This is a genomic window from Candidatus Hydrogenedens sp. (assembly GCA_035361075.1).
Taxonomy (GTDB): domain Bacteria; phylum Hydrogenedentota; class Hydrogenedentia; order Hydrogenedentales; family Hydrogenedentaceae; genus Hydrogenedens.
Window position 1 is genome coordinate 57,672 of sequence record DAOSBX010000001.1, and the last position, 57,671, is coordinate 115,342.

Here is a 57,671-nt window from a genome sequence, read left to right on the forward strand (position 1 = left end):
TAATTACTTGATTTTGTGTATTAATTTTAATATAATGTATTTGAATTGAGCGGGATTAACTCAGTTGGTAGAGTGCCAGCTTCCCAAGCTGGATGTCGCGGGTTCGAGACCCGTATCCCGCTCCACTTTTTTATAAGTTTATTTATGTTTGAGAAAATCTTGTGTCTCATGGATAATTAACGGGGTTAAAAAAACAATAGATATTAAATTAGGGAGAGCCATTAATGCATTTGCAATATCTGCTAATGTCCACACAATATTTAGTTTTAAGTTGGCTCCTATAAATACTGCAATTACCCACATCCAGCGGTATATAAAAATCCTCTTTGTTTTGAATAAATATTCCCAAGCCTTTTCTCCATAGTATGACCAACCTAAAATAGTTGAATAAACGAATGAAATTAAAGCAATTGTTAACACTATGGGACCGAATATTGGATAACTACTCCATGCAATATTTGCTATTTCTATTGGTGATGATGATTTACTCCAAGCCCCTGATGAAACTAATGTGAGTCCAGTAATAAAGCAGATCACGACGGTATCCCAAAATGTGCCTGTTGCGGATACAAGAGCCTGTTGGACAGGATGTTTTGTTTTTGCAACAGCCGCAACAATAGGGGCACTTCCTAATCCCGCTTCATTAGAGAAAAGACCACGAGCAACACCAAACCGAACTGCCTCACGGACACCTGCCCCTAAAAAACCGCCTATTGCAGATTGTCCTGTAAATGCAGATTTGAAAATTAGAAGGAGAGACTCAGGAAGATGATGATAATTAATTATTAAAATGCCAATACATCCAAAGAGATAAAAAACCACCATAAAAGGAACTAACATTTCACATACACGGGCAATACTTTTTATCCCTCCAAGAATTACTAATGCAGTAAGGAAGGCTGTGATAATCCCTGTGATTACAGAGGGCAGTCTAAATGTATTTTCAATTGTTTGAGACATTGCATTGGACTGAACCATATTCCCTATACCAAAAGAGGCTATCACAGTAAATAGAGCAAAAAGCACGGCTAATATTTTAGAGTTAAGCCCTTTTTCTAAGACATACATAGGACCGCCTACAAATTCGCCGAATTCATTTTTATCTCGAAACTTGATAGATAGCACAGCTTCGGAGTATTTTGTAGCAAAACCAAAAACTCCTGTTAACCACATCCAGAAAACCGCTCCTGGCCCACCTGCTGAGATTGCGGTTGCAACACCTATTATATTTCCAGTGCCAACAGTAGCGGCAAGAGCTGTCATCAGCGATGCAAAATGACTAATTTCCCCAGGTTCTGATTGGGGTCGGGCTAAAGAAAAGCGTATTGCTGTTGTGATATATCGTTGGATAAATCGTAGTCTTATTGTCAGGAAGATATGCGTTCCTAATAGAAGAACAATGGCAGGATAGCCCCATACATAATTTGATATTGTTGATAAAAGTTGTTCTATCTCTTCCAACGAATTTATATCCTAAACAATTCTATTTGAGAACCCGCTAACCGACGATTTTTTCAGCTTTATAGCCACCTTGCATGACATCTCGTCCATAAATTAGCCCAAAGACAATCACAAGAATAATGCAAAGTGCGGAAACATATCGGAAAGCAATTCGTCCTCCATAGAGGTCAGCAGGGTTGAGTAGTTCCTTAGCGGATTTGCCGATATTTGCATTTTCAGGGGCTAATAATTGGATAGCCCTAAGGAGATTTGCGGTTTTAATCTCTGGAAGTTTATTGTTAGTCTTATAGTAATTTTCAATGTTTTTGGCTTCGTTAATTAGGTTATCGATAGCTATTTGCTCACGTTCAGGTCTACCCTTCTTATAATCAGGAAAAACTTGTGATACTTCTTGTACAATTGCAATAGTTTTCTGTAACTCAAATTTTTCATGTCCATAGTAATCCGCTACTCTACCCATTAAGGGTATTGTTATAAGTCCAACAGCCACATTCCCAGCCACTCCTAATAATGCAAGTGCAAATTCACCACCTTTGGGGACTCTTTCTGATGCAACACCTAACATAGTAGGCCAAAAATAACAAACGCCGAGAGCGAAAACCGTATCGGCTATAAAAATAGATGTATAACTATTTGCAAAACTGAGCATATAAAGTCCTATACCTGATAAGATTGCTGAGCTTAACAACATTCCTGTTGGGGATAACTTATTTACAACAGGTCCTGAAAATTGTCTTAGCAATGCCATTAGTAAACTTGTCCAAACTAAGACTAACATTCCTGGGATTCCTCCAGATTCAAGAACCGCAGGTATCCAACGGTTAGGACCTAATTCCACAGATGCAGTCATCATCATGCAAATAAATAGCAAAATGAAAAGGGGTCTTCCCAATGTCTCTTTTATCATTTCGCCAAAACTTACGCCAGATTGAGCTCGTTCTGTTTCTGGGAAGTTTTCCATAAGCATAATAACAGCGTAAGCGAACGTAGGTATTAAAATAGAACCAACTTTAAGTTGCCAGGAAGTAATCCCTACTTTGTCAAGGAAATAACACAGTAAACCGCCAATAACTATTCCTCCTGGAAACCACACATGGAACTGATTTAGTTTTTGTGTTTTTTTGTCAGGATATAGTGTGGCAACTAAGGGATTGCATGCCCCTTCGACAAGTCCGTTGGCAAATGCAATTGTAAGTGCCCCGAAGAATAGCATCCAGAAGCCATTTGCAAAAATCATGAGTGAAATCCCGCTTACGAAGAAGACAAAAGCTAATCGAAGTAGGAAACGAATGCCTAATACCGAGCATAAGGGGCCGAATATTAAAATAGAAATTGGGAAGCCCCAAAGGCCTGCTCCACCTATCCATCCAGCCTGTTCATTGGTTAGTAAAAATTGTTGTTTTAATGGGTTCATAATGGCACTTAATACAGCAAATGTCATGGCTGTTGCTACCAAAGCGGTACAGCTTCCTACAAACAGTTTTGTCGGTTTAATTTCTTGACTCATATTAACGCTCCTTATAAGTTAAATTATATTTTTTATATATTCATTAAATTGCTTTCAGTTATAATAAATTGAAAAATGTCGTTGCATTAACAATTATTATTGATTTTATACATTCTTGTCAAAAAAATAAATAATGAAATAAGATTAAATGAGTAAGAAAGATAATTTAATAGTTCAATTATTTTGGCTGGTATTGCTTTTGATAATGTTATCTTTGGGATTTCTTGCACAAAGTATTTATTTAGTCTATGCAATTTATGTTTTTTTAATTGTGTTTATTTTGTCAAGTATTCTAAACCGTTTGTGGTTAAGAGTTATTGATTGTAATCGCATTGTAAAGCCTGTAGTAATAAATGAGGGACAGGAAGTAGAAGTTACTGTTTTTGTACACAATAAATTTTGGTTACCAATCCCGTGGTTGTATGTTGAGGATATAACTCCGTCAGGGTGTGAAATTATAGGGTCAAATGCACAATTATTTATCTTAAAACCAGATGAGATGATGCCTATTTCATACAAACTTAGATGTCCAAGGAGAGGTTATCATCGTATAGGTCCATTAGTGATGGAAACAGGTGATTTTTTTGGATTGCAACGGCGATTCCGTACGGATGAGAATCAAGAATATATTACTGTACTACCCTCCGTAGTTTATATCAAAAGTTTTCAGGTTTCTACACGAAGACCTCATGGACCTGTTCGTGTATCCCATAAAATCTATGAGGACCCAACAAGAATTTACGGGATAAGAGAATATACGCCTGGTGATCCCTTAAAATCGATTCACTGGAAAGTCTCAGCTAAGGCTAACAAGTTACAGGTTAAAACATATGAACCTGCAACAGTAATTGGGGCAACTCTTGTTCTCGATATGTTTGAGGATAATTATTTGCCCCAGAGTAGAGAAGAACGGATGGAATTGGCTATTACAACCACAGCTTCCATCGCATATCTACTTCATCTTTCTGGTGAGCCTGTAGGCTTTGTTACAAATGGAATGGATGCAAGTGATACCGCAGAATATAAAAGGAAAAGTGAAGTGTCCATGGCTCGCGATGACCTTGTCACAAAAATTATTCAGGAACAACAACCAGAACATTTAAGTCCATTAATAGTTCCTACCCGTAGGTCGCCTGTTCAGTTGCAAAAGATATTAGAAAATTTAGCTCGTGTGATACCAGGAAAAAAGGTTGATATCCCATATCTCTTACAAATGACAGCTCCCTATTTTCCGAGAGACAATGCATTGATTTTAATCGTTCCTCAAGTATCTGATGACCTTGCATCTGTTGTGGAGAATTTAAGGGCTAACGGTTTTATTATCACTGTATTTTTAATTAAAGATGATGATGCATATAAGGAATCTGTTGTGAAGGTAGGTAAATTTGGCATCCATATTTTTCATATTCAGCATGAACAAGATTTGTTCTATATTGCTCCTCAAAAGATTGGAGTATAACGATGAGAATCCCAGATTGGATGGAAGATGGTAGTTTGTCATGGAGTGACAGTAAAGAAGAAAAAGTCACATCTGACGAAAAAGAACAGGAAGAACAGCCACCCGTCCTTGTTTCTACGGATTTTACGAAATTAAATGTTAAAACGAAATATAGCGGAGAATATATTGTTGGTACAGAGTGGACATTAACAGACACTTTGCTTAGCATTGTTAATCCTTTTCTAATTTTAGTTTTGCTATGGTCTATAGTCTTTTTTTTGTTAGATGTTCGCTATATTTATACAGAAGTCAATGATATTAATTTGAGATTTGTTGTTTTTTTCTTAGTTTTAGGGATTGTAGGTGTAAATAGAATATTTGCTACGGAGAGTGTTGAGAGTGGGATAAGTTATGGTGCAGGTCTAGCTTTGGCTATAAGTTTATATGTGATGGTAAGTACTTCTGTATATGGAACAGGCTCTGTTATCTATAATCTTGTCACTGGAAATAGTTTTTTGGCTTTTCTATCTAATATGGGAGTTGTCATTTTTTTATGGTGGTTAACAAATAGAATAACGTATGAATGTTGTATTGATGAGAATCCGAATGCGGGAGAAATCGGTATTGCTACCAGTGTAAATAAGGCATTTCAGAAAACGGTTAGGAAAGAGGAAACAGCACATCAGAAAGAAAAAATGGGGACAGAACTTTTTTACGAGTTAGAGGCAGTAGACCCTACACAATTGTCTTTTAAGGACCCATCAGTAAAAGATATCACATTTAATATTATGGGTTTTGGTGAAAGGTTATCACGTATTCCCGCAGGTATCTCTGTATTATTTTTTAGCATTCCTGTTCTTGGAATTTTTTCGTTAGGACTGAGAATACTTGTAAATGGTGGAGAACAGATGGTTAATGTCGGTTGGGTTTATTTAGGACTCTTTGTATTTTCATCTATGACTTTGTTAGTTATGACCAGTTTGGGTGGTCTCAGGGAATATTACAAAAATCGAAGGGTATATGTTCCTTCGATGTTAGGTGTAACATGGGTGTTATTAGGTATAGCAATTATCGTTGTTGCTATGGTGTGTGCCACATTTTTACCGCTTCCAACATTGCCAAAACCCTTTTATGTTGCGGAACATCAAACCGACCCTTGGGTGCGTAATAGTCATTTTCAGTTAAATCCAATTGTTGTAGCACCAGTTGTTGAAATATGGCAACAGCAAATGATACTTCAAAAATTGAGATATGTCGTGATTTTTATACTTATATTTGTTAGTTCATGGGTTGCTTTTTCCGCAGTAAAAAGATTTATTGTCCATTGGTGGCAAGTATCGTTACAACGAGGTGGATTTCTCGTTAGATGGCTTATGAAACTTTTGGAGAGGCGAAAAGGAAAGGTGAAGATAAAAAGGAAAATATCAATTAAGTCTTCTAAATCTATTAAATTTGTAAATTCGTTATCAGACCCTAATATGAGTCAAAAGTTCACACCTAATGAGCATATTGAGTATGCATATCAAGCTTTATGTGCTTTGGCTGAGGATTTGGGTGTTCCTAAAAAATTAAATGAGACGCCCTTAGAATTTTTGGCGAATTTGCCTAATGTTTTAGAAGTATTAAGAGAAGAAATTGAAGAACTTACTCTTTTATATCAAACTGCGGTATTTTCCCCTATAAAATTTGATAGTAAAATTTTGGATAGGTTACGGAAATTTTGGATTTCATACACTCGTGTGCGAAATAGATTATTGTAGTGAACCTTTATAAAAATCCAATTTGGTTATTGTCTTTTGGTCAACTGTTGTATTAGTAATTGTGCTTTTTGTTGTTCCCCGCATTGTCTCAATAGGTCAACGGCAAGGTCGTATCTTTTTTCAAGTATCATTTGTTGGCTTAAAGGTTCCAAAAGTAATTTTTTATATTTTTCTGGAATAATATTAATGCCTGTTTTATAAATATGTTGGACAATCTTATTACAAAGATTGCTTTTTTGAGTTGAATTGGTTGGAAGATTGTTCATTAAATTTAACCATATCCGAATTGCTCTTTCATAATAACCCGCTTCCCACCATAAAAAACTTGCCATTTCTAAGTAGTTTTTCTTTTCTAACCATTGTGCAGCTTTTTTTGTTTTTCCGATACTTACAAGTAGATTAGCACATTGTTCTGGCTCACCTGCTTTTAATAATAATTTTGCAGAATATACAGTGTATCCTGCTTTTGCATACTCTGTAGCAGACCTCTTGAGCATACCTGCTTTTTCGAATGCCCAACCTGCTTCTTTATATTTTTGCATAGATACATACACTTCACCTAATTGTTCGAATTTCTTTTCTTTTTTTAGCCGTTCTATAGTTTGTTGAGGTGCTTTAAGCGATTCCAGTTCTTGGATAAATTCAGATTGTTTATCTATGGTTTCAGATGCTGGAGGTATTACAGGTGTGCTCTCTGCTATAAATTTGCGATTTCTCCAAAAACGGCGAATACGAAGGTATATTTCATAAAAAAGTAAAAAGATTAGAAAGGTAATCGTACCTTTTACAATAATGGGTGCCCAAGGTTCGATAAGTTCATAACCGATATAATTCTCTACCGTATTGATTACTTTGTCTAAAAATGTGTTCCAGTACCAATTAATAAATTTCACCTTTAGCCCTCCAAAAAGGATGTAGGCATTTTATTCTTTAAATTTCCTAATCTCGATTTGCATACCTTCAGAAATTGAGGATAATGTGTTAGGGGAGTCGGATATGGTTCCTAATATATTTACAGCAGTTATTAGTCTGCATTCGTTTCCTCTCGATATAGGGGTTTTCCCAAAAGGTATGGCTACTGAATTACCTTCTACCCAGAAACAAATGGTTCCTGGTGGGACAACATCTGTTGCGTTATTTTCCAAGGTCGCTTTGATAGGCACATTAAAATATATTTCATCTCCCCAGCGTTGGGCTAAGGATTTTACGGGCAATGCTTCCCATAGTTTCTCAGCAGTGGGTGATGAATTGAGGATGCCTTTTACAGATTTATCTTTCCAGATGATAAGAATTTCTTTTTTAATATCCATATTTACTATTTCTTTACATTGTTATTTTGGCTTTCATAAGGTACCATGAATCTTTTTCATAAAGACAAATCTCGGGGATGTTAGGTAAAATTTGGGTCAGTGGTTCTAAATTATTAGATTCTAATAGATTTTTATTGGCTTCGAGAAATAATTTTATATTGTTCGTATCGATTTTTAAGAAACCATAAGGGCATTCATTATTAGTATTAGACTGTGTCTGTTTTTCTGACTGGTCTGAGTTTTCTAAGGATTCCGATTCTCCAGACTCTTCAGGTTTTATTACATCTAAAGCGACTTTATCAGCAAGACTAATAAGTTTGGTTCTGTTATTGGTTAGAACAATATAAGGGTCTTTAAAGCCTATATTTAATGTTAGAGGCAGTTTTAGCATTACAGATAAGTCTGCTTTTAATGTGCTAAAGTCGCCAATAGGTTCATCATCAACAGCAACTGCTTTAAGTAGTCCTTTAGCATTTTCTACTTGTTTGGATTTAGCACAGAAAACAATGTCTGGATATAACTCGCTACTGGGATATATGCCAATAGACAATTCATCCGAGATTAGGGGAGAGGTGACTATGCCAGTTAGTTTATTAAATTTCGTCTTCAAGTCTCCTTTTGTGTCTTGCCGAAGCAAGTTTGGCAAAAACTCTCTTATAGCATTAGTTAAGGCTAAATCAAGGGTTAATAGACTGTTATCAGGCAAGAATTTTGAAAGGGTAAGTTCTGGTTTTTTTGATTTATTAACCATATTTGGTAGTGAATGAACAGAAAAAGCGATTTCAGTAAAATCGCTATTTGGATTTATAACAGCACAGAATTCATCATAATCCCTACCTAATGTAAGGGTAACAGCTTTGAACCAGTTAGGTTCGTAAGAGTCCTCGGATACTTTTTTCTTTAGTTCATCTGAAATAGATAAAAGAATAGCAATTTCATTTGTCCCTAAAATGGGTTTTCCATAAAGCCCATAGTTGTAGGACGGAAGGATATTTTCTCTTAGTATGGTTTGTGTAAGAAGGGATAAATCATTTGAACATACTATGTGATTTCTATATAACATAAATCCAAATTTGTTTTTATTATCCCAATAAGCTGAATAGGGTGCGGATATGAACCAATACCACGAAGTTTTTAATGATGTTTTTTTAGCATCGGGGAAAACTTTTGCGAAAGCATCTAAGTTATTGGTTGGCAAAACTATTTGCCACTTATCATTAGGGGTATAGAAAAATGCACAAGGGTTGTCGATATTGATACCGATGGACTTTAAAGAAGTTTCAAAGGATTGGTCTTCTTTCCCTTTTAATAACATTGAAATAATAGGTTGATTTATTATATTGTTTAATACTTTATTTTCAGCAAATGAGTTTATTTTAGAAAGGATATGTATTATTTGTGTAACGGAAGGGGAAATGAGGGCAAATGTATCAGCTTGGGGTTGAAATGTTAAAAGTGAACGTGATATTAGTTGGTCGGGATTACCATAAATTTGAGTTTCTTTTAATGGTTCTTTGGGTGCTGGTTTACTGCATGAAAAGAGGATAGGTGTTATTAGACATACAAATAAAAAAAAGACCCAAATTTTGTTATTTTTTTTCATTCTATTTCTCCTTTTTGGATTTTACTATAATAGTTTTGTGTATTATCTTAATTCCCGCTTGTTATGATTATAAAATATAAATTATGATTTTAATGTTATTTTAATTGATTTTATAGGGTGTTTAAAAATAGATAGGATTGTTTGTATTATGCCTATTAGTAATTCATCATTACAAAAAAATTTAACGGTTGTAGTTATAGGGGCTTCAGGTGACCTTTCGTTACGTAAGATATTCCCCGCTTTTTATGCATTGTTTGCTAAAAAATTATTGCCTCAGAAATTTAGAATTATTGGCTTTGCAAGAACGGATATGAATAACGAGTCATTTCGAGAGAAGATAAGGGCTTTTTTATTGAGTCAGGCTCACAATACCCAAGATTTAGATGAATTTTTAACGAGATGTTTTTACTGTAGAGGTAATTATGATGAGTATCAGGATTATGAAAAGATAGGAAAGTTAATAAAGGAGTTGGAAGAAGGGAAGTTATCGAATAAGATTTATTATCTTGCTATACCTCCATTCTTATTTCTAACAGTATCGAATGCCCTTGCCCACTCTAATCTTATCCATAGTCAAGGGGAAGATGTATGGACACGGGTTGTGGTAGAAAAACCATTTGGAAGGGATAGAGAGAGTTCTGATGAGTTAACCGCAGGATTGCAGAAAGTTTTTAGAGAAGAACAAGTATATCGTATTGACCATTATCTTGCGAAAGAGGTGATTCAAAATCTAATGGTTTTGCGATTTGCTAATTTAATACTGGAACCGCTATGGAATCGGCAGTATATACAAAATGTCCGTATATCATGGATGGAGGATATTGGTATTGAAGGTCGAGGTGGATATTTTGATGAATATGGAATAATTAGGGATGTAATGCAAAATCATTTGTTGCAGATGGTCGCATTAGTTGCAATGGAACAGCCTATAAAATTAGAAGCGGATTATATTCGTGATGAAAAAGTAAAGGTGTTAAGATGTATTTCTCCTATTACATTATCGCAATTGGTTATAGGGCAGTATGGTCCTGGTATTTTGCAGTGTAAGAAATGTGAGGTTAAACATGGATATCGCGAAGAAGAAGGGGTTCCAAAAGATTCAATTACCCCTACCTATGCAGCAGTATCTTTATTTGTTAAAAATCGGAGATGGGATGGAGTTCCCTTTTTACTGAGAGCAGGAAAAGGATTATCAAAAAGGATGACGGAAATAAAAATTCAGTATAGGGAAGTTCCAGGAAATATTTTTACAGAGACAGCACCACAACTTTTACCTAATGAATTAATTATTCGAGTTCAGCCAGATGCTATGATTGCTTTAAGGATTGTTAATAAAATTCCTGGATTGTCACTTGTGCTTGGAGAATCTAATCTTGATTTGTCCTATGAATCTGCATTTGTAACACCTGTTCCGGATGCATACGAACTACTGTTATTAGATATAATTCGTGGAGATAAAAGTTTATTTATCCGTTCCGATGAGTTAGAAGCAGCATGGGATATTTTTAGTCCTGTTTTACATGAGATGGAGAAGAAACGAATTCAGCCTGTAATATATCCATTTGGTTCAGATGGACCATATACGGCTGATTTATTAGCAAGTAAATATGGTACCGCATGGTAAAAATAAAGTATAAGGAGTATGGTTATGAAGAATAAAGGAACGAATACGTGTGTGTTTGGTGTTTATGTCACAATGTTTGTGTGTTTGTTAATGATTGTCGTAGGTTGTGGAAAAGTCCAAAATGCAGAGGATAAAGGCACAAAAAGGGAAAAACCACGAATTGCCTTAATAATGAAATCGTTGGCAAATGAATTTTTTAAAACAATGGAAGAGGGTGCAAGGAGGCATAATAAGGAGCATTCTTCTGAATACGAATTGATTGTTGAAGGTATTAAAGATGAATTAGACATAAATCGTCAAGTGCAATTGGTAGAAAATATGATAGGACAACGTGTCGACGCTATCGTTATTGCCCCAGCAGATTCAAAAGCATTAGTACCAGTATGTAAGAAGGCATTGAAAGCAGGTATCATTGTTATCAATATTGATAATCGTTTTGATACTGATGTCGTCCGCGAAAATGAGGTACAGATTCCCTTTGTAGGTCCAGATAATCGTAAAGGGGCAAAAAAAGTGGGTGATTATCTTGATCAACAGTTACAACCCGGCGATGCAGTGGCTATAATTAATGGTGTCCCCACCGCTTATAATGCAATCCAAAGACGATTAGGGTTTTTAGATGCCATTCAAGAGCGAGGGCTAAAGTTAGTTGCAGAAGAAAATGGTGATTGGGAAATGTCAAAAGCAAATAAAGTAGTGTCCGCATTGATGACAGAAAAACCGGAAATCAAAGGGATTTTCTGTGCAAATGATAGTATGGCATTAGGGACAATATCTGCATTAAAAGCAGTGGGACTTATTGATAAAGTAAAAGTTGTTGGTTTCGATAATATTTCAGCAGCAAATGAGTTGTTGGAAAAAGGTGAATTATTAGCAACGGCGGACCAACATGCAGACCAGTTGGCTATTTATGGTATAGAATATGCCTTAGAATGTCTAAACACAAAAAATATACCCGCAGATAAAGAAACACCTGTTGATTTAGTAGTAAAAAAGTAAAAGAAATTTGAGCATGAAGATAATTATTAATTTTGTAAAAGAACAAATAGGATTACTGTTAGCACTTTGCCTACTAATTGGATTTTTTAGTTTAAAATCTCAGTACTTTTTTTCTTATTCCACATTGATAACTATTTTGAATCAAATACCACACATTTTGCTTTTGTCCATTGGTATGTCAATGGTATTAATTATTGGAGGGATTGACCTTTCGGTTGGTTCGGTGTTAGGGTTGTCTGGAGCTGTATTAGGTATTTTACTCGTTCAAAAATATCCATTACCACTGGCGATTGTTGCTTGTTTAGTAACGGGGGTTATTTGTGGAACTATTAATGGGTTTATTATAACTCAATGGCGTATTCCTGCTTTTATTGTGACTTTGGGGATGTTAGAGGCAGGTAGGGGACTTACTTATTTATTCACTAAATCACAAACACAGTATTTAAGTTCTACCCTTGATAATATTGCTGAACCAAATTTGTTTGGAATACGTTTACCTCTTTTTTTAGCAATGGTAATAGTTATCATTGCCCATATTCTATTAGTAAATACTCCTTTTGGTCGGCATTGTTTTGCCGTTGGTGCGAAGGAAGAAACCGCTCATTTATCTGGAATAAATACCCGAAAATTAATATTTTCTGTTTATGTTATTTCCGGTTTCTTATCTGCTCTTGCAGGGTTGTTGCACTGTGCACGATTAAGTTCGTCCGACCCTAATGCAGGAATTGGGTACGAATTATCAGCCATTGCTTCAGCAGTTATTGGAGGTAATAGCCTAAGTGGCGGAAAAGGCTCAGTTATTGGAACGGTGTTGGGTGTTATTATTATAGCAACGTTAGAAGTAGGACTTGTGCAAATTGGTGTGCCGGAGCCTTGGAAGAGAGTTATAACCGGTGCTGTAATTATTTTAGCTGTAATTGCAGATGTTTACCGTGGAAAATTGAAGATTTTTCAGAAAATATAATTGAGGCTACTTATGTGATTAAAGTTTTTGTTAATGAAAAACAATATGAATTCTCAGAGGGGGTAACATTAGACGACATTAAACAAAAATTTAAACCCACCGCAGATTTAGTAATATTAAATGGGTTTCCAATTTCTGTTGATAATTTGTCACAAAAAGTTTTAGAAGGGGATAGAATCGTCTTAATAAAAAAAGGGGAAATACCTTCTGAAGATGAGTTAGAAACCTTAATGGTTGCAAGGCATACGCCAGGTGTTCATAAGAAAATTAAGAACAGTTCTGTGGGAATTGCTGGATTAGGAGGGCTTGGTTCCAATGTTGCGATAGCACTGGCACGAGTAGGTATAGGCAAATTGGTGCTCGTTGATTTCGATGTAGTTGAACCCAGTAATTTAAATCGTCAACATTATTTTTTACGTCATATAGGGTTGTTTAAAACAGAAGTGATGAAACAGATGATTTACGAGATAAATCCGTATGTTAATGTTGTGGTCCATACCATTAAAGTAGATGAAACGAACATAGCCGAATTATTTTCGGATATAGATATTCTTGTAGAAGCATTTGATACAGATATTGCTAAACGAATGTTAATAGAAAATTTTCAAAAAATATATCCTAAAAAGTCGATAATTAGTGCCTCCGGAGTTGCAGGATATTATTCATCTAACACAATTCGAGTTCGAAAAATTACTCCATATTTTTATGTTGTTGGTGATGAGGAACATTCAGCAATGCAGGGTGTAGGATTAATGTCTCCCAGAGTAGGTATTGTTGCACATATGCAAGCGAATATGGTTTTGCGTGTAATCATGAGTGAGGATAAACCTTGATTTAGAAAGGAGAACGTTTATATATGAACTCACCGCACATCGTAATTATAGGAGCAGGCCCAGGAGGTTTAACCGCTGGAATGATACTTGCAAGTCATGGTTTTAAGGTGACAATCTTTGAGAAAGATCCAATCGTTGGAGGAAGAAATAAATATTTACAATTTGGAAATTATAAATTTGATTTAGGACCTACTTTTTTGATGATGCGTTATGTCCTGGAACAAGTGTTCCAATTAGCAGGGAGAGATGTACATGATTACCTTAAAATTTATAAATTAAATCCTATGTATCGATTGGCATTTAAAGATTTTTATCTGGATGTTACAGACGACCATAAAGAAATGGCTGACAGAATTGAAAAATTATTTCCAAATGGAGGCGAGGGCTTTAAATATTTTATGAAGAGGGAAGCCAATCGGTTTAAATATATGAGAAAATGTTTAGAAAAGCCGTATCTTTCGATATTTGACATGGTAGGAAAAGATTTAATGTTTGCACTACCACATCTTGCTATTGGAAGAACAGTAAACGATGTGCTTTCAGATTACTATAAAGAGGAAAATCTTCGTATCTGTTTTTGTTTCCAAAGTAAATACTTGGGGATGTCACCATGGAAATGTCCCGGCGCTTTTGCTATGATTGCTTATGTAGAACATGAATTTGGAATTGACCATGTCGAGGGAGGTTTATCTGAAATTTCAAGTTCTATGGCAAAGGTGATAAATGAATATGGAGGAGAAATATATACAAATACAAAAGTAGAACGGGTTGTTGTCGATAATGGGTCTGCTCATGGTGTCGTTTTAGAAGATGGAACAAAAATCAAAGCGGATGAAGTTATTATTAATGCAGATTTTGCGTATGCTATGAGTAGTTTGTTTAAAGGGGATTTATTGAAAAAATATGCACCAGATAAATTAAAGAAAAAGAAATATTCATGTTCTACATTTATGCTATATCTTGGTTTGGATAAACTATATGATGAAGTGCACCACACAATCCATTTTGCTGACAATTACTATCAGAATACGGAAGACATTGCAAATCGTAAGGTATTGTCAGAAGATTTTTCTTTCTATATACGAAATGCAAGTTTATTAGACAAAACACTTGCACCTGAAGGACATTCTGCTCTTTACGTATTGGTTCCTGTTCCAAATAATACCTCTGGTATTAAGTGGGAAGACATTAGACAGGAATACAGAAATAAGGTTATAGATAGAATTAAAGAGAGAACCACCATGAAAGATATAGATAATCACATCGAAGTAGAGCATTGTATAACTCCACTGGATTGGGAACAAATAGGAGTGTATAACGGAGCGACATTTAATTTGGCTCATAATTTGGGACAAATGCTGTATTTTAGACCGCATAATAAATTTGAAGAAATAGATCATTGTTATCTGGTAGGAGGTGGAACACATCCAGGCAGTGGATTACCTACAATTTACGAATCTGCACGAATTACATCACAATTGATAATGGGAAAATACGACAAATAATATAAAAAAACTGTGTTATATTTATCTATTCTAATCCGGGAGCAAAGCCATCTTCACTATTGGGGTCACAATGATAATATCCCCCAGCAGAATTAAATAGTTGAATAACTCTTAACACTTCATATAAATTAATATTGAAGTCGGCTGGATTATAGTCAGCAGAATGATTCCTACAATTTCTTGGTCCATCAGGTATGGGAGCATAACCATCTTCAGTCCCCGGTTTACAAGAATATCCTCCAACATTGTAGAACTGAATTGCACGGAGAAGTTCAACAAGTTCAATTTGCCAATTTCCATTCGAATCTAAACTATGATGATAAATTATTTCTCCTTCACCCTCTTCTGGTTGTCCTTCAGTTATTCCTTCAATAGTCCCTTCTTCTATTTGACCTTCTGTAGTGCCTTCACCTTCTTCCTGACATTTGTTGAAGATTAAAGCCCATTCTTCAACACGACCTACCTCTCCAGAGACAGCATCCGCAACCTGAAGTGTCCATCTTCCGTACATATTCTCTCCTTGGAACGTAGATAAAGGCATTATAGGTGCAAATTCTCCTGTATATGGACTTGAAGCCGAATCGATGGGTACTGATGACGTATCAGTAAACACAGTATTTATCATATTTTCTCCACCTAATGGCAAAGAAATGAACAAAAGAACTTCAGTTCCATTTGGAGATATAAGTTTCATTCTTAATTGGCTCACATCAGAGTGAGTTACTGTTACACGAACACAAACATTATTAATTATTTTTGAAACAGGAACATTCAAAGGTAAGAAGCTATTTCCTGGGTCTAATAAGGTTGAAAAATGTGTTGTCTTTATTTCAATGTCACACTCAGGATATTGTATTTCGCCTTCCCCTTCGGTGGGCTGTCCTTCACCTTCTTCGCCTTCACCCTCCTCTTCTTCGCCTTCACCTTCTAACGTTCCTTCCAATCCGGATGATGGGCAGATACCATCATAATGGACTATACAACCTTTCTCTTCAAGTAATGGTATTTGTTCACAAATAACAGACTCTGGTAAGGAGTTCCCTTCTAATCCTATTTCATCACCTGAACCTAACCCATTATTTTGTATTAATGCAGTAAGGTCGGTAATTTGATTGTCCCAAAGGTATAAATTATTTAAACTCTCCAAGTTTTGTAAGGGCGAAATATCACTTATGTTATTTCTCCCAATGTTCAATGTTTTTAAATTAAACAAAGAACTTAAAGGAGATAAGTCGGAAATAATATTATTCCATAGATTTAGATTCTCAAGGTTTCTAATTTTGTATATCCCTGCTAAGTTTTGAATTCCACGCGATTTGCCATTTAAAGTTTTGATTGCCACTAAATCGCCTTCATATATCTCTTTTGTTTGGTCAAAACCAAGAGCATCTCTAACGGCTGCCTCTAAATTAGGGTCCTCAAAGTGAACTATTTCGCCAGCACCGAACACGTCAAGGTATATTTCTTGCGAAATAACTTGTTCACTTCCGGATACTGCTCGGCATTGATAGGCCCCTTGACTGGAACCTGTTACAGGGTTAATAATCCACTGGTTTGAATTCGGTCCCTCAACAACTCCGTTATGACTCCAGTAATAGGTTGGAACTGTTGTGCCTCCTTTTACCTTAAACAGGAGCACGGCTTGTTCGCCCACATTGTACAGACCGCCTACAGGCTGAATTAATATTTGTAAGGGAACTCTTCTTACACCGAGATAGACACCCCATGATTGTCGTCCTCCTAATCGGGCAGATGGATTATAAACCGAAGCGGAATCAGAAACTGCAATAGAGAATCGAGCGTTGTCTAATGAAGTTGCATAAGGAATGACATACGTAGATGAATTAGGACCGACAAGTTCAAAAGAGGATGGAAATGAATACCCATTTGAATCTGTTCTTAGCCATTGGAACGTAAGTGGGCCACTTCCTCCGACTACTTGAACAGTTAACGTTGCCTGGTCACCAGTATCTACAACACCCGGATTTGCCCATATCCCCACTATCCTCGGAGGCGGTACAATATTGCATCTTGAAAACCATACTTCTCGTGTTCCTGAACCAGAATACTCTTGAATATTGCTTACCCCGTCACCTTCTATATCTCCACCGGCCCCTAAGTAATTTGTTCCAGTATTACCAAATGTGACATATCTACTCGGTCCAAAATTAATATAATCATTTAAATTAATATAGTCTAATGCCCAACCATAACCTTCACGCTCTGCAAAATATCGCACGAGGTCTTTTAAAAAACTATTAAGAAAGTTAAAAGTTACAGAGTCTCCACATGTCATATAACCGGCTAAAAAATATTGGACAGCAAAAGCAAGTAGAGGATCTTCATTTCGTAATTCGTTAATAACATCAAAATGAAAGGTTTGTCCAAGGACATTTATAGTAATATTTAAATCTCTTTCTACTTGTTGCATATTTGCTCGAAATCCCTCTTGAATAGCGATGACTCTTGCAAGAGGAAGGTCAGGCGAATTATTTAGTAATACTGCAGATAAGAGCCCTAAATGATCTTCTTCTTTAAGTCCGTTACCATCACGGTCTGCCCCATAAAGATGGGCGAATCTCCCTGGAGCCATATCATCGAGAGTATAATCAATCGCCCAAATTATATAATCATAATCGACATCTATTCGGTCTGTATAGCCAATGTGAGGCAGTAGTAAAAAGATAGTAATTATTATTACAACCAATGACTTTGAAATATTCATTTATTATCTCCCTTCTTAAAATTTCAAGTTTTATAAAAATTTTATCTCTAAATCATATTATATAATAAAATGATAATAAATAAAACAAAAAAAAATAAAAAAAATAGCAAATAAAATTTGTTTTATTTATCGAATTTAATTATACTATATTTGTTATTACATAAAAATAATTTTTTATGTATAATTTATGTATAATATATTTACAAATAAAGAGGTAGTTTCAATGAATAAAAAGTTAAGGGTTTATAATATAAAAATGGATAGAAGGATAATCTTATTTTCATGTTTAGTTATTGTGTTATCTTCTTTGTCATGGTCACAATCAGCGTTAGATTTACTTTATAATGCTGAAGAAGGTTTGGGACACCAGAACCGTCCATTGAATCTTGCTAATAGGGTAGGAACTATTATTATTGACACGGACTCAATGACTATTTATGGTGATATAACGCCGACGAGGTATGGGGAAGACGTTTTTGGTGTGTGTGTGTTTCGTTTTAGTTATGTAAATTTGGGTCCCGGTGTTAATGTGGTTATTCAAGGTAAAAGGCCATTGGCTATTCTTTCCGCTGGGGATATGGTTATTAGTACCAATCTTACAGTAGCACCAGGCACATTAGGTGGTGCTTTTGGTGGTGAAGGAGGTAAAGGTGGTGGTGGAGGTAAAGCAGGTAGTGGTATGGGTGCAGAAGGTGGCTTTGGTGGTAATGCTGGTGCAGGGGGAATAGGTTATGATGAACTGAGTAATGGACATGCTGGCGCTGTTGGGATTAGAGGAAGTGATTCCGTTCCGGGAACATGGGAAGGTGAATTTATGCCATCAGGTTTTGTGGGTGAAAATGGTAAAGTAGGAAAAAATGGACAATGTTTGATTCCTCCGAATTCGTTATTAATAGCAGGTGGTAGTGGTGGTGGAGGAGGGGGTGGCGGTGGTGGAACAGGAGGTTCCGGTGATGGCGGAGGTGGAGGAGGTGGAGGTTCTGGAGGAGGAGGTGGTGGAGCGTTTACACTTATTTTGCCTACTGAAGAAAAGTCTGGTGAAGGAGGAGGGATTGGTTCTACAATAGGAGGTGCAGGTGGAGATGGAGGTAAAGGTGGAAATGGCGGAACAGGAGCTTTAGGTGGGGATGGAGGAGATAATTATCCATTGGGCTCAAAAGAAATTGTGTCCATGTTTATTAAAGATTACGGAGAAAATGGTGGAGACGGCGGTAAAGGAGGAACAGGCGGTGGGGCTTTAATTTTAGGGGCAAGAGGAATGTTAACAATTGCAAATAATATTTTTATTGATGTGTCTGCTGCGCCACCTCAAAATGGCACTGCTGGAACTGGAGGAGGTGCCGGTGGTAGAGGAGGGTATGGAACCCCCGGTATGGTGAAACTTCAAGGTTCTGTTCTCAACCTTCCAACAGGAACACAACGGGTTACAGTAAAAGCAAACTATTCTGGGGATTTATTTGCAGAATCAAATGGCAGAGTTACTTTGATAACGAACATGTCTCAATACTTACTTAGTTTCAGATTGCCTAAATTTACGAATCAAGGCACATTGGTAGGCTTGACCACCAATAATTCAGTATTGAGAGATTTTAATATTTTTAATCCAGAGGAAGATACACCATTAATTCCCGAACTAATTTCTGGTCTTGATGTTGAAGGTTATTTAACAAATAATGTTTTATACGAAGATTTAATAGAATCTGCTGTTCCTGAATTAGAAGTTAGGGGTGTAGAATTAATAAGGATAACGGGTAGTAATTCATATTTTGAGGGTTTTGACCATATCATATTAGTAAATAAAGGAGAAATGAATTTATCAAGAGTTTATATAAAAGTGGGCAATGATAATCCAGTACCTATAGGCTTTGGAACGGGTGATCTTGATGTTAATGAAAGATGGACAACATTAATTACAACAGCAGACCCATTAACTCCTGTTGATGTATATGTTCTTGATGCAATTCCAGGTGAAGGAGAGGGTATCGAAGAGGGCATTGTAGAAGGTATTATAGAAGGTGAAGGGCAAACCGAAGGTTCAATAGAAGGAATAAATGAAGGAGAAGGGATAATTGAGGGAATTGTTGAAGGCACAGTTGAAGGAGAGGGAATAACCGAAGGAACAGTTGAAGGTGGAGTAGAAGGGGAAGGAATAACAGAAGGTGAACCTTGTACATATCATTCCGCAGATCTAAATAAAGACTGGACTATTGTTCTTACTGAATTACTTCGTGTAATACAGCTTTTTAATTCTAATGCATACCATTGTGATGCGGAGACAGAAGATGGATATGCTACTGGTTCAGGTTCGCATGATTGTTCTCCACATGATAGCGATTACAGCCCTGTATCGTGGAAAATAGAGTTAAATGAATTACTTCGACTAATTCAATTTTTTAATTCGACGGGTAGTAAGTATCATTGTGATTCAAATGGTGAAGATGGATATGCTCCCGGAGGAGATTAGGTGAAAATTTTATTAGGAAAAATAACAATAGAAGTTTATTGATTTTATGGAAATAAAATTATATAATATAAATATGATTAGGATTTATAATATAATTAAATTTACTTTAATGTAAAGGAGGAAGGATAAATGAAAAAATATTATTTGAACAATTTTATTTTATTGTTGGCTGTCATGTATTCATTGTTGTTTGCAATGAATAGTGAAGCTCAAACATCCAGCGCGTATTATGTTGGTGACCCAAACGGACCTGATTTAATAGCACCAAGTGGCGGTGTAATAACATTCAATACAGATGGTCTGTTTATGGAGGGACAGAATGGAGTTACTCCTACTTTACATTACGCCACAAATGCTGGAGGGGTGGCTGTATTTAATTTTAAGAATGTAAATATATCTGCTGGGGTAACAATTAATGTCATAGGAACAAGGCCTCTTGCAATTGCCGCCTATAGAGATATGACTGTAGCATCATCTTTTAATGTAAATGGTTCTTTGGCTGGACGTTCCGGAGGAGGAGTTGGTGGCTCTGGTGGTGCTGGAGGAGCAGGTAGGCCTGGTGGTTCATCCGCTGGTCAAGGTGGTGCTGGTGGGCCATCAAGACCTGGAGGACCCGGTACTGATAGTTTTTGGCAACAAGGACAACCAGGACAAGGTGGTGTTGTTGGTGTAAATGGTTCGCAAGGTGCTAATGGTTTTGCTGGGCAAAATGGTTCAGCAGGTTCACCAGGTACATACGGTTTTGGTTCACAAGGCGGTCCTGCTGGTGGTAGCCTTGGTCAGGGTGGAACCATAGGTGGTTCTGGCGGGGGATATGGTATGGGTTCTACCGCTGTAGGTAGTGCTGGGAGTGGTGGTGGAACGGGTTTCCCTCATGGTGGTAATGGTGGTAATGGGACAGATGCTAACCAGTCCTTACCCGGAACAAACGGAGCAAGTGGTCAGCAGGGAGAAAATGGAAAAAATGGTGGAGATGGTTACAGTGGGATGTTTAATGTGCCTGTAAATACATTGGATCTGTTTGGTGGTGCTGGTGGTGCTGGCGGTGGTGGTGGCGGCGGTGGTCAAGGTGGTGGTCAAGGTGGTGGTGGCGGTGGTGGTGCTAGTGGTGGTAGTGGTGGTGGTGGTGGTGCCGGTGAATATCTTGCAGACCGTGCAAATGGAGGTGATGGAGGTGCGAGTGGAAAAGGAGGAGATGGTGGTGTAGGTGGAATCGGTGGAGTTGGTGGTTCTGGAGGTAGTGGTGGAAACGGTGGTAATGGTGGAGGTGCTATTATCCTATCTGCAAGAGGTTTGTTACGTGTTCCTTCCTTAATGACAGTAGATGTGTCTTGTACTCCTCCTACAACGGGTTCTCCAGGGACTATTGCCCCTTCGTTAGGCCAACCGAATGGACCACAAGTGGGTTACCCGTCTACAGGTCGTGGGTTTGGTGTAGCAGGCGAACCTGGACAGGTTATAGATTTGTTACTATTTACAATTGAGGGTGGAGATGGTGGTAAGGGTGGTAATGGCAATTTAGGTGGTTCCGGAGGTAATGGTACAGTAGGAGGTAATGGTGGTTCAGGTGGTAATGGCGGATATGCAACTCCAGGAATGGTTAAACTCCATGGTTCTATCGTTATAGCAAATAATTTAGTGGTAACTGCGGGTGGGGCGAGAGATAGTGACCCGAATAATAATGGAAAACTCACTGTTATTTCAAATATGAATGATGATTTGTTGAATCAATATCAACCAAATACAACGTTGTCTACACCGACACTTGTACGTGGTTCAACCACAAATCCAGGAATTTATGGTATTTCAACATTTACAGATGAAAATCGTTTTCCAAATCATTATTATAAGCATCCTTTTATCCCACAATTATTAGGTGGTCCTAATATTGAAGGTACTTTACAATCACCTTACTGGAATGAGAGTTATGTAAGCGTATTGGCGCCAATAGCAGTAATTCCACAGGGTGCTGCACCGGGAACTCCCAGGGTTGTTATGAAACGTTTGAATTATGGTGGTGGTAATAATTGGAGTCCATTTAAGGAATTTGACCAGATTTTTGTGATTAATGAGTCAGACCAGACATTTTCAGGACTCTTTTTAAAAGTGGATAATGAAACATTTACACCGCCTGCGACGCCGAAGAAGATTAATAATGGTACAGGCGAATTACAACCCTACCAAATATGGACAACTACAGTACCATATAATTCGGTAGTAGCATTGTTACAATTAGCACAAATATTACAACAACCTACGGATTTAGCAGTTTGGCCTGGTGGATATGCAAAATTTTCTGTCGTAGTGCAGAGTTCGACAGCTGTTGAATATCAATGGTTCCGTAACACAGATGGAACATTTAGAGAAATTATTGGGGCAACAAATAACTTCTACGAAATTTTGTCAGTTCCTGAAGCCTTGCAAGGTTGGTATAGAGTGAGAATTAGAAATTCAGCAGGTGATGTGTTCTCAAGGGATGCCTTCTTGAATGTGTTAGAAGCGCCAATAATTACTCAGCATCCACAGGATGTGAATGAATATCCTAATATGCTTGTGTCGTTTAATGTAGAAACGTTAAAACCCACTGACCCACCTCCTGCCCCAGGGATTGACCCAACAATAGATTATACAATTGTTAGTAGAGGTTATCAGTGGCAGTATGCACCTCAGATTGAACCACCAGAGTTACCTCCTGAGACAATACCACCAGATAGTGCATTTGTGGATTTGCCAGGCTCGGAAGCGAGAGAAAAGACTTTGGTAATACCATCTGTTAGTGAAGCAAATCAAGGTTGGTATCGAGTTAAGGTGATGAATGATACTGGTGAAGCTATCTCTAATCCTGCCAAATTGAATGTATATGACGGGGTTAAGATTTTAAGCCATCCATCAAGTATATCTGCGCCACCGCACGCAAATGTTACTTTCCAGTGCAGGGTAACTGGTGCATTACCTATCTGGTGGCAATGGCAGAAGGCAACGAGTGAAAGTGGTCCGTGGTCGAATGTCCCTGGCTTAAGTGGTTCATATCCTATTGGTACATCTCCGAGTGGTGATCCACCTGGATTTACAATAACTGGTAATATTCTGGATGTTACAGAGAATGCTTACTATCGTTGTAAAGTGTTTAATGGTGGTTCACCATTGGGTGTAGTTACCAATCCTGCATATCTCGAGATTCGTGACCCTGCTATTATGATACAGCCTACATCTAAGACAGTAAATCCAGGTCAGGCAGTACAGTTTATAGTTTCTGCAGGGGGTTCAGGTATTTTGACCTATACATGGTATTTCTTCCCTGCGGACATGGATGGTGAAACATTACCACCTACTCCTGAGGTATGCAATGAACCTGTCCCATGTGTTGAAAATATAGTAAGACAGGGTCAAGGACCTGCATATGCTTTCTATAACATATATGGACCTCCGATAGGTCAAGGTGCACAAGAAGAGAATGAAGGCTATTACTATGTCCGTGTAGATAATTCTATGGGTTTTGTCAATTCAGCAGTTGTGTATCTAAGAGTAAATGACAAACCTACTATTATAGTGCACCCATCTAATGCTCAGGTAGATGAAGGTGGTGCCATAACTCTATCTGCCACGGCTTATAGTACTACTAATGTAACATATCAATGGCGTAAAGGTGGTTTTAATTTGGTTAGCGATGGTGTACATATCTTCGGTGCCACAATGAACGCTTTGTCGGGTACCTCAACAAGTACACTACAGATTTTAGGTGCGCAAGTTGATGACGAGGGTTATTATGATGTTGTAATTACTAATACCGCTGGCTATGTAATTTCAAATCAAGCATACTTGATCGTCGGTGACCCACTTGAAATTATAGAGGTTACGAATCCAGGTACGGTATATGTGAATACCGCTGAAGTAAGGTTGAGTGTAACTACACAAGGTGGAAAAGGTACTCGTACGTATCAATGGTATAAGAATGGAACTGCGCCAGAAAATGCACTTGGTTCACCTATTCAGAGTAATGCTGACCCATACACGGCTTATTGGGTCCTATATGATGTTACGCTTGCTGACCAGGGTGTGTATTATTGCAGTATAACTGATGCAAGAGGAACATTGTGGACAGAAGCGATGCCTTTAAATGTATACGAACATTTAACTACTCCTGTGATCGCTGGGGATCCCGAAGTAGAAAAGAAGGTAGGAGAATCATATACATTTGAGGTAATTGTGAGTGGTGGTGTTCCGCCATTACATTACTTATGGCAACATGATGATTTGATGAGTAAAACAGTTTATACTGTAGGAACGGATTCACCTATTTTGGAAATGAATGATTTACAGGTTACTGATTCGGGTGATTATTATGTCATTATTACTGACAGTGGTCAGACATGGAACGAAGAAACGCAGCAATACGAGCCTGAGTCGAAAGTATCTAATCACATACGATTGACTGTATCACCAGAGATACCAGCAGGCAATGTGTTTGGATATGTGCTACTGGTAGGTGTAATAGCCTTAACAGGTGGTTATATTTTAAGAAAATACCAACACAAGAGGATAGTACAGAGAAATATGTAATATCTCTGTAAAATAATGTGGAGATTATGATAATAGTGTCGGACTTAAAAGGTCCGACACTATTTGTTATTAAAGTGTAATTATAATAAAAAGGTATTTTTTTTGGAGTTTCTATTATGTTTAGAGGAATAAAATGTGTAGTATTTATATTATTTCTCGAAATATTATTTTTGGCAATTGTATGTGAAAGTGAAGCAGTTAGAGAGAGTTCAGATGCCCAAATTCGACAATTGACTTTTTCGACAAAGAATCACGAATTAGACAATAATGACAACTTTTCTTTTGATGACAAATATTTGTGTTACGATACTCGTGGTACAATAGGTCCAGGCATTGAAAATTGTATCTCAATTGAGGTTGTTAATATTCAAACAGGTAAGGAATATGTAGTATATTCACCTGAAAAGGTCAGAATTGGTTCTAAACCGGCACCGGGAATTGGTGCAGTGTCTTTCCATCCGAAGGAATATCAATTAGTTTTTATTCACGGACCTGAGGTTACACATTTATATGGGGATATAGAAAATAAAGATATTTATGCAAAAAATAATCGAAGAGGTGCAATTGTGGATTTAGATACTTATTTAATTAAACAGGGAAGAAACGTTATTGAGTGGGTAGATATGCGGGACACTTCATGTGGTAAACCTATTATTAAAGGGGCTCATAGAGGAGGTTCGCATCGTCATGAGTATTCAGCAAACGGCAAAAAATTAGGTTGCACTTATGATGATTATCTTTTACCTCAATATGGACGAACAATTGCATATTTTGAACCTACAGATTTATTAAAGCCGAATGCTGATTATTATTTTGCTTTATTAGTCAATGTTGTTTTGCCAGAAGAAGCAAAAGATGGAGATATTATAAAGGCTTTAGGTGATTCTTGGGTCGATTCAGAAGGGAAAATGAGAGCGTTTATTGGGACAGTGAAAGAAGGGGATGAATATGTTGACTATCTGTGTATAGTAAATATCCCTGACAGTGTTAACATTCAAACCGCTGATTCTGGAACCTGCACAACATATCTGAAATCACCAGAAGGGGTGGTTATTCATAAAATAACTAAGGTTTTTTCTTCTGGAATTGTTCGAGGTTCTCCTGATGGTAAACGAATAGCTTATTTAAATAAAGATAATGAAGGAAAAACGCAAATATTTATCTTAAATGTCCCAAATATGAATGATACAAATGAGATAGAAATGAAGCCTATTCAGGCGAGTTTTTTAAGCGAGGGAGTTGAGGATAATATTCGTTGGCATCCATCTGGAAAAACCATTTTTTCAATTAGTGATGGTAGCATAGTTGCAATATGTGTCGAAGAAGGAGACCATTTTGCAGAGTCAGTTTTTTTAACATCAAAATATTATGTTAATAAGCCTTATGCCATCGTAGTTTCAAGGAAAGGGGATTTAATAGCGTTTAATCGAGTAGTTCCTACTTGTGATGAGTATGGTAACAGACACGTAACTTTTGATGGAAAGGACTTTTCTCAGATTTTTATTATAAACTATAATGATGAGGATAATGACGGATTGCCCGACAGTTAATCATGATTATCGGATTGATAGATAAATGTTTTATGTAATTATAATATGAGTTGACTTACGAATTAATGATTTGATTAATAATATATCCTCCTGCTGTTAGACCAATAATTCCTGGAAGGTATGAAATACTTCCGATATTTTTTTTATTTCCTTTGAACATGTATAAATTACTCTCAGGCGAAATTTCCGATTTAATAGGTGGTTCTTTGGAAAAGACACATGGTATACCCTTTGTAATGTTTCTTTTCCTTAATTCTGTCCTGATTATTTTGGCTAATGGGCATGTATGGGTTTTTGAGATATCTGCAATTGTAATGGCTGATGGGTTTATTTTCCAACCTGCTCCCATACATGAAATTGTTTTGATATTGTTTTTATAAAGCGATTCTAAGAGATGAACCTTACTTTCAATTGTATCGATAGCATCTATGGCATATTGAATATTATTTTTTAGAATTGAAGGGATTGTTTCTTTAGTGATGAATATTGTGAATTTATGCAGATGCACCTCAGGATTGATGGTATATATCCGTTCCTCAGCAACATCGGTTTTATATTTATCTATTGTTTGATATGTTGCAAGAAGTTGTCTGTTAATATTTGATATTTCAACGCGGTCAAAGTCAATAATAGTGATTGTTCCAACTCCTGCACGGACAATGGCTTCTAACGCATAAGAGCCAACTCCACCTAAACCGAAAACAGCAACGTGAGCATTTTTCAGTTTATTTTGTTTTTCTTCACCAATTAACTGAACGTTTTTTTCAAAAATAGATTTGTAAATATTTTTTCGAATTTGACTCATAATTTTAGGAATAAAGAGCAAGACATTTTCGTTTTTTTGTTTGAAAGTTTTTAACAAATAGTAGTTTAACATGAAACTATATCTATATGAAAGGAGATTAGATATGTCATACCAATTACCTTCATTACCTTATTCTTATGATGCGTTAGAGCCACATATTGACACACGTACGATGGAGATTCATCACCAGAAACACCACACCGCTTATATTGATAATGTAAATAAAGCCCTTGAATCATTGCCACAGTTTTCGGGTATAGCGGTGGAGGTATTGTTATCGAAGATTAATGAAGTCCCAGAAGATAAACGACAAATTGTAATTAATCACGGAGGTGGGCACGCTAATCATTCGCTATTCTGGGAAATTATGTCGCCAAAAGGTGGGGGTGAACCTAAAGGGGATTTGTTAAAAGCAATAGAAAGAAATTTTGGTAGCTATGGGTCGTTTAAGGAGTTATTTGAAAATGCAGGGAAAACAAGATTTGGAAGTGGTTGGGCATGGTTGGTTGTGGACCAGAACAAAGAGTTGAAGGTATATAGCACAGCAAACCAAGACTCACCTATTTTACAGGGACATATTCCTATTTTAGGGTTAGATGTATGGGAACATGCATACTATTTGAAGTATCAGAATCGCAGGCCTGAATATATAACGGCGTTTTGGAATGTCGTTTATTGGGATAAAGTTCATGAACTCTGGAAGGAAGCGGAAAAGTAAGGCTACATTATTTAAAAATGGATTAAAGGCACATAAGTGAATCTTATGTGCCTTTCCTATTTATAAATTGATAAATAAAGTCTTTTATTTTTTCTCCCACTATCTCTTTATCATAATCCCAAAAAATGACATGGTCTGAATTTTCAAGCCATAGTATATCTTTATTTTCGGAGGCCATTTTTTCAAAAGCATTTTTTGCACATTCAGGGCTTGCAACACTATCTTTTTTAGAATGAATTAAAAGTACTGGACACGTAATTTGTTCTAAAATAGATTCCTTTTTTGCCCTTTCGGCTATCTTCATGGCGACCAAGCCTGCTTTTGTAGGTATCCAATGATACGAAATAATTTGATTTGCCACTTCTTTTTTTAAGATAGGTTGATTTTCAGGAGGTGTATATACAAATCGAATGAATGGTGAGAGTAATTGTATCCATTTTTCAGGAGGGAAAATTAGACGTGGATTGAAAGTAATTCCATAATAAGGAGCGGCAAGGATAAGTCCGTCAAAAGGAATTTTTACATAAGCAAGGGTCGCTAATGCACCACCCATAGAATGACCGATCACAAGGACAGTTTTATAATGCTTTTTTAAGTTTATGATTTCGTCAACAACAGCGTCTAACAGTAAATCAGCAGATATTTTTTCGAAATCAAGGGGACTTGTTCCGTGTCCTGGCAAGAGAATTACTTTTATGAATATACCTAAATTAGCCAAATTATATGGAAGTTTTTCAAAATCTGTTGGACAGCCAGAGAAACCATGGACCATGAGTAGTGCAATATCTGAATCCTTATCGCCTAACTCGAGTGGTTCGGCTCCTTTTAGGATTTTTGTGGAAGGATTGCGTTCCTGTTGTTCGTCATATTGTTTTATTTTGTTTGATAAAAAGAAGGCGATATCGAATTTAGGCATTGATTCATTTCCTACTTATACATAAACAAAAGGGCTGACTAATGAGAATGGAGGATTGAGCTTATAGCATGCTCCATAGAAAAATAAATCGACCAAGCCCTCAGCAAGTTCTGGTGTGAGTCGAAGTTCAGGACGGTCTGATTTAGCCATAACATGCATATCCATAATCCCAAGGAAGGCTAAAGTCAAGGCTCGAGCGTCTCCACCCGACAATTCTGCTTTATCTAAACCTTCTTTCATTATAGATTCAATTATTTTAAATCTTTGTTTTCCTATTTCACTACCTCGTATGGGTGGAGCAGAACGGATGGGTGCAAAATATACATGTAAAATAAGCCTAACAGACTGCGGGTCTTCTTCTGCCATTTCGAAAGTGGTTCGTATGATACCTTTAAGTTTACCTATAGTATCGGAGTAGTTTTGTTTGATATATAGCATTTTTTCAGTTAGTTGTTTGAATCTTGATTCTACCAGTTTGCGAAATAAGTCCTCTTTATTTTGGAAGTAATAATAAAGCACAGGACGAGTAACACCTGCCTCTTCAATAATTTCTCTAATACTGGTTCCCTCGTACCCTTTTTCAGAGAAAAGGCGAAGAGCACTTTTTAACAAACGTTCTTCAGTGGATTCAATTTGTTCATTTGATTGTTCAATGACCATTTTTTACCCTTTACTTTAATTTAATTAACGTTCGTTATATAGTTAGTCTTAACTATTATACCATTTTTTATAGTATTTTCGAATTTTTTAATAAGTTTTGTATGTGTCTTTTTTTTACGGATATAGAAACTTTTTATTCCATAACGTTTTGTTATTAATGTCTCTTTCAAATAGGACACGTTCATGGAGACGGTAAGGTTTTTTTAGCCAGAATTCGATTTCATTTGGGATAAGTCTATATCCTCCCCAGAATGGGGGACGTGGAACCTTTGAAACGCCGAATTTTGTGAGGTAATAAACAACGTTTTTTTCTAATTCAAAACGGCTATTTAATACTTGAGATTGTTTTGAAGCCCATGCCCCTATTTGAGAAATGCGGTCTCTTGTTTCGAAATACTGGTCGGCAATAAGGTCTTCTACTTTTTGTATATTGCCACGAATTCGGACTTGTTTGTTGATTTTATACCAATAAAAACATAAAGCGGCTTTGGGATTATCATCTAATTGCTGTCCTTTTTTGCTGGAAAAATTTGTATAAAATATAAAACCATTTTCATCCCATTGTTTAACGAGTACCATTCGAACATCTGGGACGCCGTCTTTTGTGGCTGTGGCTAATGCAGAAGAAACCGCATGCTCGTAGTCGAGTTGTTTTTTTGCTTCTTCATACCAATCTCTAAAAATAAGAAACGGATTATCTACATTTGGAATCATAAATGTTTTTGGTATCATTACGTATCAAGAAATTTTTTTAAGTAATTTATACTTTCTGTTGCTATTTTTTCTGGGCCTAAATCAAACTTAAAGACTTCTACTGAGATATATCCTGAGTAATTTATGTCTTTTAATGCTTTTATGATAGGTCCGAAATCAACCTTACCCATGCCTGGTCCTAATAGGTTTTCATCGTTGGCATGGTAATGCTTGAGGTATTTTGCACATTTTCTAATAATAGTTTCACGTGGTTCTTGAAGGAACGTCATTGCTTTTGTGTCTAAAATGAGTTGAAATTTTGGATGGTCGATTGCCTCAATAAGTTCGATAGTTTCTTCGATGGTATGGCAAAAATTTGTTTCCCAATGTGTTAATTGTTCTATACAAAGTGTTACATCTCTTTCTTCACAGATAGGCATGGCTTGGGAGAAAACCTCACATGCATATTCAAATGCTTGATTGTAGGAAATATTACGTTGAACATTTCGTTGTTTTGGAGACCCAAATACAATAATTTTTCCTCCTATATCTGCGCAGAAATGTACCAATTCTTTTAAGTAATGTGCGGTAAAGTTTCTTATTTCTGGGTCAGGATGTGTTAAGTAAACATTTTCAGGACCAACGAAGACCCAATGAATCCCTGCAACTTCTAATCCAATTTGTTCTGATAGTTGTTTTATTTCTTTACGTGTTTCTAACGGTATATCAGTTACATATTGAGATATTGTAAATGGGGCAATTTCAATACCGTCATACCCCAATTCTTTTACATATTTCATTGTTCGTTTAATGTTGTTCCAATCTTTAAATATTTCGTTGCAGATACCGAGTTTAATTTGTTTTGTCATTTGTCTTATTCCCTTTATTGTTTTTATCTGTTATTTTGAAAACGAAAACACGATTTCCGCCAGCACGTTTTGCATTATACATACAATTATCTGCGAAACGGATAAAAGAACGTGTTGAAAAAATTTCTTTGTAAGTTATAACACCGATTGATAATGTAAGTTTGTTGAATTTTTTTGATTCGAAAGAGGTACGAATACGTTCTGCAACATGGATAGCTTGTTCTTCATCTGTTTCGGGTAGAATCACGGTAAATTCATCTCCGCCATAACGGAAGCTGATATCAACATGTTCACGTGTGCAATCTTTTACAATTTTTCCGACAGCTTTTAAGACCTTATCTCCTTCCAAATGGCCGTGACAGTCATTGTATGTTTTGAACTGGTCTATGTCAAACAACAAAAGAGACAATGGATGACGTTGCCTTTTAGCACGTTCAATTTCGGATTCAAGCCTGTCATAGAAGTATCTTTGATTATATAGGTCTGTTAAGCTATCTTTGATGGACATTTCCTTTAGTTCATTTTCTAAATTTTTTTGTGTAGTGATGTCTTTAAATATTGCAAGGATAGAATGAATTTGATTGTTTTCTGTTGTAATTGAGGAGAGGGAAATATTTACTGGAACTTGTGTTTTATTTTTACGTTGTAATTCTGTTTCATAGTTTTGAATGTTTTTTTTGCTTATAAGAATTTGCTTAATATATTGAATTTCTTCTTTTCCCCCTGTAAATATTTTAGAAAGATGTTGTCCTACGAGTTCTTTGGAGGGATAGTCTAATATGTTTGATGCCCCATAATTTGCATAAATAATATTGAAGTTTGGGTCAAGAATGAAGATGCCATCGACCGAGATGTTTAAAAGTTGTTCCAGATACTCCTTGGTTTGTTTTAATTCATTGTTGATTTTATTAAGATTCTCCGTTGCTTCTTTTATTTTATTTTCTAATTCTTTTTTATAATTTTTTTGTTCGATGATAAGAGAGTGATGTTCTAACGCCCTTTCTATAGCAATTTTAGCTTCTTCCGTTTGAAAAGGCTTTAATAGATAGTCATAGGCTCCTAATCGTAATGCTTCAATTGCGTTTTTTGTATCTTGTAACCCTGTCATCATTATGACTTCTATATCTGGATTTGTCTCTTTTACTTTTTTTAAGAACGTGAAGCCATTGGTATCAGGTAGTAAATAATCAACAATAACCAAATCAAACATTTCATTGTCCAGCATAGAGAAAGCTTCATTAGTAGATGATGAACAAACGCACGAATACCCTAATTTTTTTAAGATTTTACAAAAATAGTCCAATACGGATGTATCATCATCAACAACGAGAATTTTCTCTTTTTTTAGAACCTTATTTTTCCCCCGTATACTTACTTTTTTATTTGCATTATACCCTCTTTTTTCTAAATCCATTATTATTGTTATCCGAATGGGAAAAAATGATTATAACCATTTTACTACAGCAACTGCTGCAGCTAATGAGCCAAATGCAAAACCTATTTTCCATTTGCCTGGCAATTTATTTTTATCAAATTGCTTTGTAGCCAATGAACCACTAATACCTTTTTTAGAAGCAAGATCCTTGTCTGCACCTAAAGCGTCTCCTTTTCCCGCGGCAGCATAAGCAGGCTTTATGGATAGGGAAAAGAAAATCAAAACAATTAGAAGAGTTGCTAATATTATTAATGTCTTTTTTGTGAACATGGCATATTCCTTCTACTTAGCATCTTTTTATATTATAACATAAATATTATAATAAAAATTCTAATTTCTAAGTAGATATGTTAGTATTACCCAGAGAGGTAAATTCACCAATTAGTAACAAAATTAACCCAAAAACAATGGCTAAATCGGCAACATTAAAAATGCCTGTTCTTAAACTCCATGAGCCAAATCCTATACCTATATTCATAAAGTCAATAACTCTCCCATCTCTAAATATTCGGTCGATAATATTTCCGACACCGCCAGAAATGATAAGTGAAAAACTTATCATTGTTATGTGAGGAAGGTTTTGTTTATAGAAAATAAGGAATAATAAAATAGCCAATACAACTGTGTTCATAACAGTAAATAGCCAGAACCTCAGTGATTCAGGAAGTTGACTTCCCAGACTAAGGAAAGCGCCAGTATTTTCTGTATAAGTTAAACGGAAAAGGTCATTTGGTGTCCACGAACTTGGAAAGTGAATAGAAGGTTTTCCTTTTAAGTATTTAATGGCAGCTACTTTGGTTACTTGGTCTATGATAAGCATTAAAATTAAAAGGGTTAAAACAAAGGCATGGAATCGAGAAAAGTATAATTTCAATTTAAGTTATCCTTTTTATGTTTAATTTGAATTTTTTGATGGGATATTTTAAAATTTTTTGGACTCCTAACTCTACTTAACGAATACGATAGGAAATAAAGAAGCATATCTTTGTGTTTAAAAATATGTTAATCTATTAATGTAAAATTTAACAATTAAGGAAAGGGAAACATATGATTAAAGAAAAAATGTTAAAAGCATTAAATAAGCAAATTAATGAAGAACTATATTCGGCTTATTTATATGCATCAATGAGGGCATATTTTGAATCGTTAAATTTAAAAGGTTTTGCAAACTGGTTAAAAATTCAGGTTCAAGAAGAGTTGTTCCATGCACGTAAGTTTGAAAATTATATATATGAAAGAGGTGGTAAGGTTGAATTGTATGAAATTAAAGAACCTGACCGTAGTTGGAAAAATCCAGCGGACGCATTTGAAGCGGTATATAAACATGAATGTCATATCACTGAGTGTATTCATCATTTAGCCGAAGTTGCAGAGAAAGAGGGTGACCGTTCTACAAGACTGTTTTTAGATTGGTTTATAAATGAACAAGTAGAAGAAGAAGCAAATGCAGATGATATTCTGCAAAGAATCCGTATGGTGGGTGATGCACCAGGTGGAATTTATTGGATTGATAAAGAATTAGGACAAAGAGTTGTTAATCCTTTAATTATTGCAGATATTACTGGAGCCCCGCAGGCATAGAACTTATTCTGTTATTTATTTTTTTAGGAATAAAATAAATCCTATTTCTGTTTAAAAGTTTGAATTCGGGTCGAGCAAAAAATATAAACAAACAAATTATTAGAAGGAGATTATTATGTGTGTAGTTCAAGTTCAAAAGCCTGCTCCTGATTTTACAGCAACTGCGGTAATGCCAGATGATACATTTAACGAGAAATTCCAGCTATCTGATTATAAGGGAAACTATGTGTTACTTTTCTTTTATCCCTTAGATTTCACTTTTGTGTGTCCTTCGGAAATTTTAGCTTTTGATAAGCGTTTAGATGAGTTTAAATCAAGATCCTGTGAGGTTATTGGTGTGTCTGTTGATTCTCATTTTACACACTGGGCGTGGCGAAACACACCTGTTGAAAAGGGTGGAATTGGGAAAATTCGTTATCCATTGGTGTCAGATTTAACTAAAAAAATCTCAAAAGATTATGGGGTATTAATTAACGATGCAGTTGCTTTACGGGGTTTGTTTATTATGGATAAAGAGTTGATAGTCCGTCATATTTTGATTAATGACTTACCTATTGGACGTAGTGTAGATGAAGCACTTCGTGTTCTTGATGCAATTCAATATCATGAAGAACATGGAGACGTATGCCCAGCAAACTGGAAAAAGGGACAAGAAGCAATGAAACCTAATTTTAAGGGTGTCGCAGATTATTTGTCTAAACATGCAAAGTAGATAATTAAGAGTAGATAAAAATAAAAATCCCCAGCATGATTAGTGCTGGGGATTTTTATTTTATGAATTATTCATCTTCATCATCGATATCAAATAAGGAACCGATATTCATATCATATTTGTTTTTTCTACGTGATGTTTTTTTATTAGGATAAATTTCATCATCTTCTTCAATTGTTTTATGAATATCTTTTTTACTGATAGATTTTGATTTTGACTCTTTTGGAATATAAACGCCAAACTTTTTAGCCATTTTATTCAAATCTTCAATAAGAAATGTTTCAGTTGTTCTCCATGACTTGCCGATTTTAAATCCTCTGAGTTTTCCCGTTCTAAACATTTGTCTAATAGTCAAAGGTTTTAATTTCAAGAACTCAGCGATGTCTTCAACAGTAAGTACTTTTTCTTTTGGCATTGAATATATCCTTTTTGCAATATCATTTAGTTATAAATAGTAATCGATTCCAAAAACAAATAAATGTGTACAAATAAATATAATAGATATAATAATAAAAAGTAAAATATTTGAGGAAATTTATAGAGAAATATTATTGACAAATGTCTCTAATTAAGATGTATAATATTTTATTTGGGTTTATAGAATGGATATATGTATGATAATTATTGAAAGGATACCTAAAATAGAATAAGGAACCCAGGATATGACAGCGGACTTTAATGAGCAGTTTGAAAAAATGAAGAAGTTATTTTCTGATATATTTGAATTGAATGATAAGACATCTAAAACATCTCAAGAATTTTTATTAAAACTTCATACTGCTATAAAACATCAGTACATGAATTTTTCGAAGACAAGGAAAGAGATTAGCGAAAATTGGAAGTCAATTCAAGAAGAGTTTGAGACATGGGGTAAGGCTTTTGAAAATTTATTACTGGAAAAAAGAGAAGTTGATTCAGAGATAGAGAATCTAAGAAATTTACTTGATGAAAAAATTTACGAATTAACAAATAAAGAGAACGAGCTTGAAAATCTTTTATTGGAAAGTAAACAGAAAGAAAAAGAACTTGGTGAGTTAAAAGAAACTGTTGATAAATTAAAGAATGAAATAGACAAATTAAAATTAGGCACGGAAGTAGGTTTAAAAACCGAAGGGGAAATAGAGATAGAATCGAAATATAAGGCGGAAAGAGATGAACTTCAAGAAAAGGTAAAAGAATTAGAGGATAAAATTAATCTAAAGCAGGAAGAATATGATTCGCTTAAAAAGCAGTATGATGAGATTGATATACGATATCAGGAAACAGTTAATGGTTTAACATCTTTAGAAAAAGAATTAGGAAGCCTTCAAAAAGAATTGGCTGAGTTGTCTGAACAGAGGAATAAAGAAATAAGCCAATTGCATCATGAAATTGAGGAAAAGGATAAACAAATACAACAATTAAAAATGTTGATGGAGCAATCTAATCCAGAGGAACAGTTGGCAACTTTGAATACCGAATTGAAGGATAGTAAGGATAGAATTGTTGAGTTAGAAAAAGAATTAGATAAGTCTGTTAATTTAGATAAATATAATCAAATTATGAGAGAGTATGATGCTATAAAGGATTTATATGAAAAGAGTGAAAGACAAAAAATAGAGTTGCAAAATGAGTTAGAATCATTGAAAAATTTAATTGAGGAGAAGGAGAAAGAGAATAAAGAATTGAAAAAGTTAGTTGATGAATTACCAAAAAAAGATGAAGTCGATATTTTAATGCAGAAACTTAAAGAAAAACAAGATGAGATTAATCAGTTAAAAGTAGAGATTGGTGAATTTAAGGATTTGCAAGAGAGATACCAAAAGGTATCAATGGATATTTCTCGATTAGAAAGTGAAAATAGGGAATTAGCAAGTAGTAAACAGGCATTGGAAGAAAAAATAAAATTACTTCCTTCAGATAAAGAATTAGAAAACCTTAAAAATGAGCTTAAAGACAAAGAGAGTAAACTTCAACATCTGGAAAATATCCTGCGAGAAGAAAAAATAATCAGTTCCAATTTGAAAGAAGAAAAAGAAGATTTGGAAAAAAGTCTTTCTTCATTAAGGGAGCAGATGATTTCACTTGAAGAAGAGGTAGTTAAACTGCAAAATGATTTAAACGAAGCACCTTCAAAAGAATATATAGAAGAGTTAAGGAATAATGTTAATAATTTAAATGCGGAGAATGAGCAACTAAAACAGCATTTGAACAAGAAAGATGAGGAAATTGAAAGGATTTTATCAAGTAAGGGAGAATTAGAACAAGAAAAGTTAAGTTTAGAAGAAAAGATAGAAGAACTTAAAAAACAAATTGAAAAATTGCCAAGTATTGAGTCATATACACTACTGGAGAAGACCCTATTAAAGGTTAAGGATGAGAACAAATTATTACAAAAACAAATTAAAGAGTTTTTAAAGATAAAAGAGTTAATACCTCTGTTAGAAGATAGCAATGTAAAGGAAAATATAAAAAATATTTTAGACGAGGTTGAAAGAACGAAAGAAGATGTAGAGATTAAAACTCAGGAGAGAGAAAAGATAATAAATGCCTCGACAACAATTATACGGAGGAAGAAAAAGCCGAATTTGGGTGAAATTCTTCTTACCGCAGGTATTATCGAAAAGGGACAATTAGAAGAAGCTCTTAAAATACAGAAGCAGACCCCAATGAAGCATTTAGGGGACATTTTAACTGAATATGGTTTTGTTTCCGAATATGCAGTAGCACAAGCATTGGCTTGTCAATGCAATGTGCCATTTGAAATGTTAACTGAGGCAAACATATCACAAGAGGCTGTCGAGGCAGTACCTACAAGGATATTGAAACAACATTTGTGCATACCTATTAGAATGACTGAAGATACCATAACGGTTGCTCTTGCTAATCCGATTGACCTTGTTGCAATTGAGGATTTAGAACATTCCTCAGGTAAAAAGGTTGAGGTTGTTGTTTCTACAAAGTCAGATATTAAAGCATTTCTCGATAAGTTAGTGCCTGTCAATTCATAAAGCACATATACATAAAAACTAATTCGATATTATCCAATCCTCATTAAACCAAGCGTGTCGTATTGTAGAGCCCTTGGTATCCTCATCTTTACATGAGTAAGAGCAATGAATAAGTCCATCATGTGTTTGAATCACAGAGGGATAAGAGTAATTTCCTTTACCAAATTCTGTTTCTTCGATGGCTTTACTCCATTTCCATGTTTCACCTTCATCATCAGATAAATATACACTCAATTTATGTCTACCATTTATTGTGTCATTACAGACTAATGCCCATTTGCCACTCTTTAATGTGATACATTCTACACTGGAACCAGGGTTAGGAATTTCTAACATGGACACATTGGACCATGTCATCCCCATATCTTTTGAATATGCAGTTCGTACTCGTTTTGGAATGCCATTATCACGCATAAACGCAACAATGGTTCCGTCCTTTTTCTTTACAAAACTGGGTTGAATATTTGAAATATTTTTTATTTCAGGGTCTAATATAGGATTGCTAAAAAACCAATGTTCTCCCCAGTCATCCGTAAATCCAGCCAAAGAGCAATTGAAGACGTCGGAATAAAGGCCAAGCATTATCCGTTGCTCCGTAATCATAATTGGATGAATGCGAGTCATCCAACCTAATCGCTGGGATAGTTTTGTTTGGGCGGAAACTTTTGCAAATTCAATTTCCTTTTTTAACTCGGGTTCTATATTTGTAAGCATATCGATGGCAGGTTGACCTTTTTCAATGACTTCTAAGAATTTTTCTTCTAAATTTAAAGGACGTACATGAATAACATCTTGCCACTTCCAGCGTGGCGGTCCATCTTTCTCATAATCTTCAGAAATACGATATTTTAATAATGACCCACCCCATTGATTGTCCTGAACCGTAATCCAAAATAGCCAAAGTACTTGTCTTGGGTCAATAAAAAGTACAGGATTACAATCAGGAAGGTCTGGAGTATCTGCCATAACGAAAGGGTCACACCAACGGTCTTTGCTTGCCTTTTTTCTGGCTCCTTGCAACATGACATCGTCACTAGTCCTTTCACCTGAGCCATGAAACCAAACTGTTAGTAATGTACCTTCTGATGTTTCCACGATGCTTGAGCCATGGTTGTGTTTATCGTTTGGAGGAAAAATATTCTCTTTTTGGAAGAAAGGTTCAGACAAAAATGAACTTAATAAAATAATAACACTTAACATAATAGTATCCTTTCTTTATTTTTATACTTTTATGTATATAGATTTGATTTCCAACATTTTAGCTACAATAAAGCATAACAATAGTATACCTATTGAGGCAATATATGGGGTCATTGAGTAATTATAGAGATATTCTGGAAGTATAAGTCTCAGGATAACTATTAGAATAGCTTGAAGGAAGTATAGAACTAAGGAGTTTTTACCCATAGTTGTGAAAGGTTTAACAATTATATTTATTTTTTCATTGATTAGATAGAATGTACAAAGGGATGTGGAGCACAAACCAGCAAAGAAAAGGGAATAAGATGCAGTCATCCCTTTTTGAGTGAAAGGTAGAGAAGACATTGGTAATATGGATATGGGATGAGCAAGAATCCAGCCGAAAAGAGTAAGTATAATACCACCTAATAACCAATACGAAAACGTTTTAGGAAAAACATTTTTATTTTTCTCAAAATGTATTGCACATACAGAACCCCAAGCTAAAATAAAAACCCAACTAAGAGGTCCTAAAGGTCCACCATCGATTGAATTTGCCATAAGCCAATTACCGTAGTGCGTAAGAGAAAATAGTAACTGGTATATGAGTAAATATAAGAAGCCTGCAGATAGTATAAACGTAGATGAAGTGCCAATAAAAGGATAAATTAATAGCCCTGCGATTCCAATGTCAGTTAAAGCATCCCAAACGGAAACATAGAAGTCAAAATGTCCATAAATAAAGCCAAGAAATGTTATAATTACATACCTTTTTATTATTTTTTTATGTAATTCACTTTTTTTAAGATGTTGTGCATTCTTAGTGTAAGATAATCTGTAAGAAAAGCCGACGATGAAAATAAAAGCAGGTGCTACGAAGTCGGCAAAAGTAGCACCGTACGTATGATGACGAAACCAACTAAAGGATGTATCAAATTCATTGCAAACATTGACGAAAATCATGCTCAATATAGCAAATCCACGGAATTGGTCGATAAATTTCCATCGCATTTGTAAAAACCTCAGTTTCGATTAATACGTAAAGGCAGATGAGATTTTTTAAAATAGATGTATAATATAGCAAGTAAATTTATGATAATAAAAGTCTATATTTTTATTTAATATTACGTTTTTAGAAAAAGGTAAAAACAAAAATGTTAAAAGAGCCTATTAATTCAAAAAAAGGTCCTCCTGCGATAGGGCCTTATTCGCATGTAGTAAAGGTTGGTAATTTATTATTTGTCTCTGGACAAGGACCATTTAGTAGAGATGGTTCTGGTCCAATTAAAGGTACTTTTGAGGAACAGGTAGAGTATACGTTAGAAAATTTAAAGCTAATCTTAAATGATTGTGGTTGTGATTTGTCAGATGTTGTGAAAGTAACCGTTTTTTTGACAGATATGAGTCTTTTCCCAGATTTTAATAAAATCTATAGTAAATATTTTTCATCGAATTATCCTGCCCGTTCGTGTGTTGGTGTTAGCCAGTTACCTGCTGGAATACCTGTTGAAATTGATGCGATTGTTGTTTGTAAGGAATAAGTTGGATGGTTTTTAATTGGAAGTTAAAATGTATCTATACCATTTTGTTTTTGGGGATACCATTATTCCAAGCCTACTCTATAGAGGCTATGGAATTAAATAATCAAGGAGTAGAGGCATATAACCGACATGATTATGAAAAAGCAATAACATTGTTATATCAGGCATTATCTTTGGAACCTAATAGTAAGGTTGTAAGAAAGAATTTGACTAATTCTTTACAAGCGTTGGCAGATGAAAAGGCGAAGAAGAATGAATATCGCGAGGCAATAAATTTAGTAAATGATGCTTTGAAAGTAGATAATAATAACTTTCTTGCTCATCTTCAATTAGGTGCTTTTTTGTTGAATACAGGGCAATTGGCTGATGCAATTCGACATCTTGAAACATCCATTAGGTTAAAGCCAGGTTATTTGGATGCCCATGAATTACTTGGTGAGGCGTATTACAGAGACAATGATATTTTGTCAGCACGAACTCAGTGGGAATATGTTTTGCAAGTTGACCCTAAACGGAAAGAATTAAAAGAAAGATACGAAAAAGCATGTAGGGAAGAGGTAGTTGAAAAATCATTTAATAGAACTGTATCACAATCACGGCACTTTAAATTAACTTATCCGAAGGAGATAACATACCAAATTCGTTCACAGGTGCTATCTGTGTTAGAAAGAGCCTATTTAGAAATAGGTAGAAAATTTGGAGGTGTATTTCCACAAGGACCCATTCAGGTAATATTATATGATGTTGAACAGTTCAATGCTGTTGTTCAGTTAGGGCAGACAGTAGGTGGTGTTTATGATGGTAAAATACGCATCCCTGTTATCAACAATAAAGGGAATATCTTGCCTGATGATGAAATTAAACGAAGAATTTATCATGAGTATGTTCATGTGGTGATGTATGAATTGTTAAAAGATAAAGTTCCATGGTGGGTTAATGAAGGTTTGGCAGAGACTCTTTCTCGAGAATTTACAGAACGAGAAAAGAAGATATTACTGGATACTATTAACAATAATAACGGATTAATATCATATAAGAATCTTGAAAAAGTAACTATTAATGATGTTTTTGCATCTGATGCAAAAATGTCAATTGCTTATACACAATCTCACGCTGTAATAAATATGTTATGGAATAAATATGGTCAGGGGAGGTTCCTCAATTTTATTCAAGCACTAAAACAAAGTGAGAATACCGAAGAAGCATTAAGAACTACCTATCATATTGATTATCAGGGATTAACAAGAAGTGTCATCCAATATATTCAAAGATAATTTCTATAATATGAAAATATATATTTTCTTTAATATCTTTTGTTGTTTGATTTTCTTTAATAGTTTTGCAGGCAATTGCATCGTAAGAGGGAAAGTTATTGATGAAAGAGGCACTCCTGTGTTAAAGGCGGAGGTGTATTGCGAACAGGGGTTGTCTGAACCTCTTTTACAAACATGGACTGATAGTGAGGGGAAATTTGCTTTTTTAGGATTGAGAGAAGGACCATCAGGTTTCTTTGCTACATCAGAAGGTAAAGCATGGGGAGGCATTCATATTAATTTGCCAACAGAGGAAGAAATTTCCAATGTTGAAATTATTCTTTCCGCTCCAGATAAAGTAACAGGGTTTACTGTTTATACTGATGAGAAAGGAAAAGAGAAGGGTGTACCTGGGGTTGAGGTCGAACGATTTGCTATATTAGGTTCTGAAAAAGTAGCCATTCCTTATTCGAAATTAGTTAAATATGGCTATAAAAAGATAGTATCTAATACTGATGGTTTCTTCACTATAGATAAAGTTCCTAAAGAACAAGCAATTTCGATTAAGGTAGTACATCCAGATTATGCAGTGGCAACATTAGAAAGTGTTACGCCTGGGATGGAGGCTAAAATACAATTGTCGAAGGGTTGTGTAGTGTTGGGTTCTGTTTGGACTATTCAATTAGATAAACAAGTTAAAGTTGCCAATGCTGATGTAATTATCAAGAATACTCAGCCACCTTTTGAAAGTGTTTTTGTACAAACGGATAATGACGGGGAATTTACAATACGATTAAATACGGGAGTATATCTTTGTAAAGCAGAAACGAGCCGTTTATCAAGTACAGGATGGGAAACAAAGAAGATAAGCAACCCATTAGGTGAATATCTGAAATTACAGGTTTGTCCTTCTACCTGGCTTTATGGAACTATTGGAGATGCTATATCAGGCGAACCTGTGGCAGGAGCACGTGTTGTAATTGAACAAGGGGGACGAAAATCACTTGTATTAACAACAGGTTCAAAGGGAAAATTTCAAGGGAAGGTAACACAGGGACAAGCTTTAGTTAAATTTGAAACTATTCCAGGGTATTCAATGCCTCAGCCATCTCAAATAAGGGTGTTGGTGTCTGATAAAGAAATAGAACTCCCCTGTGTATGGGTGAAACGATTAAATTCCCTTAAGATAAAAACGGTTGCTGTAAATGGAACTGTGCCTGAAAATAAAACTGTAATCGCCAATCTAATAAACCCTACACAGTTAGGCTGGTATATTGGAAATACTCAAAATCCACTGGAAATAAATATTACAACTTTTCCAGAAAAGGGGAATATATTTGGCTATGTAGAAGTACCAGAAGATAATGAAGGAAATTTATTTTTAATAGTAGATAATGATTTAAGTAAAGTATATGAAGTGCCATTAGGTAAATTAGGTAAAGTTAAAGGGATTCTTTTAAGTAAGCAGGGGAAACCTATTAGCGGTTTAATATTTTCATGTATTTTTGTTGATGAGCGAACAAATCAGGAATATGTTTTATGGCAAATTCTTTCTAATGAGGATGGGTCGGTAAAATGGGAGTCTGTAGTGCCAAAAAAAACTATAGTTTTCAAAATATATGGTATTGATGGGACTTTGCTTTGGGAATCTACGCCTTTACATTTTGAGGAAGGAGAAGCGAAAGATTTGGGCTACATTTATATAGATAAAATACAAGATGAAAATATCTCAAATAATATAGTATTTAATCCAGAAAAATATGTGCAGATATGTCCTGAAGGTAAAAATCCAAGAGATAATAATAAAGGACCTGCTCTCTTTGTTTTTGCAGAAGAAGAAGAAGTGTTAATGATTCAGGAGGTTCTTGATAATATACGGAAACTATGGGGTGAAAGTGTTCAATATGGAATTATAGTAGAAAAAACAGTGGATTGTAATGGACTTAATATCCCAATTTATAGAGGGAAACAACCTTCATTAGCTACAACTTATGCGATAGATAACTCTGGTAAAGTTATATATGAAGTGGTAGGACTACCGATTATTAAAAAGCCTTAAACTAAAGTTGATAGTTTTGATGAAAAATAATTGTAAATACAGTATTTTTAAAGAGAAGCATAGTGTTGTTTTGTTTGTTATTATTTTTGTGTTCGTGTGTATTGATTCATTCACTTATGAAATTAAAGGAAAAGTTTATCAACCAGAAGGCTCTTCATCTTCAAATGTAACGGTATGGTGTGTTCATCCAATAAAAGGAGCATCTAAAGTTGTTACGGATGAGGCAGGACAATTTGCCTTCACAGATATACCAATGGGTGAAGTTTCATTGATTGCAAGAGATAGTAACAAAAAAATAGGAGGTGTTTCTTTAATATTAACCAAGAATGAAACTAATGTAAATATCAATCTTTATAACGGTGTTGTTCAAAAATTACGGATACTAAATCCCAATCTTGTGCCAGTTTCGGGTGCGTATATCCGTCGTTTATGGGTGGGAGATATCTTTTGTATTCCAGCAGAAGAAATATCGGAATTAGGTTTTGGTTGGATTCGTAGTGATGATAATGGTGAAATCCTTCTGGATAATATGCCAGTAAAAGGATTTATTCGTGTCTTGGTTGGTCATATTGATTATGCAGATACCTATTTACCATTTATCCCAGTAAACAATAAGAGTATGGATATAATATTAAAAAAAGGCGTGATTATTAGAGGAAGAGTAGTAAAGGATGGTAAAGGGGTGAAAGAGGCATTGATAATTAGCATACAAAAAGGAGTAGGAAATGAGCCGTTTATATTACCAGTGAAAACAGATAAAGAGGGTTTATATCGTTATAGACTTGGGAAAGGAGAGTATCGAATCTTTGCGTCCTATCCAGATTATCCGAATACAATACCTAAAGAAATATCTATTACGGGGGATGAGCAGGAAGAATTGTTAGTAGATTTTGAATTTAAAGATCCATTATATATTGAGGGAACTGTTTCACTTAAAGATGGTACTCCATGTCAGTTGGCAAAAGTTGCTATTAAAGAAGAAAATGGAGTTGAGGATTTTGTTTTTACTGATGATGTGGGGAAGTATTTATTAAAGTCCAGTTCTCAAAAGGTTAAAGTGAAGATTATTCCTCCACCTGGTTTTATAACAGAAACATTGCCAGAAGTTCCTGTAGATTTTCAGAATGAAAAGAAAGTTTTTATACCTAATATTTATGTAAAAAAATTACCTGAAATTAAGGGGAAAATAACTTTACCTAATGGTGAGGGAGCAGACAAAGTATTTATACAGTCGAAAAACACTGATTTTCCAATATTTGCAATTACAAATAACGAGGGAAATTTTCACATAACATTCGATTCCGTTCCTGAAGTAAATACAGTGGAATTTGTGGTGGAGCATGCACTTCGATTTTTACGTGCGGAGTTTTCTTTTAACTTATACGAAGAAAATCCATTAATAAATTTACCACTTCAGCCATTTGAACCGAAACAGGAAAAATTTATAAATAAGGAAGTGAGAAATAAATTAGGACATATAATTGATAATCTTGCTCCTGAGATAGAATGTCGTGCATGGTTTAATTATAAGGATAATGAGAATCCATTGCAGAAATTGCAGGGGAAAGTTGTTTTACTTTTATTCTGGGGAGGTTTTGATACCACACCTTTTGGGATGAGACATGTTGAAGAGGCACGAGCTTTGTTTGATTTGTATAAAGGTGTTTCAGATGTGGCAATTCTTTCTGTACATGATGGTTTATCAGAGGAAGAAGAGGTCGAAAACTATATCAAGACATATCGTATCGAGTTCCCTGTAGGATTGGATACAGATGATACGAAGACTTTTGTTAATTATTCAATAGAATTTATTCCCCAGTTTGTATTGATTGATAAAAAAGGAATAGTTCGCTATACAGATGTATTAAATAGGACAGTCGAATTGATAAAGGTACTTCGTCGGATGGCAGGTAATTAACAGAAATTTAGTTTACGGTTAATGCCTTATTGATACGTTTCATTAAACGGGACTTTCTGCGAGCTGCTGAATTACGGTGGATGACACCCTTTGCACAGGCACGGTCGATAGTCGAAATTGCTTCTAAAATCGCAGATTGTCTTGTTTTATCATCAGCATTATTTACACTCTGAATGGCTTTTTTTACCATCGTTTTCATACGGGAACGAATGGAAGTATTTTTTAATCTCCTTTGTTCATTCGTTTTAATACGTTTCTTTTGTGATTTAATATTAGCCATTGGTTGAAAAAAATCTCCTTTTCGTTTTGGTGATTATCATTTTTAGAGATAATATTCTATCAAATATATAAAGAAAATTTCAAAGAAAATTTTGTTATAAATTTATGATATGATTAAGCATAACGTTTTAATTATCAATAACCAATTTATTTCCTCAATACAAGAAAAGGTCTTATGTGGAATATTTTATTTCGAAAGATTATTGTTATTTTAAATTATTTAGGATTAGCCCCTATTTTGTGGTTATTTCGAAGAAGAATTAGAGACGAGGTAGTTAAATTTCATGTAAGTCAAGCAATTGTATTGTTTTTTTGGTTCCTATTACTCATAATATTTCTTTTGATTACAGTAGCACTTTTATCCATAATCATTTTATACTTTCCTGATTTTTACCAACAGTGGGAGGTAGAACTGTGGTTTATCAGCATTGCAAGAAAGTTAGTGTTATGTTGGTTGTTATTTTTATGCTTTGGTTTGGGAGGTGCTTTATTAAACTCAGACAATCCTTTACCCTTTGTATCGTTTTGGTTAAGAAGAAGGAAACTAATGCTATTTACTGAAATTATCAATCTTTTTTTATTTTGTTGTGCGTTTTCATTAGTGATTATTGTCGTATGTTCTCGCATGTTAATGTATCCACAATTAAACTCTCCAAAGGTGTATGTTTTGTATGATAATCTTGATTATTTGCCGAATTGGATTTTTGAAGTTGCTTTTTTCCCAATTGTAAAGACAGGATATAAAGTATATGGGAGGGGAAGTGTATCAGAGAAGATTATTGCTAAGGAAAGCCTTACAGAGGCTTTAGAAAATGCAGAAGTGATTTTTATTGCTTCGCATGGTATGGAAGATGGGATTTTGTATTCGAAGGGTACCATAAGAGTAGAAGATATTCAAAGTATGAAAAAGAACCCGAATTTAAAGTTTGTATATCTTGCAAGTTGTAAAAGTGGGATGTTGAAAGAAATGTGGGATAATGCATTTGCCCCTGCAAAGGTATTAACATATAGCCGAATGACAGCCACTTTTGAACATGTATGGTGGTTTTGGAGTAAAGGGCCTAAAGTGGTTATGGGAGAATATAGTAACAATTGATTAATAATTTTATTGCCCTGCTGTGTGTGTTTTTATTGATAACTTAACGTATTGTTCTTCTGTCAAAACATTGGGTTTTCCTAACAAGTAGGCGTAATACAAAATTTTCGCAGAATGTTCTACTCGTTCAAGATAAGAATACGCCTGATTTAAGTCTTTACCTACAGTAAGAACCCCGTGTGATTTGAGTAAGAGTGCATTATGATTTTTTATCCAAGGTTTAATTATGGTAGAACCTTCTATGCTTCCAGGGGTTGCGTAGTCTGTAGTGGGAACTTCCCCTAATGTCATAACTAATTCGGGGAGTATAGGTGTGCATAGGGATATATTTAACAATGATAACACAGTCGCAAAAATAGGATGTGCATGGACAACAGATGTAATATCTGGACGTTCTTCATAGGCTGATAAGTGAGTATAAAATTCAGATGAAACCGTTCCTTTACCTTCTAAGACTTCACATTTATTGTTTGTGAGTAAAATTTGTTCAGGTATTAATTCCCCTTTACATGTATTACTGGGGGTGCATAAGAATTTATCTTCTTCTAATCGAATACTAATATTGCCATCGGTAGAGGAAATGTATTGATTAAGATACATTTTTTTCCCAATTTCACAAATCAGTATTTTTAAATTATCTATTTTGTAAAGCATACTACTCCGATTTATGTTTAGATACGGGTTTATGAAGAACTAACCATATAACAAGGCAAATTAAAAATGAAAGTCCTATATGTATTGCGAATATTATGAATAATTGAGTATTGACTTTCCATTGGAAAAGGTTTAAGTAACATTCCCATATAGGAACGGAACGGACTTTTTTCCCATTTACAGTGATTTCTAATAAAGAAAAAGGAAGGGTAATTATTAAAAGGACGACATAGTTTAACCAGAACCACGGAATTGATAAAACAGCAATAAATATCTTTTTTATGGACATGTTATTCACAGGGAACGGTAGTACACCAATGTTTATATTTATCTATTTCACCTTGAACAACTTTGAAGTATATTTCCTGGAGTTTTTTAGTTATAGGTCCAGGTTGCCCTGAACCAATAATTCTTCGGTCTACAGAACGGACGGGTGCAACTTGAGCACCTGTGCCACAGAAGAATATCTCATCCGCAACATAAAGTTCGGTTCGTGCGATAGGACGTTCAATTACATTAAGTCCCAACTCATTTTTGATGAGTTCAATAATCGTATTCCTTGTAATACCCACAAGAATAGTTTCCGAACGAGGAGGTGTTATTAGTTCTCCTTGATGTACTATAAAGATATTCATTGCACTTCCCTCGACAACCATCCCTTGTTCGTTGAGGAAAATAGCCTCATTAAATCCTGCTTGTTTTGCTTCGGATGCTGCTAATGCTGAGTTAATATAACTTCCAGTGGCTTTTACCCTGCTTGGAATTGCATTATCTGCAAGTCTTCTCCATGATGAAACACATACATCTAAACCTGAAGTAATATCACAATAATCCCCTAATTTAATTACATAACAGCATAATTTGCTTTCAACCCCTTTTAAGGTAGGACCTAATGATAACTCACTTTTATATATGATGGGACGAATATAGACGCCTTCTTTGAAACCGCTCTTTTTAACAAGTTCAATACAAATATCTTCTATTTCTTCCTGTGTCTCCGGTATTTCCATACAAAGAATACGGCAATTTCTTACAAGTCGGTCAATATGTTCTTTTAAGCGAAAGATAAGAATGGCATTTTTGTTTGCAGAATAATAACCACGGATACCTTCAAACAATCCCGTTCCATAATTAAATGCATGTGTCATAATACTTATCTTAGCATCTTCAATAGGAATATAATTGCCTTCAAAATATGCAATTTTACCTGGATACATGGTTGCCATAGTTAGAACTCCTGTTTGATTAAAAAATAAAAGACTCTGTTCATTTTAATATAAACTGAGTCTTATCATCAAAAAGTGGAGTACTAATTTTCTATTTGTTTTTGTAAGAATGTATTAACTCTTCCACAATGGGATCAGGTTGAGGTTCTGCATTCTCTATAATAACTCGATTGGAAGATATTCTCCATGTAGGTTGATGAGCATTTTCGTAATATTGATCATTAATTTTTCTTAAAAGTTCTTTCGTTTCTTCTAAATCGGACTCGATGAGATCTCTCATAGATAATAACCCAACAACGTGATGGTTCTCATCAACCATGAGAAGATGTCTTACACCGTTCATAAACATAAGCATTTTAGCAATATTTATATCCTCTGCTTCATGGACATGAATTAATTTGGTGTTCATCACATCATGAATTAATGTTTCTTTTAGGTCTAAACCTTTGTTTAGTACTTTTCGAATAATGTCCTTTTCTGAAATAATTCCAACAATATCGCCTTCATCGTTCGATACCATTGTTGCACTTATGTTTTGGTCACAAAAAAATTTAACGACATCCTGAATGGTCTTATCTTGATGAATAGGTAGATGTGCTCTTAACTTTACTTTTTCTTTCAAACTTGCCATTGTTAATCCCTTTCCTTTTGGGTTTAATTTGTTTTCAATTTTATAAACAAGTATAAATATTGATATATTCCTTATATTGAAAGTAAAAAATACAAAAGTTAATTAATAGAAGGAAGTTTAGTATGGCAAGAGTAGTGACGGCAGATGAAGCAATTAAATTAATTCCTGATGGAGCAACGGTATTAATAGTTCCCATGCCTTCTGAAGAGGTGTATCCAGCGTTTGCACGTGTTTATCAACAAACGGGGCATCCAAAGGATTTAACAGTTGTATGGGCAGCAGGTCTTGGTCCATTAAGTGAGGAACCAAAAGGAATGAACCATTTTGCAGTGCCAGGAATGGTAAAGAGAATTATAGCTGGACATTGTGGTTTAAATCATAAAATTATGAAATTTATTGCAAGTAATCAAGTGGAAGCATACAATATCCCCCAAGGGACGATGTGTGAATTATATAGAGAGATAGCTGCTGGTAGACCTGGGTTGATTACGACTGTCGGATTAGGAACATTTGTAGACCCGAGATATGGCGGTGGAAAAGTGAATGAAAAAACGAAATCGTGTGAAGACCTATCCGAGATTGTTGTAATTGGGGGAAAAGAATACATTTTATATCGTTCGTTTAAATGCGATGTGGGTATAATTCGTGGAACCACTGCTGACCATCATGGTAATATTACTACTGAGAAAGAAGCACTTATTATGGAAATATTAGAAGGTGCTATGGCTGTAAAAAACAGTGGTGGTTTTGTAATTGCACAGGTGGAGCGATTAAGTGATGAGCCAGCTAAACCGAGTGATGTGCGAGTTCCTGGTGTTTTTGTAGATTACGTCGTAGTTGCTCAAACTCCTGAGGCACATCCACAAACACTTTTTGTACAGTATGACCCTTCATTTTGTGGACATGTCAGAGCTAATCTTGAGGAAGAATTAGATGTTATGCCATTAAATTTTGAAAAGGTTATTGCCCGACGTGCATTTATGGAATTAAAGCCTAAGATGCTTATAAATCTTGGTTTTGGTATACCAATGGGCGTTGCCAAAGTCGCTTTTGAAGAAGGGGTATTCAATAAAATTACAATGACAACAGAAATAGGAGTAATTGGGGGAATTCCAGAAACAGGCAAAAATTTTGGTCCTGCGAAGAATCCTCAGGCGTTTTTATCTCAATCTGCAATGTTTGATTTTTATGATGGAGGAGGACTTGATATGACCTGTGTAGGAATGGCTCAGGTCGATGCAGAGGGAAATGTGAATGTTAGCAAAGTTGGTCCTATTGCAATTGGACCTGGTGGATTTATCAACTTAACACAATCGGCAAAGAAACTGGTATTTTGTGGTGAATTTTCCGCTATGGGTAGTAAAGTGGACATTGTTGATGGAAAAGTGAAAATAGTGAATGAAGGGAAGGTTAAAAAATTTATTCAAAAGGTGGAGCAAATTACTTTTAGTGGAAAGTTCGCATTAGAAAATAAGAGAGATGTTACTTATATTACGGAACGTTGTGTATTTAAACTTGTCCCAGAAGGGTTAATGATAACAGAAATTGCGCCAGGTATAGACTTAGAAAAAGATATATTAAATCAAATGGGATTTAAGCCTATAATTCCAGAGGAAATTAAACCGATGGATGCAAGATTATTTGTGCCATCTCCAATGAAAATATCATTTGAATAGCATATAAAAAGAAGGAGGAGTTATGTTAAACGAAGGATGGTTTAACATTCGAAATGAAAAATTTTATCGTAGGACGTGGCTTTCTGAAGAAAATAAAAAAATAGCCAATATAATTTTAATTCATGGTTATGGAGAACATTGTTCACGATATGACTATATGTCGGAAATGATGAATAAACAAGGAATTAATGTTTTCAGTTATGACCAGCGTGGATTCGGACATTCGCCAGGGAAAAGAGCATGGATTAACGATTTCAATGAACTTCTTGATGATTTTGATGTCTTTTTAAATGTAATAAAAGAGGAGATAATTAGTTTACCAACATTTTTTATGGGACATAGTATGGGAGGGATGGTTCTTGCCAGATATGTTGAAACACGACCTAATTGTTCTGCTAAAGGACTTATTTTTTCAAGTCCATTTCTTGCTTTAAATGAAGATGTTCCAAAGTTTTTATTAAAGTTATCAGGTATCTTAGCGACAGTTCTCCCATGGGTTCCTGTTTCAAGGGTGGATAATACAGCCTTATCAAAAGATTTAGACGTAGTTAAAAGGGCTGATGAAGACCCATTAGGTTATCATGGAAGTGTCAAAGCATACACAGGATATGTATTTTATAAAGTGATTCAGGAAATACAACGTGATTTTAAGTTAATTAAACTACCAACAATAATTCTTCATGGGAAAAAGGACCAAATAGTTCCCTTCTCAGGAAGTATTAATTTGTTTGAAAATATTACATCAGAAGATAAGGCGATACATCTTTTTGAAAATGGTTATCACGAGTTATGGAATGATTATGAAAAAGATGAAATGATAGGTAAAATATGCGGATGGGTAAGTGAACGAGCATTGAAATCATAATCTAAGAATTTTTTATTTAATACCCGCCAGAAAATGATTTAAAATATATTATTATAGAATTAAAAATTAAAATAGAGATGGCTAAATATGTCAAATAGAAGGAATAATGTGAATTCGTCTGATCCGAGAGAAATCCTTTATTGGACGCGTACATATGCGCGAAGTAGGACTATTTACTTTCTTTTTCAATGGTGCTTGATTGTTTTAATTATATGTGTAATAGGTTTAATTGCAAATCTAACTCAACAGGCATATATCAATGGTAATAAACCTTTGTTCTATACATCGGTATTCTTTCTTGTAGTTGCTTTTTTGTTCTTTGTTTGGATTTCTATATCTCGCTGGACTGCAGAAATTGTATGGCAACTTACTATTTGGTTTTATGGGAGAGAAGGATATGTTCTCCCTGATGATAAACATCAGTCAAAAACGTTACCGAGATGGGTTATTGCATTAATAGGATTGATGTTGGTGTATCATATCTTTGGAGCATTGTTAATTTCATTTCGTTATTTGTCTTTACAATATTTACAGCCTTTTTCTGCTTTAGCATTGGTTCCCGTGTTGTGTATCCTTATTTTTTATCAAGGATTGGGTTTTTGGGCATGGATTTGGCCTGTTTTATATGGACTTCATGCAATTTTACTCATATGTAAAATACCAATTAGTTTCCCATCCCGGTGGTATTTATTAAACATTATGGTCCCTGTTTTTGGTTATGGTCTTATTGCCATTATTGTAGGACATATTTACAGTCGTTATGCACTATGGAAATTGAAATCTATAAGTAGACAAGGCTTAGAAGAGTTTGAAAATCTTGCCCATGATGAGGAAACGGATAATACATAGAAATAAATTGAGTATTAGGTTTATTGTTGAATGTCAGAACTTGACCGCATAATACATGAACCAGCACGACTGCGAATTTTAACAATTCTTGCAGGGGTGGAAGCATCTGATTTTAATTTTTTGTTAAATACATTGGGATTGACCAAAGGCAATCTTTCTTCTCATATGGACAAACTCGAAAAAGCAGGATATGTTAAAGTTGAGAAGTCATTTAATGGACGGATTCCGCATACAGAGTTTCAAATCACCGAGAAAGGGAGAGATGCATTAGAAAATTATTGGAAGGAATTAGATAGAATTAGAAACCTGAACCCGCCTGTAGAAAATGAATAAAAATTGTTCATTATTTATGGGTTAAATTTGAACAATCTTTTTTATTGCTTCAAGTAAAATTTCGGATTGTTTCTGTGTGCCAATGGTAATTCGCAGTGCGTTCTCCAAACGTCTATATGGAAAATATCTAATATAAATACGTTGCTCTTTTAACCGATTGTATATTTCTTCTGCAGTAGGTTCTCTGTTCCATATTGCAAGCAAGAAATTCGATTGTGAATCAGGAACACGGAAACCCAGTTTTTGTAATTCTATTCTTAGATAAGTTCTATTCTTCTTAATTATTTCTATATTAGTCATAGCATATTGGGAATGTTCTAATGCAGAGATGCCTAATAATTGAGTTATAACATTGACATTGTATGAATCTTTAATCTTAAACATATCTGAAATTAGTTCTGGATTAGCAACAGCAAAACCTAAACGAATTCCAGCCAGACTGAAGGACTTAGAAAAAGTTCGTCCAACAATAAGATTAGGATATTCTGTTACCCAAGAGATATAGTTATAATCACAAAAATCAACATAAGCTTCATCAATAAATATAACTTGTTTATCATTTTCACAGATTTTTTTCATAATTTCGGTTTGTGTAGGAACACCACTTGGAGCATTTGGGTGGGTTATTAATACTAATTTTGCTGATTCCCATGCAAATGGTGGAGTTAAACAAAAATTATCATCAAGCTCATGATACTGAAAGTTATAACCATATAGTTGTGCAAGAATCTCATAAAGAGAATAGGTTGGATAAGTAGCGTAAATGGTCTGCCCATAGTCTACGAACGTTTTCATTGTTATTGCTAAAATTTCGTCCATGCCATTGCCAACAATAACCCATTCTGGTCCAGGTAAATGGTATACCTGAGCTATTTTTCTTCTAAGTTCAAAAGCAGTTGGGTCAGGGTATCGTCGTAGTTGTTCAGGGAGTATTGTGCTAAGAGTTCTTAATACTTCTTCTGACGGAGGAAATGGATTTTCATTCGTATTTAGTTTGACTACATTTTCCTCTTTCGGTTGTTCACCAGGAACATACCCCTCTATTGCGTTTAGTCTGTTTATACAGTATTTACTCATTTTTTACATCCCTTTGATTTCCTATACGAATATTTATCGAAAATGCATGAGCTGTTAAACCTTCAATTTCAGCAAACGTCATTATATCGTTTGCTTGATTGTGAAGCCTGCTTTTTGAATAGTAAATATAGTTGGACACTTTTCTAAAATCTTCAACTGTAAGGGGAGAACTGAACCTTGCTCTTCTTCCAGTTGGTAGAATATGATTAGGACCAGCCATATAATCACCAACAGCAACGGGAGTCATATCACCTAACATAATGGCACCCGCATTAACAATTTTCATCTCAATCTTACGTGGAAATTCTGTTTGAATACTTAAATGTTCTGGTGCAAAAAAATTAGCGAGGTAAATAAGTTCGTCCCAATCCCGAGTAACAATAAAAGCCCCGAAATTGTTCAAAGATGATTCGATGATATTTTTACGATTTTGTTGATTAATATATTTTTGTATCTGTTCTTCTACATCTTTGACAAGATGTATATCAGATTGAGTAATTATTAACACTGAGCAAGCTTTCTCATCGTGTTCTGCTTGTGCTATTAGTTCTGAAGCAATAAAAGCAGGATTTGCGGTTTTATCAGCAATAACAAGGACTTCTGAAGGTCCTGCTTCACAATCAATATCTACAACATCTCGTACTAATGCTTTGGCTGTTGAAACGTATATATTTCCTGGTCCTGTAATTTTATCAACGGATGGTATGTGTTCTGTGCCATAAGCGAGAGCTGAAATGGATTGTGCTCCACCAACTCTAAATACACGAGTAACCCCTGCAAGGTGGGCTGTTGCCAAGACGACAGGGTGTATTGTGCCATTATATGAAGGGGGAGAAACCATAATGATTTCTTTAACACCAGCCACTTTTGCAGGTATAACATTCATTAATACGGATGAAGGGTAGAAAGCCTTTCCACCTGGTACATATACCCCTACTTTTTCAATGGGCACTATTTTTTGTCCTAATACGGTTCCGTCTTCAAGTGTCTCTTCCCATGAATTTCGTATATTTTTACTGTGAAATGTTTTTATGTGTTCAGCAGATTTTTCAATAATCCTTAAAATATTGGGTTCCAGTGTATTAAAGCTTTGAATAATCTCTTGATTGGGTATTTCTAACTCTTCTGGTTGTAGTGTTACATTATCAAATCGCTCAGTAAACTCGATGACCGCACTATCCCCGTTTTTTCTAACTGTATCAATAATCCATTGTACTGTTTTTGTAATGGTTTGGTCTTTGTCCTGTTCTTGATTTTGTGATAGATTGCGATTTAGTATCCATTGTTTTACTTTATTAAGGTCATCATCACTCTGAATAATAAAAGTTTTCATTGATTTACTCCTCGTGAATTCTTTGAATATCTGCACCGAGACTGGCAAGTCTTTCCTCAATTCGTTCATAGCCACGGTCTAAATGGTATACCCGTGAAATAATAGTTTCGCCTTCTTTTGCCATTAACCCTGCTATAACGAGTGCTGCACTTGCGCGAAGGTCAGATGCCATAACAGGAGCACCAATTAATTTTTCTGTTCCTCTAATAATGGCGGTATTCCCTTCTAAAGTAATATCAGCACCCATACGTATTAATTCCGCTACGTGAAGAAATCTATTTTCGAAAACAGTCTCTTTAATCACACTTGTTCCTTCTGCACATGTGAGAAGAGCCATCATTTGAGCTTGTAAATCTGTTGGAAATCCAGGGTAGGGGAGAGTTGTTATATTTATAGCTTTTAATGGTTTTTGAGGGGATTTGACCCGTATATAGCTACTACCTATTTGGACATCAGCACCCAATTCGTTAAGTTTTGAGATGAAGGTGCTTAAATATTCAGGAATTACAGAGTCAACCTGAACATCGCCAAAAGTTGCCAGACCTGCAATAAGGAAAGTCCCTGCCTCGATACGGTCGGGGATAACATTGTGTTCTGTGCCTCCGAGGGATTTTATCCCTTTAATTTTTATAACTTCTGTTCCAGCTCCTTCAATTTCTGCACCCATTTTGTTCAAAAAGTTTGCCAAATCAACTATCTCAGGTTCTTGGGCTGGATTAAATAATCGGGTTATTCCTTTGGCACGGACAGCCGCCATTATTAAGTTTTCAGTTGCACCTACACTTGGAAAATCTAAATAAATGTCTGTTCCTTTTAATCGTCCCTCTGCCACTACATAACCTTCTTCTAAACGAATCTTTGCTCCGAGTTGTTCTAACCCTTTTAGATGAATATCTACAGGGCGTGTGCCTATAGCACAGCCACCAGGTAAAGATACACGTGCTTTCCCACATCGTGCTAAGAGTGGACCTAATACAAAAAATGAAGCACGCATTTTACGCACAAGGTCATAAGGTGCGGTAGGTGATATACGATTTGGTGTGACAATAGTCATAAACCTACCTGTAAATTCTATTTGTAATCCCATCTGGCTAAGAAGTTTATCCATAGTAAATACATCATGGAGACACGGGACATTATGAAGTACACACGGTTCTTCAGCTAAGATAGACGCAGCCATAAGAGGGAGTACCGCATTTTTTGCCCCACGGATTTGAACTTTCCCTTTTAACGGGTTATTACCACGAATAATTATTTTATCCATAAAATATTCATCCAATGCTTTAAAAGAAGATTGTATGTATTTTACAAAAAATAGGAGTCTTTAGTGAAAAGAATAAGTAATATTAATAAAATAGATGTTGCAATCAATACTATTGGTTTGAGGTAGGTGTTTCCGTTGAACTTTGTGGAGCATCTGTTTCCGTACTTACTGGAGCACTTTCCACAGGAGGTGTATTTGTCTTGTTTTCAACAGTGACAGGAGTCGTTGTTGTTGACGGTGTTTTATTATCGAATAAATTATCCAAAGCAGTATTCTGTTCAGTAGATAACTCATTATAAACAAGTTCAGGAGCAGGTCCTTTCCCGACTTTACCTGATATGGTTGATAGAAGAATGGCAAGAACCATAAATACACCAGCACTTATGTATGTTAATTTTTGTGGGAGAGTACGTGCTAATTTGGGTCCAAACACGCTTTCTGTGCCTGGGCTTAAACCAAAGGCACCTGCAAATCCAGCACCTTTTCCTTTTTGTAGGAGTACGATAATAATTAAAGCGACACAGCATGGAAGGTATATAAATAATAGTAATACCCACCAAAGTGTTGTTAGGCTAAAAATTGTTTCTAACATAGATTCTTTAACCTGTCCTTATATTGTAGATTTTGTTGTTATATACATTCTTTTATTATTTGTGCAAAACTTTCTGCATTTAAGGAAGCACCGCCTACCAAGAAACCGTTAACATCAGGTTTGGATATAAGTTCTTTTGCATTTTCAGGTTTAACACTTCCACC

Annotated in this window: 49 protein-coding genes and 1 tRNA gene (1 of these 50 only partly in view); 24 read left to right on the top strand and 26 right to left on the bottom strand. The window is 35.3% G+C overall.

What is annotated here, in order from left to right:
* Positions 1–49: 49 nt before the first annotated feature.
* Positions 50–125 (top strand) — tRNA-Gly (locus PLJ10_00220).
* A 13-nt stretch (positions 126–138) separates the two neighbouring features.
* On the opposite strand, the gene PLJ10_00225 is transcribed toward PLJ10_00220, so the two are convergent.
* Positions 139–1,461 (bottom strand): sodium:alanine symporter family protein, encoded by a 1,323-nt coding sequence (locus tag PLJ10_00225; GenBank protein HOK08066.1) that lies wholly within the window; start codon positions 1,459–1,461, stop codon positions 139–141.
* 37 nt (positions 1,462–1,498) lie between these two features.
* Entirely contained in the window at positions 1,499–2,968 is a 1,470-nt protein-coding gene (locus PLJ10_00230; protein ID HOK08067.1) for an MFS transporter, read from the bottom strand.
* 148 nt (positions 2,969–3,116) lie between these two features.
* Between PLJ10_00230 and PLJ10_00235 the strand changes: the two genes are divergently transcribed.
* The gene (locus PLJ10_00235) at positions 3,117–4,427 is read left to right on the top strand and encodes a DUF58 domain-containing protein (protein HOK08068.1); all 1,311 of its coding nucleotides are present in this window, start codon (positions 3,117–3,119) and stop codon (positions 4,425–4,427) included.
* 2 nt (positions 4,428–4,429) lie between these two features.
* Positions 4,430–6,166 carry a DUF4129 domain-containing protein gene (locus PLJ10_00240; GenBank protein HOK08069.1) on the top strand — a complete coding sequence of 579 codons (1,737 nt, stop codon included), beginning with the start codon at positions 4,430–4,432 and terminating at the stop codon, positions 6,164–6,166.
* A gap of 26 nt (positions 6,167–6,192) precedes the next feature.
* On the opposite strand, the gene PLJ10_00245 is transcribed toward PLJ10_00240, so the two are convergent.
* The 3 genes from PLJ10_00245 to PLJ10_00255 are packed head-to-tail and all read right to left on the bottom strand — an operon-like array spanning position 6,193 to position 9,079.
* Complete coding sequence (locus tag PLJ10_00245) at positions 6,193–7,059, bottom strand: hypothetical protein (protein ID HOK08070.1); 867 nt, start codon at positions 7,057–7,059, stop codon at positions 6,193–6,195.
* A gap of 30 nt (positions 7,060–7,089) precedes the next feature.
* Positions 7,090–7,476, bottom strand: a complete 387-nt coding sequence (locus PLJ10_00250; GenBank protein HOK08071.1) for a cyclophilin-like fold protein — start codon at positions 7,474–7,476, stop codon at positions 7,090–7,092.
* Between the two features lie 13 nt (positions 7,477–7,489).
* Positions 7,490–9,079, bottom strand: coding sequence for a hypothetical protein (locus PLJ10_00255; GenBank protein ID HOK08072.1), 1,590 nt, complete (start codon positions 9,077–9,079; stop codon positions 7,490–7,492).
* A gap of 148 nt (positions 9,080–9,227) precedes the next feature.
* Here PLJ10_00255 and zwf point away from each other — a divergent pair, with 148 nt between their 5' ends.
* Genes zwf through crtI form a run of 5 tightly spaced genes read left to right on the top strand, consistent with a single transcriptional unit; the run spans position 9,228 to position 15,004 of the window.
* Positions 9,228–10,703, top strand: a complete 1,476-nt coding sequence (gene zwf / locus PLJ10_00260; GenBank protein ID HOK08073.1) for a glucose-6-phosphate dehydrogenase — start codon at positions 9,228–9,230, stop codon at positions 10,701–10,703.
* Between the two features lie 24 nt (positions 10,704–10,727).
* Positions 10,728–11,702, top strand: coding sequence for a sugar ABC transporter substrate-binding protein (locus PLJ10_00265; GenBank protein HOK08074.1), 975 nt, complete (start codon positions 10,728–10,730; stop codon positions 11,700–11,702).
* 13 nt (positions 11,703–11,715) lie between these two features.
* Positions 11,716–12,666 carry an ABC transporter permease gene (locus tag PLJ10_00270; GenBank protein ID HOK08075.1) on the top strand — a complete coding sequence of 317 codons (951 nt, stop codon included), beginning with the start codon at positions 11,716–11,718 and terminating at the stop codon, positions 12,664–12,666.
* Between the two features lie 17 nt (positions 12,667–12,683).
* Positions 12,684–13,499, top strand: a complete 816-nt coding sequence (thiF, locus tag PLJ10_00275) for a sulfur carrier protein ThiS adenylyltransferase ThiF (protein ID HOK08076.1) — start codon at positions 12,684–12,686, stop codon at positions 13,497–13,499.
* 23 nt (positions 13,500–13,522) lie between these two features.
* A complete protein-coding gene (gene crtI / locus PLJ10_00280; GenBank protein HOK08077.1) occupies positions 13,523–15,004 on the top strand; it encodes a phytoene desaturase family protein in 1,482 nt (493 codons plus the stop codon).
* A 25-nt stretch (positions 15,005–15,029) separates the two neighbouring features.
* Here crtI and PLJ10_00285 read toward each other — a convergent pair whose 3' ends face one another.
* Positions 15,030–17,729 carry a proprotein convertase P-domain-containing protein gene (locus tag PLJ10_00285; protein HOK08078.1) on the bottom strand — a complete coding sequence of 900 codons (2,700 nt, stop codon included), beginning with the start codon at positions 17,727–17,729 and terminating at the stop codon, positions 15,030–15,032.
* Between the two features lie 223 nt (positions 17,730–17,952).
* On the opposite strand from PLJ10_00285, the gene PLJ10_00290 reads away from it, so the two are divergent.
* From PLJ10_00290 to PLJ10_00300, 3 genes are all read left to right on the top strand, one after another.
* The gene (locus PLJ10_00290) at positions 17,953–20,193 is read left to right on the top strand and encodes a hypothetical protein (GenBank protein HOK08079.1); all 2,241 of its coding nucleotides are present in this window, start codon (positions 17,953–17,955) and stop codon (positions 20,191–20,193) included.
* 129 nt (positions 20,194–20,322) lie between these two features.
* The gene (locus tag PLJ10_00295) at positions 20,323–24,753 is read left to right on the top strand and encodes an immunoglobulin domain-containing protein (GenBank protein HOK08080.1); all 4,431 of its coding nucleotides are present in this window, start codon (positions 20,323–20,325) and stop codon (positions 24,751–24,753) included.
* 116 nt (positions 24,754–24,869) lie between these two features.
* The gene (locus PLJ10_00300) at positions 24,870–26,303 is read left to right on the top strand and encodes a DUF3748 domain-containing protein (protein HOK08081.1); all 1,434 of its coding nucleotides are present in this window, start codon (positions 24,870–24,872) and stop codon (positions 26,301–26,303) included.
* Positions 26,304–26,358: 55 nt separating this feature from the next.
* On the opposite strand, the gene PLJ10_00305 is transcribed toward PLJ10_00300, so the two are convergent.
* Positions 26,359–27,180: a tRNA threonylcarbamoyladenosine dehydratase gene (locus tag PLJ10_00305; GenBank protein HOK08082.1), complete on the bottom strand. Its 822-nt coding sequence runs from the start codon at positions 27,178–27,180 to the stop codon at positions 26,359–26,361.
* A 31-nt stretch (positions 27,181–27,211) separates the two neighbouring features.
* Here PLJ10_00305 and PLJ10_00310 point away from each other — a divergent pair, with 31 nt between their 5' ends.
* Positions 27,212–27,826, top strand: a complete 615-nt coding sequence (locus tag PLJ10_00310) for a superoxide dismutase (protein ID HOK08083.1) — start codon at positions 27,212–27,214, stop codon at positions 27,824–27,826.
* 43 nt (positions 27,827–27,869) lie between these two features.
* On the opposite strand, the gene PLJ10_00315 is transcribed toward PLJ10_00310, so the two are convergent.
* The 7 genes from PLJ10_00315 to lspA all read right to left on the bottom strand — a co-directional run bounded on the left by PLJ10_00315 (position 27,870) and on the right by lspA (position 33,273).
* Positions 27,870–28,742 carry an alpha/beta fold hydrolase gene (locus tag PLJ10_00315; protein ID HOK08084.1) on the bottom strand — a complete coding sequence of 291 codons (873 nt, stop codon included), beginning with the start codon at positions 28,740–28,742 and terminating at the stop codon, positions 27,870–27,872.
* Between the two features lie 15 nt (positions 28,743–28,757).
* Complete coding sequence (locus PLJ10_00320; GenBank protein ID HOK08085.1) at positions 28,758–29,402, bottom strand: TetR/AcrR family transcriptional regulator; 645 nt, start codon at positions 29,400–29,402, stop codon at positions 28,758–28,760.
* Positions 29,403–29,516: 114 nt separating this feature from the next.
* Positions 29,517–30,116: a pyridoxamine 5'-phosphate oxidase gene (gene pdxH, locus PLJ10_00325; GenBank protein ID HOK08086.1), complete on the bottom strand. Its 600-nt coding sequence runs from the start codon at positions 30,114–30,116 to the stop codon at positions 29,517–29,519.
* A 17-nt stretch (positions 30,117–30,133) separates the two neighbouring features.
* Positions 30,134–30,964: a sugar phosphate isomerase/epimerase family protein gene (locus tag PLJ10_00330; protein HOK08087.1), complete on the bottom strand. Its 831-nt coding sequence runs from the start codon at positions 30,962–30,964 to the stop codon at positions 30,134–30,136.
* The gene (locus PLJ10_00335; protein ID HOK08088.1) at positions 30,948–32,378 is read right to left on the bottom strand and encodes a diguanylate cyclase; all 1,431 of its coding nucleotides are present in this window, start codon (positions 32,376–32,378) and stop codon (positions 30,948–30,950) included. Before PLJ10_00335 ends, PLJ10_00330 begins: the two co-directional genes overlap by 17 nt.
* A 30-nt stretch (positions 32,379–32,408) precedes the next feature.
* The gene (locus PLJ10_00340) at positions 32,409–32,669 is read right to left on the bottom strand and encodes a hypothetical protein (GenBank protein ID HOK08089.1); all 261 of its coding nucleotides are present in this window, start codon (positions 32,667–32,669) and stop codon (positions 32,409–32,411) included.
* Between the two features lie 67 nt (positions 32,670–32,736).
* Entirely contained in the window at positions 32,737–33,273 is a 537-nt protein-coding gene (gene lspA / locus PLJ10_00345) for a signal peptidase II (protein HOK08090.1), read from the bottom strand.
* Positions 33,274–33,446: 173 nt separating this feature from the next.
* On the opposite strand from lspA, the gene PLJ10_00350 reads away from it, so the two are divergent.
* The gene (locus PLJ10_00350; GenBank protein HOK08091.1) at positions 33,447–33,980 is read left to right on the top strand and encodes a ferritin; all 534 of its coding nucleotides are present in this window, start codon (positions 33,447–33,449) and stop codon (positions 33,978–33,980) included.
* Between the two features lie 115 nt (positions 33,981–34,095).
* On the top strand, positions 34,096–34,692 hold the full coding sequence (locus PLJ10_00355; GenBank protein ID HOK08092.1) for a peroxiredoxin: 597 nt from the start codon (positions 34,096–34,098) through the stop codon (positions 34,690–34,692).
* 67 nt (positions 34,693–34,759) lie between these two features.
* Here PLJ10_00355 and PLJ10_00360 read toward each other — a convergent pair whose 3' ends face one another.
* A complete protein-coding gene (locus PLJ10_00360) occupies positions 34,760–35,107 on the bottom strand; it encodes a helix-turn-helix domain-containing protein (GenBank protein ID HOK08093.1) in 348 nt (115 codons plus the stop codon).
* Between the two features lie 247 nt (positions 35,108–35,354).
* On the opposite strand from PLJ10_00360, the gene PLJ10_00365 reads away from it, so the two are divergent.
* The gene (locus tag PLJ10_00365; protein HOK08094.1) at positions 35,355–37,682 is read left to right on the top strand and encodes a hypothetical protein; all 2,328 of its coding nucleotides are present in this window, start codon (positions 35,355–35,357) and stop codon (positions 37,680–37,682) included.
* Positions 37,683–37,700: 18 nt separating this feature from the next.
* Here the strand turns inward: PLJ10_00365 and PLJ10_00370 are convergent, their stop codons facing one another.
* Entirely contained in the window at positions 37,701–38,882 is a 1,182-nt protein-coding gene (locus PLJ10_00370) for an exo-alpha-sialidase (protein HOK08095.1), read from the bottom strand.
* Between the two features lie 21 nt (positions 38,883–38,903).
* Positions 38,904–39,872, bottom strand: a complete 969-nt coding sequence (locus PLJ10_00375; GenBank protein ID HOK08096.1) for a heparan-alpha-glucosaminide N-acetyltransferase domain-containing protein — start codon at positions 39,870–39,872, stop codon at positions 38,904–38,906.
* Between the two features lie 143 nt (positions 39,873–40,015).
* On the opposite strand from PLJ10_00375, the gene PLJ10_00380 reads away from it, so the two are divergent.
* The 4 genes from PLJ10_00380 to PLJ10_00395 are packed head-to-tail and all read left to right on the top strand — an operon-like array spanning position 40,016 to position 45,632.
* Positions 40,016–40,402, top strand: a complete 387-nt coding sequence (locus PLJ10_00380; protein ID HOK08097.1) for a RidA family protein — start codon at positions 40,016–40,018, stop codon at positions 40,400–40,402.
* 5 nt (positions 40,403–40,407) lie between these two features.
* The gene (locus tag PLJ10_00385) at positions 40,408–41,676 is read left to right on the top strand and encodes a tetratricopeptide repeat protein (protein HOK08098.1); all 1,269 of its coding nucleotides are present in this window, start codon (positions 40,408–40,410) and stop codon (positions 41,674–41,676) included.
* A gap of 10 nt (positions 41,677–41,686) precedes the next feature.
* On the top strand, positions 41,687–43,714 hold the full coding sequence (locus tag PLJ10_00390) for a carboxypeptidase-like regulatory domain-containing protein (GenBank protein ID HOK08099.1): 2,028 nt from the start codon (positions 41,687–41,689) through the stop codon (positions 43,712–43,714).
* A 19-nt stretch (positions 43,715–43,733) separates the two neighbouring features.
* Positions 43,734–45,632: a redoxin domain-containing protein gene (locus PLJ10_00395; GenBank protein ID HOK08100.1), complete on the top strand. Its 1,899-nt coding sequence runs from the start codon at positions 43,734–43,736 to the stop codon at positions 45,630–45,632.
* A 7-nt stretch (positions 45,633–45,639) separates the two neighbouring features.
* On the opposite strand, the gene rpsT is transcribed toward PLJ10_00395, so the two are convergent.
* Positions 45,640–45,912, bottom strand: coding sequence for a 30S ribosomal protein S20 (rpsT, locus tag PLJ10_00400; GenBank protein ID HOK08101.1), 273 nt, complete (start codon positions 45,910–45,912; stop codon positions 45,640–45,642).
* 174 nt (positions 45,913–46,086) lie between these two features.
* Between rpsT and PLJ10_00405 the strand changes: the two genes are divergently transcribed.
* Positions 46,087–47,007, top strand: a complete 921-nt coding sequence (locus PLJ10_00405; protein ID HOK08102.1) for a hypothetical protein — start codon at positions 46,087–46,089, stop codon at positions 47,005–47,007.
* A gap of 9 nt (positions 47,008–47,016) precedes the next feature.
* Here the strand turns inward: PLJ10_00405 and PLJ10_00410 are convergent, their stop codons facing one another.
* From PLJ10_00410 to PLJ10_00420, 3 genes are all read right to left on the bottom strand, one after another.
* A complete protein-coding gene (locus PLJ10_00410; GenBank protein ID HOK08103.1) occupies positions 47,017–47,661 on the bottom strand; it encodes a class II aldolase/adducin family protein in 645 nt (214 codons plus the stop codon).
* A gap of 290 nt (positions 47,662–47,951) precedes the next feature.
* Positions 47,952–48,887 (bottom strand): branched-chain amino acid transaminase, encoded by a 936-nt coding sequence (locus tag PLJ10_00415; protein HOK08104.1) that lies wholly within the window; start codon positions 48,885–48,887, stop codon positions 47,952–47,954.
* A gap of 91 nt (positions 48,888–48,978) precedes the next feature.
* Positions 48,979–49,518, bottom strand: coding sequence for a CBS domain-containing protein (locus PLJ10_00420; GenBank protein ID HOK08105.1), 540 nt, complete (start codon positions 49,516–49,518; stop codon positions 48,979–48,981).
* A 122-nt stretch (positions 49,519–49,640) separates the two neighbouring features.
* On the opposite strand from PLJ10_00420, the gene PLJ10_00425 reads away from it, so the two are divergent.
* From PLJ10_00425 to PLJ10_00440, 4 genes are all read left to right on the top strand, one after another.
* Positions 49,641–51,194, top strand: coding sequence for a CoA-transferase (locus PLJ10_00425; GenBank protein HOK08106.1), 1,554 nt, complete (start codon positions 49,641–49,643; stop codon positions 51,192–51,194).
* A gap of 22 nt (positions 51,195–51,216) precedes the next feature.
* On the top strand, positions 51,217–52,059 hold the full coding sequence (locus PLJ10_00430) for a lysophospholipase (protein HOK08107.1): 843 nt from the start codon (positions 51,217–51,219) through the stop codon (positions 52,057–52,059).
* Positions 52,060–52,167: 108 nt separating this feature from the next.
* Complete coding sequence (locus PLJ10_00435; protein ID HOK08108.1) at positions 52,168–52,908, top strand: hypothetical protein; 741 nt, start codon at positions 52,168–52,170, stop codon at positions 52,906–52,908.
* Between the two features lie 30 nt (positions 52,909–52,938).
* Positions 52,939–53,241 carry a transcriptional regulator gene (locus PLJ10_00440; protein HOK08109.1) on the top strand — a complete coding sequence of 101 codons (303 nt, stop codon included), beginning with the start codon at positions 52,939–52,941 and terminating at the stop codon, positions 53,239–53,241.
* A 21-nt stretch (positions 53,242–53,262) separates the two neighbouring features.
* Here PLJ10_00440 and hisC read toward each other — a convergent pair whose 3' ends face one another.
* From hisC to tpiA, 5 genes are all read right to left on the bottom strand, one after another.
* Positions 53,263–54,318 carry a histidinol-phosphate transaminase gene (gene hisC, locus PLJ10_00445; GenBank protein HOK08110.1) on the bottom strand — a complete coding sequence of 352 codons (1,056 nt, stop codon included), beginning with the start codon at positions 54,316–54,318 and terminating at the stop codon, positions 53,263–53,265.
* The gene (hisD, locus tag PLJ10_00450; protein ID HOK08111.1) at positions 54,311–55,651 is read right to left on the bottom strand and encodes a histidinol dehydrogenase; all 1,341 of its coding nucleotides are present in this window, start codon (positions 55,649–55,651) and stop codon (positions 54,311–54,313) included. Before hisD ends, hisC begins: the two co-directional genes overlap by 8 nt.
* A gap of 4 nt (positions 55,652–55,655) precedes the next feature.
* Positions 55,656–56,915 carry a UDP-N-acetylglucosamine 1-carboxyvinyltransferase gene (gene murA / locus PLJ10_00455; protein ID HOK08112.1) on the bottom strand — a complete coding sequence of 420 codons (1,260 nt, stop codon included), beginning with the start codon at positions 56,913–56,915 and terminating at the stop codon, positions 55,656–55,658.
* 109 nt (positions 56,916–57,024) lie between these two features.
* Positions 57,025–57,507, bottom strand: a complete 483-nt coding sequence (gene secG, locus PLJ10_00460) for a preprotein translocase subunit SecG (GenBank protein HOK08113.1) — start codon at positions 57,505–57,507, stop codon at positions 57,025–57,027.
* 38 nt (positions 57,508–57,545) lie between these two features.
* Positions 57,546–57,671 carry the final stretch of a triose-phosphate isomerase gene (tpiA, locus tag PLJ10_00465; GenBank protein ID HOK08114.1) on the bottom strand. Its footprint extends 627 nt past the window's final position, so 126 of the gene's 753 nt are visible here — the last part of the coding sequence; the start codon falls outside the window, past its right edge; its stop codon occupies positions 57,546–57,548.

Coding starts and splice junctions, on each gene's coding strand:
- hisD (HOK08111.1), bottom strand. CDS start 55,651: ATGAAAACTTTTATTATTCAGAGTGATGATGACCTTAATAAAGTAAAA.
- PLJ10_00395 (HOK08100.1), top strand. CDS start 43,734: ATGAAAAATAATTGTAAATACAGTATTTTTAAAGAGAAGCATAGTGTT.
- PLJ10_00290 (HOK08079.1), top strand. CDS start 17,953: ATGAATAAAAAGTTAAGGGTTTATAATATAAAAATGGATAGAAGGATA.
- PLJ10_00440 (HOK08109.1), top strand. CDS start 52,939: ATGTCAGAACTTGACCGCATAATACATGAACCAGCACGACTGCGAATT.
- PLJ10_00415 (HOK08104.1), bottom strand. CDS start 48,887: ATGGCAACCATGTATCCAGGTAAAATTGCATATTTTGAAGGCAATTAT.
- PLJ10_00295 (HOK08080.1), top strand. CDS start 20,323: ATGAAAAAATATTATTTGAACAATTTTATTTTATTGTTGGCTGTCATG.
- PLJ10_00360 (HOK08093.1), bottom strand. CDS start 35,107: ATGCCAAAAGAAAAAGTACTTACTGTTGAAGACATCGCTGAGTTCTTG.
- PLJ10_00305 (HOK08082.1), bottom strand. CDS start 27,180: ATGTTAAACTACTATTTGTTAAAAACTTTCAAACAAAAAAACGAAAAT.
- murA (HOK08112.1), bottom strand. CDS start 56,915: ATGGATAAAATAATTATTCGTGGTAATAACCCGTTAAAAGGGAAAGTT.
- PLJ10_00425 (HOK08106.1), top strand. CDS start 49,641: ATGGCAAGAGTAGTGACGGCAGATGAAGCAATTAAATTAATTCCTGAT.
- PLJ10_00390 (HOK08099.1), top strand. CDS start 41,687: ATGAAAATATATATTTTCTTTAATATCTTTTGTTGTTTGATTTTCTTT.
- PLJ10_00380 (HOK08097.1), top strand. CDS start 40,016: ATGTTAAAAGAGCCTATTAATTCAAAAAAAGGTCCTCCTGCGATAGGG.
- PLJ10_00240 (HOK08069.1), top strand. CDS start 4,430: ATGAGAATCCCAGATTGGATGGAAGATGGTAGTTTGTCATGGAGTGAC.
- PLJ10_00250 (HOK08071.1), bottom strand. CDS start 7,476: ATGGATATTAAAAAAGAAATTCTTATCATCTGGAAAGATAAATCTGTA.
- PLJ10_00315 (HOK08084.1), bottom strand. CDS start 28,742: ATGCCTAAATTCGATATCGCCTTCTTTTTATCAAACAAAATAAAACAA.
- PLJ10_00355 (HOK08092.1), top strand. CDS start 34,096: ATGTGTGTAGTTCAAGTTCAAAAGCCTGCTCCTGATTTTACAGCAACT.
- PLJ10_00300 (HOK08081.1), top strand. CDS start 24,870: ATGTTTAGAGGAATAAAATGTGTAGTATTTATATTATTTCTCGAAATA.
- PLJ10_00270 (HOK08075.1), top strand. CDS start 11,716: ATGAAGATAATTATTAATTTTGTAAAAGAACAAATAGGATTACTGTTA.
- PLJ10_00330 (HOK08087.1), bottom strand. CDS start 30,964: ATGACAAAACAAATTAAACTCGGTATCTGCAACGAAATATTTAAAGAT.
- PLJ10_00310 (HOK08083.1), top strand. CDS start 27,212: ATGTCATACCAATTACCTTCATTACCTTATTCTTATGATGCGTTAGAG.
- PLJ10_00235 (HOK08068.1), top strand. CDS start 3,117: ATGAGTAAGAAAGATAATTTAATAGTTCAATTATTTTGGCTGGTATTG.
- PLJ10_00430 (HOK08107.1), top strand. CDS start 51,217: ATGTTAAACGAAGGATGGTTTAACATTCGAAATGAAAAATTTTATCGT.
- rpsT (HOK08101.1), bottom strand. CDS start 45,912: ATGGCTAATATTAAATCACAAAAGAAACGTATTAAAACGAATGAACAA.
- PLJ10_00405 (HOK08102.1), top strand. CDS start 46,087: ATGTGGAATATTTTATTTCGAAAGATTATTGTTATTTTAAATTATTTA.
- pdxH (HOK08086.1), bottom strand. CDS start 30,116: ATGATTCCAAATGTAGATAATCCGTTTCTTATTTTTAGAGATTGGTAT.
- PLJ10_00385 (HOK08098.1), top strand. CDS start 40,408: ATGGTTTTTAATTGGAAGTTAAAATGTATCTATACCATTTTGTTTTTG.
- PLJ10_00410 (HOK08103.1), bottom strand. CDS start 47,661: ATGCTTTACAAAATAGATAATTTAAAAATACTGATTTGTGAAATTGGG.
- PLJ10_00375 (HOK08096.1), bottom strand. CDS start 39,872: ATGCGATGGAAATTTATCGACCAATTCCGTGGATTTGCTATATTGAGC.
- PLJ10_00350 (HOK08091.1), top strand. CDS start 33,447: ATGATTAAAGAAAAAATGTTAAAAGCATTAAATAAGCAAATTAATGAA.
- PLJ10_00340 (HOK08089.1), bottom strand. CDS start 32,669: ATGTTCACAAAAAAGACATTAATAATATTAGCAACTCTTCTAATTGTT.
- hisC (HOK08110.1), bottom strand. CDS start 54,318: ATGAGTAAATACTGTATAAACAGACTAAACGCAATAGAGGGGTATGTT.
- PLJ10_00420 (HOK08105.1), bottom strand. CDS start 49,518: ATGGCAAGTTTGAAAGAAAAAGTAAAGTTAAGAGCACATCTACCTATT.
- PLJ10_00285 (HOK08078.1), bottom strand. CDS start 17,729: ATGAATATTTCAAAGTCATTGGTTGTAATAATAATTACTATCTTTTTA.
- PLJ10_00255 (HOK08072.1), bottom strand. CDS start 9,079: ATGAAAAAAAATAACAAAATTTGGGTCTTTTTTTTATTTGTATGTCTA.
- crtI (HOK08077.1), top strand. CDS start 13,523: ATGAACTCACCGCACATCGTAATTATAGGAGCAGGCCCAGGAGGTTTA.
- PLJ10_00265 (HOK08074.1), top strand. CDS start 10,728: ATGAAGAATAAAGGAACGAATACGTGTGTGTTTGGTGTTTATGTCACA.
- PLJ10_00320 (HOK08085.1), bottom strand. CDS start 29,402: ATGGTCATTGAACAATCAAATGAACAAATTGAATCCACTGAAGAACGT.
- PLJ10_00335 (HOK08088.1), bottom strand. CDS start 32,378: ATGGATTTAGAAAAAAGAGGGTATAATGCAAATAAAAAAGTAAGTATA.
- zwf (HOK08073.1), top strand. CDS start 9,228: ATGCCTATTAGTAATTCATCATTACAAAAAAATTTAACGGTTGTAGTT.
- PLJ10_00230 (HOK08067.1), bottom strand. CDS start 2,968: ATGAGTCAAGAAATTAAACCGACAAAACTGTTTGTAGGAAGCTGTACC.
- PLJ10_00370 (HOK08095.1), bottom strand. CDS start 38,882: ATGTTAAGTGTTATTATTTTATTAAGTTCATTTTTGTCTGAACCTTTC.
- secG (HOK08113.1), bottom strand. CDS start 57,507: ATGTTAGAAACAATTTTTAGCCTAACAACACTTTGGTGGGTATTACTA.
- PLJ10_00365 (HOK08094.1), top strand. CDS start 35,355: ATGACAGCGGACTTTAATGAGCAGTTTGAAAAAATGAAGAAGTTATTT.